This is a genomic window from Streptosporangium sp. NPDC053982, assembly GCF_055585205.1.
The window spans coordinates 54,758-98,037 of sequence record NZ_JBVJKQ010000023.1 but is presented as its reverse complement, the minus strand read 5'-3'; the positions used below and the strand labels follow the sequence as shown (position 1 = coordinate 98,037).

At 72.3% G+C, this 43,280-nt stretch carries 38 protein-coding genes, 2 tRNA genes and 3 pseudogenes (1 of these 43 cut by a window edge); 23 read left to right on the top strand and 20 right to left on the bottom strand.

Features of this window, described 5'->3' with window-relative positions:
- Positions 1-89: pseudogene (locus tag ACZ6W9_RS34185) on the top strand (DNA-binding response regulator); the annotation flags it as partial.
- 76 nt (positions 90-165) lie between these two features.
- Here the strand turns inward: ACZ6W9_RS34185 and ACZ6W9_RS34180 are convergent.
- Both ACZ6W9_RS34180 and ACZ6W9_RS34175 read right to left on the bottom strand, forming a co-directional pair.
- Complete coding sequence (locus tag ACZ6W9_RS34180) at positions 166-666, bottom strand: protein-tyrosine phosphatase family protein (RefSeq protein WP_389962458.1); 501 nt, start codon at positions 664-666, stop codon at positions 166-168.
- Between the two features lie 63 nt (positions 667-729).
- Positions 730-1,320: a CGNR zinc finger domain-containing protein gene (locus ACZ6W9_RS34175; protein ID WP_389962455.1), complete on the bottom strand. Its 591-nt coding sequence runs from the start codon at positions 1,318-1,320 to the stop codon at positions 730-732.
- A gap of 136 nt (positions 1,321-1,456) precedes the next feature.
- On the opposite strand from ACZ6W9_RS34175, the gene ACZ6W9_RS34170 reads away from it, so the two are divergent.
- Together ACZ6W9_RS34170 and ACZ6W9_RS34165 are read left to right on the top strand one after the other, a co-directional pair.
- Positions 1,457-2,581 (top strand): M28 family peptidase, encoded by a 1,125-nt coding sequence (locus tag ACZ6W9_RS34170; protein WP_389962452.1) that lies wholly within the window; start codon positions 1,457-1,459, stop codon positions 2,579-2,581.
- Between the two features lie 178 nt (positions 2,582-2,759).
- A tRNA-Thr gene (locus ACZ6W9_RS34165) sits at positions 2,760-2,835 on the top strand.
- Between the two features lie 339 nt (positions 2,836-3,174).
- Here the strand turns inward: ACZ6W9_RS34165 and ACZ6W9_RS34160 are convergent.
- Both ACZ6W9_RS34160 and ACZ6W9_RS34155 read right to left on the bottom strand, forming a co-directional pair.
- A complete protein-coding gene (locus ACZ6W9_RS34160) occupies positions 3,175-3,366 on the bottom strand; it encodes a hypothetical protein (RefSeq protein ID WP_470121463.1) in 192 nt (63 codons plus the stop codon).
- Entirely contained in the window at positions 3,363-3,734 is a 372-nt protein-coding gene (locus tag ACZ6W9_RS34155) for a hypothetical protein (RefSeq protein ID WP_389962447.1), read from the bottom strand. The genes ACZ6W9_RS34160 and ACZ6W9_RS34155 overlap by 4 nt, the downstream gene beginning before the upstream one ends.
- Positions 3,735-3,826: 92 nt before the next feature.
- Between ACZ6W9_RS34155 and ACZ6W9_RS34150 the strand changes: the two genes are divergently transcribed.
- Positions 3,827-4,588 carry a GntR family transcriptional regulator gene (locus tag ACZ6W9_RS34150; RefSeq protein ID WP_389962444.1) on the top strand — a complete coding sequence of 254 codons (762 nt, stop codon included), beginning with the start codon at positions 3,827-3,829 and terminating at the stop codon, positions 4,586-4,588.
- A gap of 37 nt (positions 4,589-4,625) precedes the next feature.
- On the opposite strand, the gene ACZ6W9_RS34145 is transcribed toward ACZ6W9_RS34150, so the two are convergent.
- Entirely contained in the window at positions 4,626-5,105 is a 480-nt protein-coding gene (locus tag ACZ6W9_RS34145; RefSeq protein WP_389962441.1) for a nucleoside deaminase, read from the bottom strand.
- A gap of 443 nt (positions 5,106-5,548) precedes the next feature.
- On the opposite strand from ACZ6W9_RS34145, the gene ACZ6W9_RS34140 reads away from it, so the two are divergent.
- The 6 genes from ACZ6W9_RS34140 (at position 5,549) to ACZ6W9_RS34115 (ending at position 9,765) form a co-directional block, all read left to right on the top strand.
- Positions 5,549-5,622 (top strand) — tRNA-Met (locus tag ACZ6W9_RS34140).
- 73 nt (positions 5,623-5,695) lie between these two features.
- Positions 5,696-5,860 (top strand): 50S ribosomal protein L33, encoded by a 165-nt coding sequence (gene rpmG / locus ACZ6W9_RS34135; protein ID WP_350957462.1) that lies wholly within the window; start codon positions 5,696-5,698, stop codon positions 5,858-5,860.
- A gap of 386 nt (positions 5,861-6,246) precedes the next feature.
- A complete protein-coding gene (locus ACZ6W9_RS34130; RefSeq protein ID WP_389962438.1) occupies positions 6,247-6,693 on the top strand; it encodes a MaoC family dehydratase N-terminal domain-containing protein in 447 nt (148 codons plus the stop codon).
- Between the two features lies 1 nt (position 6,694).
- Positions 6,695-7,123, top strand: a complete 429-nt coding sequence (locus ACZ6W9_RS34125) for a MaoC family dehydratase (RefSeq protein WP_389962435.1) — start codon at positions 6,695-6,697, stop codon at positions 7,121-7,123.
- A gap of 175 nt (positions 7,124-7,298) precedes the next feature.
- Complete coding sequence (locus tag ACZ6W9_RS34120; protein WP_470121459.1) at positions 7,299-8,681, top strand: glycosyltransferase family 2 protein; 1,383 nt, start codon at positions 7,299-7,301, stop codon at positions 8,679-8,681.
- A gap of 43 nt (positions 8,682-8,724) precedes the next feature.
- A complete protein-coding gene (locus tag ACZ6W9_RS34115) occupies positions 8,725-9,765 on the top strand; it encodes a UDP-N-acetylmuramate dehydrogenase (RefSeq protein WP_389962429.1) in 1,041 nt (346 codons plus the stop codon).
- 158 nt (positions 9,766-9,923) lie between these two features.
- On the opposite strand, the gene ACZ6W9_RS34110 is transcribed toward ACZ6W9_RS34115, so the two are convergent.
- The gene (locus ACZ6W9_RS34110) at positions 9,924-10,100 is read right to left on the bottom strand and encodes a type II toxin-antitoxin system HicA family toxin (RefSeq protein ID WP_389962755.1); all 177 of its coding nucleotides are present in this window, start codon (positions 10,098-10,100) and stop codon (positions 9,924-9,926) included.
- A 226-nt stretch (positions 10,101-10,326) separates the two neighbouring features.
- Between ACZ6W9_RS34110 and ACZ6W9_RS34105 the strand changes: the two genes are divergently transcribed.
- Together ACZ6W9_RS34105 and ACZ6W9_RS34100 are read left to right on the top strand one after the other, a co-directional pair.
- A complete protein-coding gene (locus tag ACZ6W9_RS34105) occupies positions 10,327-11,430 on the top strand; it encodes a hypothetical protein (RefSeq protein ID WP_389962426.1) in 1,104 nt (367 codons plus the stop codon).
- 281 nt (positions 11,431-11,711) lie between these two features.
- The gene (locus tag ACZ6W9_RS34100) at positions 11,712-12,281 is read left to right on the top strand and encodes a TMEM165/GDT1 family protein (protein ID WP_389962424.1); all 570 of its coding nucleotides are present in this window, start codon (positions 11,712-11,714) and stop codon (positions 12,279-12,281) included.
- 127 nt (positions 12,282-12,408) lie between these two features.
- On the opposite strand, the gene ACZ6W9_RS34095 is transcribed toward ACZ6W9_RS34100, so the two are convergent.
- A complete protein-coding gene (locus ACZ6W9_RS34095) occupies positions 12,409-14,643 on the bottom strand; it encodes a cellulose binding domain-containing protein (RefSeq protein ID WP_470121456.1) in 2,235 nt (744 codons plus the stop codon).
- 705 nt (positions 14,644-15,348) lie between these two features.
- Here ACZ6W9_RS34095 and ACZ6W9_RS34090 point away from each other — a divergent pair.
- The 3 genes and pseudogenes from ACZ6W9_RS34090 to ACZ6W9_RS34080 form a co-directional block, all read left to right on the top strand.
- A pseudogene (locus ACZ6W9_RS34090) lies at positions 15,349-15,522 on the top strand (protein phosphatase); the annotation flags it as partial.
- Positions 15,523-15,666: 144 nt separating this feature from the next.
- Complete coding sequence (locus ACZ6W9_RS34085) at positions 15,667-16,632, top strand: helix-turn-helix domain-containing protein (RefSeq protein ID WP_470121454.1); 966 nt, start codon at positions 15,667-15,669, stop codon at positions 16,630-16,632.
- A 294-nt stretch (positions 16,633-16,926) separates the two neighbouring features.
- Positions 16,927-18,153, top strand: coding sequence for a cytochrome P450 (locus ACZ6W9_RS34080; protein ID WP_470121452.1), 1,227 nt, complete (start codon positions 16,927-16,929; stop codon positions 18,151-18,153).
- A gap of 93 nt (positions 18,154-18,246) precedes the next feature.
- Here the strand turns inward: ACZ6W9_RS34080 and ACZ6W9_RS34075 are convergent, their stop codons facing one another.
- Positions 18,247-21,132 (bottom strand): helix-turn-helix transcriptional regulator, encoded by a 2,886-nt coding sequence (locus ACZ6W9_RS34075; protein WP_389962412.1) that lies wholly within the window; start codon positions 21,130-21,132, stop codon positions 18,247-18,249.
- Positions 21,133-21,265: 133 nt separating this feature from the next.
- The gene (locus ACZ6W9_RS34070; RefSeq protein WP_362936520.1) at positions 21,266-21,427 is read right to left on the bottom strand and encodes a hypothetical protein; all 162 of its coding nucleotides are present in this window, start codon (positions 21,425-21,427) and stop codon (positions 21,266-21,268) included.
- A 390-nt stretch (positions 21,428-21,817) separates the two neighbouring features.
- On the opposite strand from ACZ6W9_RS34070, the gene deoC reads away from it, so the two are divergent.
- From deoC to ACZ6W9_RS34055, 3 genes are all read left to right on the top strand, one after another.
- Positions 21,818-22,756, top strand: a complete 939-nt coding sequence (deoC, locus tag ACZ6W9_RS34065) for a deoxyribose-phosphate aldolase (protein WP_470121466.1) — start codon at positions 21,818-21,820, stop codon at positions 22,754-22,756.
- Positions 22,757-22,758: 2 nt separating this feature from the next.
- Complete coding sequence (locus ACZ6W9_RS34060) at positions 22,759-24,183, top strand: aldehyde dehydrogenase family protein (RefSeq protein ID WP_389962408.1); 1,425 nt, start codon at positions 22,759-22,761, stop codon at positions 24,181-24,183.
- A 182-nt stretch (positions 24,184-24,365) separates the two neighbouring features.
- Positions 24,366-25,244, top strand: coding sequence for an aldehyde dehydrogenase family protein (locus tag ACZ6W9_RS34055; protein ID WP_389962405.1), 879 nt, complete (start codon positions 24,366-24,368; stop codon positions 25,242-25,244).
- Positions 25,245-25,466: 222 nt separating this feature from the next.
- On the opposite strand, the gene ACZ6W9_RS34050 is transcribed toward ACZ6W9_RS34055, so the two are convergent.
- From ACZ6W9_RS34050 to ACZ6W9_RS34020, 7 genes are all read right to left on the bottom strand, one after another.
- A complete protein-coding gene (locus tag ACZ6W9_RS34050; RefSeq protein ID WP_389962402.1) occupies positions 25,467-25,856 on the bottom strand; it encodes a hypothetical protein in 390 nt (129 codons plus the stop codon).
- Positions 25,857-25,975: 119 nt separating this feature from the next.
- A complete protein-coding gene (locus ACZ6W9_RS34045) occupies positions 25,976-27,382 on the bottom strand; it encodes an amidase (protein ID WP_389962399.1) in 1,407 nt (468 codons plus the stop codon).
- A gap of 89 nt (positions 27,383-27,471) precedes the next feature.
- Entirely contained in the window at positions 27,472-27,726 is a 255-nt protein-coding gene (locus ACZ6W9_RS34040) for a type II toxin-antitoxin system antitoxin (RefSeq protein ID WP_389962397.1), read from the bottom strand.
- The gene (locus tag ACZ6W9_RS34035; protein WP_389962394.1) at positions 27,719-28,570 is read right to left on the bottom strand and encodes an SPFH domain-containing protein; all 852 of its coding nucleotides are present in this window, start codon (positions 28,568-28,570) and stop codon (positions 27,719-27,721) included. Before ACZ6W9_RS34035 ends, ACZ6W9_RS34040 begins: the two co-directional genes overlap by 8 nt.
- 178 nt (positions 28,571-28,748) lie before the next feature.
- The gene (locus tag ACZ6W9_RS34030) at positions 28,749-29,801 is read right to left on the bottom strand and encodes a UDP-N-acetylmuramate dehydrogenase (protein ID WP_389962391.1); all 1,053 of its coding nucleotides are present in this window, start codon (positions 29,799-29,801) and stop codon (positions 28,749-28,751) included.
- Positions 29,794-30,852, bottom strand: coding sequence for a serine hydrolase domain-containing protein (locus tag ACZ6W9_RS34025; protein WP_389962388.1), 1,059 nt, complete (start codon positions 30,850-30,852; stop codon positions 29,794-29,796). The genes ACZ6W9_RS34030 and ACZ6W9_RS34025 overlap by 8 nt, the downstream gene beginning before the upstream one ends.
- Complete coding sequence (locus ACZ6W9_RS34020; protein WP_389962385.1) at positions 30,852-32,117, bottom strand: hypothetical protein; 1,266 nt, start codon at positions 32,115-32,117, stop codon at positions 30,852-30,854. Before ACZ6W9_RS34020 ends, ACZ6W9_RS34025 begins: the two co-directional genes overlap by 1 nt.
- Positions 32,118-32,259: 142 nt before the next feature.
- On the opposite strand from ACZ6W9_RS34020, the pseudogene ACZ6W9_RS34015 reads away from it, so the two are divergent.
- The 3 genes and pseudogenes from ACZ6W9_RS34015 to ACZ6W9_RS34005 all read left to right on the top strand — a co-directional run.
- Positions 32,260-32,565, top strand: a pseudogene (locus ACZ6W9_RS34015) (helix-turn-helix domain-containing protein); the annotation flags it as partial.
- A 385-nt stretch (positions 32,566-32,950) separates the two neighbouring features.
- The gene (locus ACZ6W9_RS34010) at positions 32,951-33,742 is read left to right on the top strand and encodes a hypothetical protein (RefSeq protein WP_389962766.1); all 792 of its coding nucleotides are present in this window, start codon (positions 32,951-32,953) and stop codon (positions 33,740-33,742) included.
- A 97-nt stretch (positions 33,743-33,839) separates the two neighbouring features.
- Positions 33,840-34,742, top strand: coding sequence for an RNA polymerase sigma-70 factor (locus ACZ6W9_RS34005; RefSeq protein WP_389962383.1), 903 nt, complete (start codon positions 33,840-33,842; stop codon positions 34,740-34,742).
- A gap of 123 nt (positions 34,743-34,865) precedes the next feature.
- Here ACZ6W9_RS34005 and ACZ6W9_RS34000 read toward each other — a convergent pair whose 3' ends face one another.
- Together ACZ6W9_RS34000 and ACZ6W9_RS33995 are read right to left on the bottom strand one after the other, a co-directional pair.
- Positions 34,866-37,706: an ATP-dependent RNA helicase gene (locus tag ACZ6W9_RS34000; protein WP_470121446.1), complete on the bottom strand. Its 2,841-nt coding sequence runs from the start codon at positions 37,704-37,706 to the stop codon at positions 34,866-34,868.
- Between the two features lie 85 nt (positions 37,707-37,791).
- Positions 37,792-38,631, bottom strand: a complete 840-nt coding sequence (locus tag ACZ6W9_RS33995; RefSeq protein ID WP_389962364.1) for an undecaprenyl-diphosphate phosphatase — start codon at positions 38,629-38,631, stop codon at positions 37,792-37,794.
- Positions 38,632-38,777: 146 nt separating this feature from the next.
- Here ACZ6W9_RS33995 and ACZ6W9_RS33990 point away from each other — a divergent pair, with 146 nt between their 5' ends.
- The gene (locus ACZ6W9_RS33990; RefSeq protein ID WP_389962361.1) at positions 38,778-39,269 is read left to right on the top strand and encodes a SigE family RNA polymerase sigma factor; all 492 of its coding nucleotides are present in this window, start codon (positions 38,778-38,780) and stop codon (positions 39,267-39,269) included.
- A complete protein-coding gene (locus ACZ6W9_RS33985) occupies positions 39,266-40,405 on the top strand; it encodes a hypothetical protein (RefSeq protein WP_470121444.1) in 1,140 nt (379 codons plus the stop codon). The genes ACZ6W9_RS33990 and ACZ6W9_RS33985 overlap by 4 nt, the downstream gene beginning before the upstream one ends.
- 47 nt (positions 40,406-40,452) lie before the next feature.
- Here ACZ6W9_RS33985 and ACZ6W9_RS33980 read toward each other — a convergent pair whose 3' ends face one another.
- Together ACZ6W9_RS33980 and ACZ6W9_RS33975 are read right to left on the bottom strand one after the other, a co-directional pair.
- The gene (locus tag ACZ6W9_RS33980; protein WP_389962355.1) at positions 40,453-41,955 is read right to left on the bottom strand and encodes a M28 family metallopeptidase; all 1,503 of its coding nucleotides are present in this window, start codon (positions 41,953-41,955) and stop codon (positions 40,453-40,455) included.
- 258 nt (positions 41,956-42,213) lie between these two features.
- Positions 42,214-43,280, bottom strand: partial view of a M28 family metallopeptidase gene (locus ACZ6W9_RS33975; protein WP_470121442.1) — the 3' portion only. 505 nt of this gene lie beyond the right edge of the window; only the last 1,067 of its 1,572 coding nucleotides appear in the window; its start codon lies beyond the right edge, outside the window; its stop codon occupies positions 42,214-42,216.

Here is a 43,280-nt window from a genome sequence, read left to right as displayed (position 1 = left end):
TCAACGCCCTGTTCGACAAGCTGGAACTGTCGCACACCACCGGCTACAGCCGCCGCGTCCTGGCCGTGCTGCGCTACCTCGGCACCTGAGCGGCCACGAAATCGAGGGCGCTGAAGTTCGCTCCGGTGGCGATGGGCTTCGGCGTGATGTTTCGAGGTCAGCGGCTCAGCCGCGTGAATCCGGGCGGAGGGGCGGGGGGAAGCGCAGCACCCAGCGGCGCTGCCATGGGGTTTCAACGGCCCGATGATGATGGTGCTCGCGTGTCCAGGCGACGGCGTCGGCCGGGTCGAGACCGGCCAGGACGGCAAGGCAGGCGACGACTGTGCCGGTGCGGCCGATGCCACCTCCGCAGGCGACCTCCACCGCGGTGCCGGCCCGCGCTCGCTCGTACAGTGCACGGATCTGCTGTACGGCCATGCCGCGGTCGCGGGGCAGCAGGAAATCGGGCCATTGGATCCACGCGTGCGGCCACCGCAGTTCACCCTCGTGCCGGCGGCGGAGCCCGTCGGAGCCCAGGTAAAGGCCGAAACCGGGCAGGGGCCCTTCCGGCAGAGGATGGCGAAGGCCGCGGCCGCGGATCCAGGTGCCGTCGGGGAGCCGGAAAGCACCCATGAGCGGTGGCCCGCTCACCGGATGGGCTGTCGTGCCGTCCATGGAACCGTTCATGGGGTTCTCTTCACGTCCTTCGGAAAGCGGAGCTGTCTTCTTCGGTGAGCGGTGCTGTCTTCTTCAGTGAGCGGTGTTGTCAAGCCGCCGCCGTTCGCGGTGATTCGCGACATTGATCCGGTTGCCGCACACGTCGGGCCTGCAGTAGATGCGGCGTCCCCCGCGGCTGATGTCGACGAACACCCCGCGGCAGCCCGGGGCGGCGCAGGCGCGGAACCGGTCGTGCCCGAGTGCCCGGACGGTGCCGAGCAGCCCGATGCCGATGAGCGTGGCCAACTCCTCGGCCAGCGGCGCGTCCGGCCTGGTCGGGACGTACCACTGCCATCGTCCGCCGGGGTCGCGATCCAGCACCGGCCTGAGCCCCGCTCGCCCGGCCAGCACGGCGCCGCCCGCGACGGCCTGGCTCTCCGTCTCGGTCTCCACGACGCCGCGCACCTCCCGGCGCAGCAGGTGAACCTCGCGGACGTCGTCGCCGGTCGGCGGCCGCCCGTCCGCCACGGCGTCGAGCCGCAGCCCGTGCCTTGTGAGGAACTCCATCAACGCGTCCGGGGTCGGCAGGGCCTCGCCCGCCGCGGCCTGCACGGTGGGCGAGGTGTTGGCCAGCTCGCCCGCCATGGTCGCCCCGACCGTGTAGTCGGTGATGGAGATCCGCACACTTCACCTCGCCCCGGTAACCGAATAAATTGGATCATACCCCTTACGGTCGTGCAGGGAATGTGGAAAACCGCAGGTTCAAACGGGCGGGCGCCTCATTCCGCCGGGCGAGCGGATCGATCTACCGTTTTTGATCATGATTGGAAAGTTGTTCGACGCGCCGCGGCGGCCGACGGCCGGGTTGGCAGCCCTGCTCGTCCTGGTCGCAGCGATCATGCTGACCGCCATGGCGGACAGCACCATGCAACCCCTGCCGGCCACCGCCCCGAACGACCAGTTCAGCGCCGAGCGCGCCCTGGTTCACCTGAAGAAGTTCGCCGCCGAACCACGACCCATCGGCAGCCCGGCCGGCGACCGGGCCCGGGACCACCTGGCCGGGCAGCTGCGAGCGGCAGGGCTGGAGGTCGAGATTCAACGCTCGGTCGGTGCCCGCTCCGCGGCGGGGCTGGCGACGTTCGGCCGAGTCGACAACATCGTGGGCCGGCTGCGCGGAACGAACTCGACCGGCACCGTGCTCATCGCCGCGCACTACGACTCCGCAGCCATGGGGCCGGGTGCCTCAGACGACGGCGCCGCGGTGGCCGCGATGCTCGAGACCATCCGGGCGCTGCGCGGCGGCCCCGGCCTGCGTAACGACATCGTGCTGCTCATGTCGGACGGTGAGGAGGACGGAGTGCTCGGCGCTGAGGCCTTCGTCCGTGAGCACGCCCTGGGCAAGGCCGGCGGCGTGCTGTTGAACTGGGAGGCGCGCGGGGTCAGCGGCCCTTCGCTGATGTTCGAGACCTCCGCGAACAACGCCCGCCTGGTCGAGACGTTCACCGGCGCCGTCCCCGCGCCGCGTGGCCACTCCGCCATGGTGGAGCTGTATCGGCTGCTGCCCAACAACACGGACTTCACACCGCTGACCAAGGCCGGCTTCACCGGCATGAACTTCGCCTACATCGAGCGTTCCTCGCTGTATCACACCGCGGGCGACTCCATCGCCAACCTCGGCCGGGGCAGCCTGCAACACCACGGCAGCACCATGCTGGCGCTGGCACGCGCCCTGGGCGGCGCGGACCTGCGGACGCTGACCTCCGATCACGACGTCACCTACTTCCGCGCGCTCGGCACCATGATCACATATCCCGGTCAGCTCGTCTGGCCGCTGGCGGTGCTGGCCGCCGTCGCGGTGGCGGGCCTGGCGCTGCTGGCCCGTGCCAGGCGGCTGCTGAGCCTGCCCCGGCTGGTCCACGGCGTCGGTGAATCCATCCCGACCTGACGCCGCGCCCGGACAGGATCAGGCGGAACTCACAGGATCGAACCCCCGCTGAGCGGCGTCGCGTGGAGGCGGAGTCCGCCGGGACGTCGTGATCCGGTAGCTCCCGTTTGATTTCGCATCCCGGTCCGGAGCCGTGTATGGTTACACCTGTCGGCAGGCGCGAAAGCGCAGCGGACAGGCCCCTTTAGCTCAGTCGGCAGAGCGTCTCCATGGTAAGGAGAAGGTCTACGGTTCGATTCCGTAAAGGGGCTCCACTCCAGTACGACAGATCGCCCGGACCGCGAGATCGCGGGGCCGGGCGTTTCTTGTTGTGTGTGAGATCTGTACGACGACCTTCAACCCGCTCGGGCCGTGAGGTCGCGGGGCCGGGCGTTCGCCTTCACGACACCTTCGCACCGCTGACTCTCCGCCGGTCCGCGGGGCCGGACGTCCGGCGCGCATGAGATCGGGGAAGACGCGCGCCGGACGCCCGGCGCGGCTCGCCTCGGGGGATGTGAGGCGGGCCGGGTCCGGCGCACGGGCAACGGGGGCGTTCCACGCGCCGGACGTTCTGGGAGGACCTCGCAGCCGCTTGCGGGACGGTCCTCGACGGCTCACCCGGTGTCGTTCACGGAGGACGTCTCCAGCTCGTGCTTGCGATCCGGTGAGCCATCGCCCTCGCAGGGCACCCGGTCGACGTCGCCACGGCGGATCCGCCGGAGGTGGACGGGTCCGTTCCGGCCGGGGATGCGCTCCAGCTCGCAGCCGCAGTGCCAGCACTCCGCGGTCGGTTCGCCGCGGGTCACGTGGTCACCGCCCGACGGTTGTGCAACTCGGCCCATGCCATGTGCCCGGCGCGGGTCGCCTGGGAGCCGTACCGGTCGGCCAGGTCGGAGATGACGCGGTGTGCTTCAGGGTCGGTCTCCGCGCCTGGGACGGGGGCGTCGGCGTCGTGAATCTCGAAGCGGATCTTGTTGGAGGTCACCGTCGTGATGAGGCTGATATTGCCCTCGGGCCCGGTTCGGGCGAGAGCGGCGGTGAAGAACGCGCGGATGATGTGTTCCGCGTCGGCGGTGCGGTGGGGCTGGTGGTCGTTCACGACCGCGCGGGCATGATGTACGGCCGCTTCCGTGCTGCTCGGCAGGGAGGCGTAATCCTGAGCGAAGGTCGGCATGAGTCACCCCCAGGGAAAAGCGATCCGGATATCCGGCTCATGATTGGTATAGCCAGCTTGTAAGCCGGATATCCGGCTGTCAAGCTGGTGGCGTGGATCAGCCTCGGTATTTGCAACTCGCCGCACACATAAGGCGGCAAATCGTCACAGGTGAACTCCCGCCCCGGACGCGCCTCCCCGCCCGCCAGGATCTGGCGGCTGAACATGGCGTAGCGGAAGGAGTCGTCCGCGAGGCGATCCGCCAGCTCGCGCAAGAAGGTCATGTGGTCTCCCGGCCCGGCGCCGGTGTGTACGTCAAAGAGCAGCCGAAGGTACGGCGCGTCACCCGCTCCTGGCACCGTGAACGCCGAGCCGGTTCCCCTTTCGCCGCGGACATGCTGGGACAGGGTCGCAAGGGCGCCTGGCGGTACGAGTCCGCGACCATCCAGGCATCGCCTGACGTGAGGGCCCGGCTCGGTCTCGATGATCCGCAGGGCGGCATGCCCGATGTCATGCACACCCACTATGTCTTCACCGCGGACGACCAGCCGTGGATGCTGTCGGACTCCTACGAACCGCTCAACCTCACCAAAGGCACGGTCATCGCCTTCCCTGAGGACGGGCCGTTCGCCGGTCACGGAGTGACACACCGCATGGCTGAGATCGGCATCGCCGTGGACGACTGGGTTGAGGACGTCGGTGCTCGCCCCGCCAGTCCGCACGAGGCGAAGGAACTCGGCATCGCGGCCGGATCCATCGTCCTGACCGTCGAGCGGACCTACCTCGCCGAAGGCAGGCCGGTCGAGATCGCCGACATGGTCGTCCCCGCGGAGACCTCTCGTCTCGGTTACTCCGGGCCGGTCGGAGAGAGCTGACCTGCCGGGCCGGAGCGATCGGCGGACGGGGAGCGGGTCAGCGGGGGGAGTGGAAGCGGCGGTGGAGGTCGTGGACCTGTTCCGCCAGGTCGGGGACCGGGCCCTCCACCACGACGCCCGGGGCGATCTCGTGGATCGGCAGCGTCCGCACCGGCGGCGCGGGGACCCCGAGCTCGGCGAGCCAGGCCGACAGCTGTTCGGAGGAGCTCACGTAGACGATGCGGCCCAGGCCCACCCAGGCGTGCGCGGCGGCGCACATCGGGCAGTGCTCGCCCGAGGTGTAGACGGTCGCGGCGGCCCGCTCCTCCGGGGTCATGTTCGCGGCGGCCCAGCGCGCCAGCTCGAACTCGGGGTGACGGGTGTGGTCGCCGGAGGCCACCCGGTTGTGGTCCTCGCCGAGGACGGTGCCGTCGGCGGCGACGAGCACGGAGCCGAACGGCTCGTCCCCCTCGTCCAGGGCCTCGGCCGCCAGTTCCACGCAGCGGCGCAGGTGCCTCAGCTCGGTCTCGTCGATCACGGTGCCCTCCCGGACGGGATCTCCGGCTCGGCGCCGGATTCTCCGATCGTGCGCTTTCTTGATCGTGTACGGCCGGATCCTACCGACCGGCGGCTCGCGGGACGGGCGTCCGCCGTACGCCGGTCCGGGGTTCCGGGGGTCCGGGGCCGGCCGGGACGGGGTGCCGGACCGCCGTACGGTGGCGTACGGTGGCGTACGGCGGGGCGCGGTGGTTCGCGCCGATCTCCCGCCGCTGGTAATCTGACCCGCGATCAGGGAGGACCCGCCGACGGCGGGAGCCCGGTCCGGGCGGGGCTCACGAGGCCGGAAAACTCCGGTGACTCCCGGCGTGCGGGCGGGCATACTGGGGAAACCCGGAAACAAGGGCCCCGACCTGCACGAGTGCGCAGTCACTCCGCGGGTCAGGTATCCTATCGGGGTCGGCCGATGTCAGTCGGCCTCAAGGCGGAGTAGCTCAGTCAGGCAGAGCAAACGGCTCATAATCGTTGTGTCGCCGGTTCAAGTCCGGCCTCCGCTACTACCCTCCCGGTCTCCCAACAGGGGCATCGGTGTGGGTTGTCCCAGTCCCGAACGTAGAAAGGCACTCCCAAGTGGCTGCCACCGACGTTAGGCCGAAGATCACGCTGGCCTGCCAGGAGTGCAAGCACCGCAACTACATCACGCGGAAGAACCGGCGCAACGACCCGGATCGGCTTGAGCTGAAGAAGTACTGCCCCAACTGCAAGGCGCACCAGGCGCACCGCGAGACCCGCTAGGTCTCCCGGCGAGGCCCACCGGTCTTCCACCGGGTGAGGCCCGCTTCAGCGGCATTCCATACCGACGACGAACCGGCGTCCCGACATCGGGCGCCGGTTCGTCGCGTCCGGGTGATCACCGCGTTCAGGCCGGTCGCCGCGCCGGGCGATCGCCGCATCCGGAGGTCGCCGCGGCCGAGCCGGTCGTCGTGTCCCACAGGTGACCGGCCACCGGGTCCGGGCGGTTGTCGTGTCCGGACAGCTTTCCCGGCCGGGCGTTGACCGCGCCCGACAGCCGGTGCCGCCCGCGGACCGGGCTACGGTTTCTGGATGACCGGTCGCGGGGCGGGAGCGCAGGACTCTTGTTACCGTCGGTCCCACCAGCTCGGTAACCGTAAAGGAGCAAGATGGCTCTGAACCGCGATTTCGTCGGTCGGGCGTCCGCGCCCTCCCCGCCCTACGAGGTCAGCCGCGTGAAGATCAAGGAGTTCGCGGCGGCGATCGGCGACGACAACCCGGTCTACCGCGACCGTGAGGCGGCCCGGGCCGCCGGCCACCCCGACGTGATCGCGCCGCCCACCTTCCCCATCGTGTTCAGCCTCTCCGGCGGGTCGATCCTGGCCGACCCCGAGCTGGGCCTGAACTTCGCCATGGTGGTCCACGGCGAGCAGCGCTTCGAGTACCACCGGCCGATCCACGCCGGTGACGAGCTGGTCAGCGTCTCCACCGTGACCGACATCCGCAGCGTGGGCCGCAACGAGCTCATCACGGTCAGGAGCGACGTCACCACGGTCGGCGGCGAGCCCGTCTGCACGACCTACAACACCATCGTCGAGCGCGGAGGGGCGAGCTGAGATGGCCGCGACTGTCAGGTACGACGAGGTCGAGCAGGGCCAGGAGATCCCGGCCGCCGACTACCGGGTCCGCCGCGCCAACCTGGTGATGTACGCCGGGGCCTCCGGCGACTTCAACCCCATCCACTGGAACGAGCGGTTCGCCAAGGCGGTCGGCCTGCCCGACGTCATCGCGCACGGGATGTACACCATGGCGCAGGCGGGCCGGTTCCTCACCGACTGGGCGGGCGACCCCGGCGCGGTCGTCGACTACGGCGTGCGCTTCTCCTCGATGGTGGTCGTCCCGGACGACGACGAGGGGGCGACCATCACGGTGAGCGGCGTCGTCGAGGAGAAGCTCGACGACAAGCGCGTGCTGGTCGGGCTGACCGCCCGGTCCGGCGACTCCCGCGTGCTCTCCCGGGCCCGCGCGGTGGTCCAGCTCTCCTGACCGCTTCCGGCCCGCGCCGGATCGTCTCCGGAGCGCGGGCCGCACGGCGGGCGTCCCGCGGGATCCCCCGGGCGGCGGGCCGTACGGCGGGCGTGTTCCGGGTCCGCGGCGCCGAAAGATCCGGCGGTGGGCGGGCCGGGCGATACTTCGCCCGGTCCGTGGGTAGCGTCCCGGCATGAGCGATGTACCACCTCACGTGACGGAGCTCGCCGAGCGGCGGGCCAGGGCCCGCGCCGACCGCGACTACGCGGGGGCGGACGCGCTCCGCGACGATATCGAAGCCGAGGGCTGGACCGTCCGCGACGTCGGCGACGGGTTCGAGCTCGCCCCCCGGCCGTCCTTCAAGGTCTGGCCCACGGTGAGCTCCGTACCCGTGACGGGTGCGGGCGGCAGGCAGCCGGAGCGGTCCGCCGAGGCGGGGCTCCGCCCGGAGGGGCACGGCATCCCCGCGGCCACGAACCGCGACACCGACGCCGGCACCGGCCGTGACACCGCCGCGGGTACGGCGGGGGCCGGTGACGGGACGAGGACCGGCGAACCGGCCGGGAGCGGCGGCGCCGCGGCGGGGACCGGGCACGGCGCCTCCGCGGACGTCGGCCGGGGCGACGCGCCCGACGCCGAACGGGTCGCCGCGGCCGCCGAGCCCGGCGCCCGACCCGAGGAGGTGGGCCAGCTCGACGCCGAACGGGTCGGTGAGGCCGAGGCGGCCCCCCGGCCGCGACCCGAGGGCGCCGAGCTCCTCGGCCGGTCCGACGACGTCGAGCGCGCCCCCGAGCGCATGGTCTCCTCCCAGCTGCTGTGGGACTCCAGCCTGGCCGTCTCCCGGGTGGACGAGGAGATCACCCCGGTCGAGGGGCGCAAGCCGATGACCTCGCCGACCGTCACGGTCGGACTCGTCGTGGACGGCTGGCCCGACGACCTGCGCGAGTGCGTCCGCGCCCTGCTCGCCCACACCGACGCGAAGATCGTCGCGCTGGACCTGGGCGACGTGGACGGAGCCGGCGCCGTCCTGCAGGAGCTCGCCGACGCCGACCCCGAGCGGATCCAGGCGTGGCACGTGGCCGAGACCCCGCACTGGCGGGGCGGCACGGCCGGCTGGGGCGAGAGCCGCAACAAGCTGCTGGAACTCGACGACTCCGACGTGCACGTGGTGATGGAGACCTCCGTCGTCCTCGACGGCGACGCGATCACCCCGCTGGCCGGGGCGCTGAACGACAAGGTGAGCGCCGCGGGCTGGAAGGGCGTGGACCCGGGTGAGGACCGCCGCGAGTGGAAGGACGCCGGGCCCGGCGACGTGCGGGCGGTGCTCGGCCACCTGTTCGCGGTCCGGCGGGACGCCGCGCTGTCGGTGGGCGGCTTCCCCTCGGGGGCGCGCTACTACCGCAACGCCGACCTGGAGTTCTCCCTCACGATCCCGGGCACCGTCGTCGCCCTCGGCGACGAGCTCCCGGTCCACGAGGGACGGCACCGCGGCTACCACGACGTCGATCCCGAATACCGTGAGCGCGAGTCGCGCCGGACCTACGAGCGCGTGCTGAGGCTGCTGGGTTCCCCGTAGGCTGGTCGCGAGGTCCGGGACCGGCGTTTTTTGGGGAAAGTGCATGGCTGAGCGGGTGGCAGGGGTGCGGCTGGCGCCGTACACGACGTTGGGGCTGGGCGGACCGGCCGGGGCGTTCGCGGAGGCCGGGTCGGCGGAGGAGATCGTCGAGCTGGTCTCCGCTGCGGACCGGGCCGGTGAGCCGGTCCTGGTGCTCGGCGGCGGCAGCAACCTCGTCGTGTCCGACGACGGCTTCGACGGGCTGGTCGTCCGGGTCGCCTCCCGCGGGATCGAGGCCGACGGCGACCGGGTCGTCGTCCAGGCCGGGGAGGACTGGGACGCGCTGGTCGCCCGCGCGGTGGCCGAGGGGCGTTCCGGCATCGAGTGCCTGGCCGGAATCCCCGGCCAGGTCGGCTCCACCCCGATCCAGAACGTCGGCGCCTACGGGCAGGACGTGTCGCAGACCATCGCCGGCGTCCGGGTCTACGACCGCAAGAACGGCGACGTGACCGAGCTGCCCGCGCACGAATGCCGGTTCGCCTACCGGCACAGCGTGTTCAAGGAGGAGCCGGGACGATACGTCGTCCTCGCCGTCGCCTACGAGCTTCCGGCGGCGGGCGGGCTGTCCGGTCCGGTCGCCTACCGCGAGCTGGCCGTACGGCTGGGCGTCGCCCTCGGCGAGCGGGTGCCGGTGGCGAGGGCCCGCGAGGCCGTGCTGGAGCTGCGCCGGGGCAAGGGGATGGTGCTCGACGCCGCCGACCCCGACAGCCGCAGCGCGGGCTCGTTCTTCACCAACGCGCTGCTGTCCGCGGCCGAGGCGGCCGAGCTGGAACGGCGCGTTCCCGGGTTCCCCCGGTTCGACATGCCGGACGGGTCGGTCAAGGTCCCGGCGGCGTGGCTGATCGAGAACGCCGGGTTCCCCAAGGGGTACCGCCGCGGCGCGGCGCGCATCTCCACCAAGCACACCCTCGCCCTGACGAACCCCGAGCTGTCGGCCACGACCGCCGATCTGCTCGACCTGGCCAGGGAGGTCCGCGACGGGGTGCGGGAGAGGTTCGGCGTCACGCTGGTCAACGAGCCCGTCATGGTGGGCGTCCGGCTGTGATCTGTGAGGGGCGCCGGGGCGTGATGCTCCGGCGTCCCTCGGAGGGCCCGCCGCGGTGGCCCGGTGCCCCGCAGTGAGTCCGTGACGGTCGGCGCCTCCCACACGGCCACGGGCGCTGGGCGGCCCGATGCGATCCGGGCCGGCCACGCCGGTGTCCTTCACCCGCCGTCCGAAGAAGGTTTCAGGCCGGCCTGGCGCAGGATGCTGTGGTAGGTGCCTTTTCTCAACTGACGGTGGCGGGGAACGGCGACGGATCTTCCTTGGTCGTTGCGGAGCTTGGCATGACGGCGGCTGGGGACTCGGTGGAATCCGTTGCGTTCGAGATGGCGGATCATCTCGGTCCCGGAGCACGGCCAGGGAGGGGGCTGTCCGTCGGTCATGGGGCATCCCTTCGAGACAGCCGGGGCGGTGTGCGACCGGCTGGAGGGAAAGGGGGATGCCTCAAGTGCGCCGTACATGCGCCGGAGGTCAGAGCGATCCGGACATATAAGGCAAACCTTCGGACAGATCCGGACTGCGGCGTTATTCTCCGGACAGTCCCGGACACCGGAGGGCGGCGCCATGGCGGACGACGAGCGCGGTGCGGTCGAGGATTTCGCGCTGTGGTTGCGGCAGGTGCGGCTTTCGGGTGGAGACGCGTCTCTGCGTGAGCTGGAACGCCGCACGCGACAGGCCGGAACGCGAGTGGCACGCAGCACGCTGCAGGACGCTCTGGACGCCACGCGGTTGCCCTCGATCGATCACGCGGTGGCGATGGTCCGCGCGATGACCGGTGACGAGGCCATGGTGCAGGAATGCCGCCGCCGGTGGACGCGGGCCCGCTCGGCGATGACGGGTGTGGCGATGCCGGAGATTCCGCTCCGGCCGACCGCCCGGCAGGCGCAGGTGACCGGCTCGCAGGACGTCGCGTCGCCGGGGAACGTCCCCCGGTACCCAGAGGAGGAACCGGGCCCGGACCTCCGTCCCCGCGGGTCGCCGCCACCGGCTGCCGGAGAGGAGAGGCCGGTCTGGTGGCGCAGGAAGATCACGGCGGTTTCCGCGGTGCTCGTACTGGCAGCGGCCGGTGGCGGTGTCTACGTGGTGCGGGCCACCGGCTCCCCGCAGTCTCCCCGGGCGAACGAGACCCTTGACGTGACACCCGCGGACAGGGCTCAGGCCGGTGGAGACAGTGGTGCGCATTCCTCCGCGTACACGCCCGTCTACGTCGGCAGGCCGCTGTCGTTGCGCGACTACGAAGAGTATTTCGACCTCATCGCCGGTGTCGTCGTCGCCAGGGAGGGCGCCTGGACCTTGAGCACCAACGCGGGGGGCAACAGCCGCGGCGCCTTCGAGCTCCAGTCGCTCACCGATGCCTACCTGGCCGGTCGCACCGTACCGACCGTCGGCGACTGCGTCGCCGGACTGGCTCAGCACCCCACCCGTGAGGTGCGTTTTCCCCAGGTGCCGCCCGGCACCAGCTTCTGCCTGCGCGACCGCAACACCGGCGACATCGCCGTCGTCCGGGTCAATGACCTCGACTACGGCAACTGGGCCGCCGCGGTTTTCATCACCTACTACCGCGCATCGGTGCCATCCGGCACCCGCCGGCCGGTGAACCCGGAGGATGGGACGACAGGCCCGCCCTCCCGGTCGCCCGCCGCCGTCCCCCGGCCGGGCGGCGACTGATCGTCACGGGCCGGTCGAAGGCGCTTCGGGGAGGGGAACAATCGGTCCTCTCCGCCTGTTAGAGTCAAGAGAAACCACCCGAAGGGGAGTAGTCCCAATCGCGTGATCGACATACTGGCGCCTCTCGGCGCCCGGTCGCGCGGGCCCGGCATCCGAGTGGATGCGGGCGGACGAGACCTTCGGCCTGGCAGTCGTACACACACGCTGCCGGGCCGAAGCCGTGCCCGTCTCCCCGGGTGCCTCTCTTCCGGCCCGGCCGCGCACGCGGAAGGGCACTCTCGTTGGAAGCGTTCTGGATCAGCCTCGCTGTGATCTTCGTCGCCGAGCTCGGCGACAAGAGCCAGCTCATGGCGATGACCTTCGCGACCCGGTTCAAACCGTGGCCGGTGCTCGCGGGCATCACCCTGGCCACCGCCGTCGTCCACCTGTTCAGCGTCGGCCTGGGCAGGATCGCCGGGGACCTCATCCCCACCACGGCGATCACCATCGTCGCGGGCATCGCGTTCCTCGGCTTCGCCGTGTGGACGCTGCGCGGCGACGAGCTGACCGAGGACGAGGCGCAGAAGGCGCAGCGCACCACCCGGTCGGCCCTCATCGCGGTGACCGTCGCCTTCTTCCTCGCCGAGCTGGGCGACAAGACCATGCTCGCCACCATCACCCTGGCCACCCAGCACGGCTGGTTCGGCACCTGGGTCGGTTCCACGGTCGGCATGGTCGCCGCCGACGCGCTCGCCATCCTCGTCGGCCGCATGCTCGGCAAGCACCTCCCCGAGAAGGTCATCCGGTACGGCGCCGCCGCGGCGTTCGCGGTCTTCGGGATCATCCTCCTGCTCGAACCGCTGTTCGCCTGACGGACGGGCCACGACCCGGGCGGGCGTCCGCGACCGGAGCCGGACGGGCGAGCGCCCCCGCCCCCTGCGTCAGGGGACGGGGGCGCTTCCTGTCTCCCACCCCGGGAGGTCTGTGCGGTGGCGGCCGTCAGCTCACCGTGACGTCGTCGACGTAGACCGCCGAGCCGCCGCCGCTGTCGGACGGGCTGACGAACTGCACGCCGATCTCCCGGACGTCGCCCAGATCTGTCAGTCCGGCGAGGTCCAGCGTGAGGACGGCGCCGGCGGAGGTCACCGGAACGGGTCCGCCGTCGTGCCAGGCCCACGACGGACCGGTCTTCACGTACAACTTCGCCTGGACGCCGCCGCCCGCGTCACCCCAGGGCGCCAGCCTCGCGACGGCGCGCAGCGTGGCGCGTCCGCTGAGGTTCGCCGAGCCGGTGCGCGCCAGGTAGGCGGTGCCGTTGAGGGTGACGTCCGCCTTGAGGGACTTGCTCCCGGAGGCGGCCCACTCGCCGACGGACCAGGGACCTCCGGTGACCCCGGCGCCGGTCCAGCCGTCCGTGCCCGACTCGAAGTCGTACAGGGTCGTGCCGGTCTGGCTGCCGGTGCCGACCTCGACGGCCTCCGAGACCGGCCCGGCCGTACCCTCGGCGGTGTGGCCGGTCACGGTGTACCAGACGTCTCCGGAGGGGGCCGAGGAGTCCGTCCACGGCGTGCCGTTGTCCGAGACGCAGCGGTCGCAGACCGTCGTCCACGGGCCGCCGGCGCCGGCGGTGGCGCGCCGTACCGAGTACGTGGCCGCGGTCGTCGATCCGCGCCAGGCCACCGACACCCCGCCGCTCCTCCGCTGCACCGAGGTGACCAGCGGCCTGCCCGGCGCGGGTACGGCGGGCACCGGCGTCCCGCTCATCTGGAAATGGAACTGCCGGATGGCCGTGGCCCGCTGCCGCATGGTGGCGTCGTCACCCGGATAGTGCATGGTGAACCCGTCGTTGTGCTGCACGTACCCGTGGTCGTCGCGGTGCGGGAAGATCTGCCAGAACAGCGCGCCGCTGACGTCGGGGTCCCCGGCGATCGCGGAGAGCTTCCCGCTGTCGGCGTCGGTGGAGCCGTACTCCCCGGCGATGTACACCTTGCCGTGCCCGGTGATGTCGCGGGCGTCGTTGCGGACCGCGTCGCCGGAGGACAGCGGGTAGTAGTGCGCGTCGACGATGTCGATCTCGCTCACCCCGTACTCCTGGCCGCTCCAGTGCGTGGCGACCAGGGTGTCCGGTGACAGGCGCTTGAGATGCTGGGCGATGGTGCGGATCCAGTTCGTGTTGACGCCGGTGAGCTCGTTGCCCAGCTCCCACGCCAGCACGCCCGGCTCGTCCTTGAACGCCGTCCCGGTGTACGGGTTCACGTGGTTGAGCAGGTGGTCGATGTACTGCTTGAACGCGTCGATCGCACGCGGGTCGGTGTAGAAGGCGTCCTCCGGCAGGCCGAGCCAGTCGGTGAAGTCGTGCCGCCCGCCGTGGTACCAGTGCCAGTTGTCGGTCAGCGGGACCACCAGGCGCAGACCGCGGGCCCTGGCGGCGGCCACGGCGTAGTCGATGGTGGCGAACGCGCCGTCGTTCCACTGACTCAGACGGGGCTCCAGCGTCAGCGGGTGCCCGGTCGAGATGCCGAGCGTGTGCGAACGCACCACCGTCGAGCCCATGGCCTTGGCGGTGTCCAGGCCGTCGTCGATCCGGAACTTCGTGGGGTAGGCGATCCCGCCGACGTTCTCGTCCAGCCCGAGCCAGGAGAGGTTGACGCCGCCGAACCTGAAGGGTCTGCCGTCCAGCATGAGCTTCGTGCCCTGCCTGGTCACCCGGCTGATCGGCTCGGCTGTCGGGGTCGGGGTCGGGTCCGGCGTGACGGTGGGGGTCGGGTCCGGGGTGGCGGTGGGTGTCGGGCTCGGGCTCGGTGTGGGGGACGAGCCGTCGTCGCAGGGGAGGCCGTTGAAGGTGAAGCCCGCCGGGGCGGTGTTGGTCCCGGTGTAGGAGACGGTGAAGCCGACGCCGGTGGAGGCGCCGCCGGCCAGCGAGCCGTTGTAGCCCGCGTCGCGCACCGTCACCGCGGTTCCGGACTGCTGGAAGACGCCGTTCCACCCTGAAGTGATCTTCTGGTCGCCGGTGAAGGACCAGCCGAGCGTCCAGGAGGTGACGGACGGCCCGTTGTTGGTGAGGGTGACGTCGGTCGTCGCCCCGCCGCCCCAGGCAGAGGTGACCTTGTAGGCCACCGCGCACGCGGACGGGGCGGCGTGCGCGGTCGTCGCCGTACCGCCCGCCAGCAGCGCCGATACGGCCAGCAGCGTCGCGAGCACGGCGCGGCGTCGCGGTGGGGAAGATGGTGCCATGGCTCTCCTCGTGGGTCTGCCGGCCGTTCCTGACAGCGGTACGGTTAACTGATTCAGTGACGGCCGTCCGGTCTGCGGTGTGACGGCATCCGCTGGCGCGTCGGCGGAATGCGAGAATCTCCTCTCGCCGGGCATGGGGCAGCCCGAAACCGCCGCGTTCACCAGCGGATACCCGGGCGAAGGGGCCCTGACCGCACCCTTCGGAGTGCATCCTTGCGAAAGCGGGAATGGCGATGACTTCGGTATCGTAGGACTTAATCGATTAAGTAATCAACGGGTCCCGTGGATTCATCTGAGTGAGGGTGGGCCGGGCCTTCCGGCGCGGGGTGTTTCCCGGGCTTGGGCGGGTCGGTGGTCCCGGGCTGGGCGGCGGTGCACGCTGCGGTGGGTGGGTGTTCCGGCCGGCGCTGTGGCTGATGTCCGGTGCCGACCGGCCTCCGGCCTGGTCCCGGGCGCGATGGTTTCTGGCGTTTTGAAGCCGGCCGGAACACCCACCCACCTCCGCGCCAAGCCTGCCCCGGCCGTACGGATGACCCGCCGTAGCGGCTTGCTTTCCGAAAGCCCACGGCTCTCGCCGATGCTGAAGCGACCCCGCTTCCCGGTCAGGGCTGGCCGCCGTAGCCTTGCGGCCACCCTGGCGGGGGAGAGCGCAGGGCCGGGCGCCGTAGCCGTTCCCTTCCAGGTCACGGAGGCTAGGCTCTTTTCATGGTCGACTCCTGGGAATCCACGGCGCCGGGCGTGCTGCGGCTGCCCTCGGGCCGGCTGGTTCGCGGCCGGGGGCTCAGGCGCCCGCTTCCGGAAGGGCGGGAGCCCGCCTTCGCGCTGTACCTGCTGGGCAAGGAGCCGCCGCCCGTTCCCTGGGAGGCCCGCTGGCTGCGCCGTTTCGTCGCCCGATTCCGGTAGGGGCCTCATCCCGTCCGCCGGCGCCGTGATGAACCGCAGGGTTCGTGGGACGGGGGCGGTCCGCCCGTCGGCGGCCGGGGGCTTGCGCCTCCCCCAAGGGGAGCCGCGAAGGTAGGGGCCATGAACGGCGGCACGCTCCACTCGATCGGTGACCTGGCCCGGCGGACCGGGCTGAGGGTCAAGACCATCCGGTTCTACTCCGATCGCGGGATCGTGACGCCGACCGACCGCAGCCCGGCCGGTCACCGCCTCTACGACGTCGAGGCCGCCGCCCGCCTGGACCTCGTGTGCACGTTGCGGGACCTGGGACTGGACCTCGCCACGATCCGCAAGGTCGTGGACCGGGAGCTCTCGCTCACCGAGGTCGCGGCGACGCACGCCGAAGCCCTGGCGACGCAGATCAGCGTCCTGCGTCTGCGGCGCGCGGTGCTGACGGCGGTGGCCGAGCGCGGGGCCACTCCCGAGGAGATGGATCTCATGCACAAGCTGGCCAAGCTCTCCGGGGACGAACGCCGGCGCCTGGTCGACGACTTCCTCGACGCCGTCTTCGGCGGACTCGCCGACCCCCACTTCGCGGGGATCCGGCGCTCGATGACCCCCGAACTGCCCGACGACCCCGGCACGGAGCAGGTCCGGGCCTGGGTGGAACTGGCGGAACTGTCCCGGGACCCCGGCTTCCGCGCCGCCGTACGGCGCACGGCCGAGGACCACGCGGCCGAACGTGCCGCGGGCGGCGCCGCGGTCCCGCGACGCGACCCCGTCGCGGCCGTCCGGGACGGGGTCCGTCCGGCATTGGACGCCGGCGTCGCGCCCGCCTCGTCGCAGGCCGCCCCGATCGTCGCGGCGCTGACGGCTCATTACGCCCGTGTCGTCGGTCTCCCCGACGACGACGGGCTCCGCCGCCGGCTGCTGACCCGGCTGGAGACCGCGAACGACCCCCGCAGGCAGCGGTACCTGGAACTGCTCGCGGTGGTCAACGGCTGGCCGGCCCCGGAGGACCCGGGCCCGGCACTCGACTGGTCCATCCAGGCCCTGCGTTCCCGGATCCCGCCCACCGCGGCACGCACCTCCGACCGGTCCGGATGAGCCTGAAAGAGCCCGGGTGGGCACCGGCCCGCCTGGGCTCTGGGGAGGCGCGCCGGTCCGGGAAGCGTCCATCAGCCGAGCGCGGGTACGGCGGGGTATGGGCGCGGTGGGGTCGTGGCCGGTGAATCATCGCTTTTAAATATCGCCATATATCGCTATTTATGCGCTTATAGGCCCATAGCACGTGATAAGTCGATTCCGGGAGGACGGGGGGCGGGAACCCGTATTCGTGGTTGCCTTGGCGATCTTTTTTTGATCCGCTGCACACACCCACATGTGTACGAAGGGATCCATATGACCGCCGCCGCCTCCGAGAACGCCGCCTGCCCGAGGCACCCGCTCGACCAGGACGCCGCCGGAGTCAACCGGCCCGGCCTGTACCCGAACGAGCTGTACCACCGGATCCGCGAGACGGGGACGGGCGTCACCGAGGTCATCCGTCCCACCGGCACTGGCAAGCTCGTCACCCGCTACGACGACGTCAAGGAGGTGCTGCGGAACCAGGCGGCGTTCTCCCGGGAGGCCGCCCTCGACGCCGACGACGTCGGCCTGGAGGACACCATCCTGGGACTGGACGGGGAGCGTCACGCGGCCGTGCGCAACGTCGTCAAGGCGCTGTTCACCCCAAGGGCCGTGGAGCGGCATCGGGGCGACGTCGAGATGAGCGCGGCGGCGCGGCTGAAGGAGATGACGGAGAACGGGGAGCCCGCGGACCTGGTCGAGGACTTCGCGCTGCCGCTGGCGCTGGACACCATCTCCGACCTGCTGGGGCTGCCCCATGAGGACCGGGCGCGGTTCCGCCACTGGGGCGAGTCGTTCCTGGCCCACACCATCGTGGCCGGGGAGGAGGCCCAGGCCTCGTCGGCGGCGATGGCCGGCTACCTGGCCGGTCTCATCGAGCAGCGGCGGCAGCGGCCCGAACCGGACCTGCTGGGCCGGATCGCCGTCGCCGGCGCGGATCTGCCCCCCGCGCAGCAGATCATGCTGCCGATCGCCCTGGTGCTGGGCGGCTGGGAGACCACGGCGAGTTCCATCGGGACCTTCGTCCAGGTCCTGCTCACCCACCCCTACGAGGGATACGAGACGGCCTACGCCTACCTCGTCGACCACCCGGAGATGATCCCGTCGGCGGTCACCGAGCTCACGCGGATGTTCTCCACCACGGGAGCCGACACCATGCCCCGCCGGGCGACGCGGCGGGTGACGCTGCCCAGCGGTGCCGAGGTGCGGCCCGGCGAGATAGTGATCGCCTCGACCGACGCGGGCAGCTACGACCCGCGGGTCTTCCTCGACCCGCACCGGATGATCTTCGATCGTCCCTACAACCACCACCTGTCGTTCGGGCACGGTCCGCATCACTGCCTCGGCCGCCACCTCGGCCACCTGGAGATCGTCGTCGCGATCGGCCTGCTCACCCGGGAGCTGCCCCGCCTGCGGCTGGCCGTCCCCTCCGAGGAGATCCCCCGCAGGACCGGGCACGCCATCAAGGGGGTGGCCTCACTGCCGGTGAGGTGGACGTGACGGGCTGATCCCTCCGCCGTACCCGGTGGGCCGGCCCGTCGGCGTCACCGGGTCCGGCGGGGCCGGCCGCCGGCGGCGCCGTACCCGGTGAGGTCAGCCGATCAGGGCGAGACGGTGCGCGGCCGCGGCGGCCTCGCCGCGGGTGGCGACGCCCAGTTTGGCGAGGATGTTGGAGACGTGGACGCTGACCGTCTTGGCGGAGATGAACAGCTCGGCGGCGATCTCGCGGTTGGACCGGCCCTGGGCGACCAGCCGGAGCACCTCCTGCTCGCGCGGGGTCAGCGGAGCCGCGGGAGCGTCCGCCACGGGGGAGGAGGCCGCGCCGGCGGCGGGTTCGCGGTCCAGCGTCACCCCCAGCCGGCGCGCCAGGGACTCGATCTCGGTGGTCAGGGGCCGGGCGCCCAGCGCGGCCGCGGCCGGGTGCGCCGCGCGCAGCCGTACGGCGGCGCCCTCGCGGTCACCGGCGGAGGCCGCGGCCCGTGCCGCCTGCAGCAGCGATTTCGCGCGCGGGAAGGGGCGGTCCAGCTTCTCCCAGACGGCGGCCGCGGCGTCGTGGTCGCGGTTGACGGAGAAGCGGTAGGCCTCCGAGACCGGACTGTCCACGGTCAGCGACGTGGCAGCCTCCTCGACCTGGGGCCGCAGCGCCGCCGCCCGCTCGGGCGCGACGGGCTCGGCGACCTCGCAGACCCCGGCCAGCAGGGCGAGGGTGCGCCAGCCCAGCATGGGCTTGCTCGTGATCAGGGCTGCACGGACGGCCTCCTCGGCGACCTCCAGGGCGGCGAGCGGCTCGCCGTTCAGCAGGTGCAGTCCGACGCGGAGCCGGATGTTCGCGGTCAGCTCCTGGGTGAACTCCTCCTGCGTGGAGAAGGCGCCGACCTCGTTCAGCACGGACGCGACCAGGTCGGTCTCGCCGCGGGCGATCGCCACGTCGGCGCGGATCCTGCGCAGGTGGTGGCGGGTGCGCAGGGTCGGGTCCATGGTGAGTCCCTGCTCGGCGACCCGGGCGGCCTCGTCGAAGCGGCCCAGCGCCTCCAGCGCCTCGGCCCGGTTGTTGGCGATGAAGGTGCCCTGGGTGCGGTAGCGGCCGTACTCCCTGGCCAGCCGTTCCCCCTCCAGCGCCATCTCGACCGCCTCCGCGGAGCGGCCCATGTTGTTGAGCGCGTCCACGGTGTTGGCGATCGACCGCAGGACGACGCGGCCGGAGCCGACGCGCTCGCCGATCGTCTTGGCGGTCATGTTGACGGTGATCGTCTCGTTCATGCGTCCGGCGATCGAGTGGCCGAGGGCGAGGTTGAGCAGCAGGTCTGCCTCCAGGCCCTCGTCGCCGTGCTCGCGGGCGATGCCGAGCGCCTCCTCGGTGAGCGCGGTCCCCTCGGCGACCTCGCCGCCGAACATCAGGTGGGAGCCGAGCCTGGTCAGGACGGCGGCGCGGTGCGGGCCGGGCCCGGGGACCAGTCGTTCGGCGTAGCGGAGGTCGTCGAGCGCGCCGGGCTTGCGCTTGGCCGTTTTGAACTGGGAGAGCCGCACGACCAGCTCGGCCACCCGCGCGGGTTCGGTCCCCTCGTCCAGCTCGGACAGCGCGGCCTTGACGAACTTCGTCCCACGCTCCAGTTCGCCGCAGGCGTTGGCCGCCGCCGACGCCTGCTCCAGGACCGTGGTGTGGTCGGCGCCGATCAGTTCGGCGGCGTCGGGCACCTTGCCCCACAGCTGGAGGACCCGCTCCAGGAGCTGCATCTCCTCGTTGTAGGCGAAGCTCTTGGCGGCCTTGCCCGCGGCCTCCCAGGCGGAGATGAGGGCCCACTTGTCGTCGCGGGCGGAGTACCAGTGGTGGGCGATCTCGACGGCGGCCCGGCCGGGCGGGACCATCGTGCGGTCCCGGCTGATCTCCTCGGCGAAGCGGGCGTGCAGCCGCATGTGCTCGCCGGGCAGGAGCTCGTCGTGCACGGCCTCGCGGATCAGGGCGTGCCGGAAGGCGTAGGCGCGGCCGTCGGCGACCTGGAGCACGTTGGCGGCGACGGCGGGCCGCAGCGCGTCCTCCAGGTCGATGTCGGACAGGCCGCTGACCGCGGCGAGCAACGCGTGGCCCACCCGGTTGCCCCCGGCGGCGGCGATGCGCAGCACCCGCTGGGTCTCGTCGGGGAGCTGCTCGACGGAGCCGATGATCAGGTCGTGCAGGGAGTCCGGGAAGGAGCACTCGCCGCCGCACTCGACGAGCGCCTCGACGAACAGGGGGATGCCCTCACTGCGTTCGAAGACCTTGCCGACCTGGGCGAACTCGGGCGTCGTGCCGAGGATGCCGGCCATCTGGGCGGCCACCTCGTCCTGGGTGAGCCGGGGCAGGTCCAGCCGGAGCACGCCCTCGACCCGGCCCAGCTCGGCGAGCACCGGACGCAGCGGGTGCTGGCGGTGCAGCTCGTCGGAGCGGTAGGTGAGGACCATCAGGACCGGTATGGCGCGCAGGTTGCGGCTGAGGAAGGCGATCAGGTCGCGGCTGGAGCGGTCGGCCCAGTGGATGTCCTCGATGACCAGGACGACCGGGCGGCGCTCGGCCAGCCGTTCCAGGAGGGTGAGGACCTGTTCGAAGAGCCGGGCGCGTGCGGTCTCCCCGTCGGCGTCGCCGCTCGGCTCGCCGAACTCGGGCAGAAGCCGGGCCAGGTCCCGCGCGCCGCCCTCGGGCAGCAGGGCGGCGACCTTCTCGGCGCCGCACTCGCGGACGAGCTGGCGGATCACGGCGGTGAACGGCGCGTAGGCGAGGCCCTCGGCGGACAGCTCCACGCAGCCCCCGAGGAGTACGTGGGCGCCGTCGCGGATGACGCGTTCGGCGAAGGAACCGGTCAGCCGGGTCTTGCCGACGCCCGCCTCGCCGCCGAGGAGGACGGTCGCGGCCGTGCCCTCGCACGCCTGCGCGAAGGCCTCCGTCAGCGCCGCGAGTTCGGCCTGCCGCCCCACGAAGACGGGGCTCACCGTCCGACCCATCATGAGCTCTAGCATGTCACGCCTTATGGGTAGTTATCTCCCCATTTGCCGTACGGCGGGCGGGCCCGCCGTACGGCTCAGGGAGGCCGCTGAGCCCGGCCGGGCTGAGGGTGGCGGCCGGGCTCTCGGAGCGTGGTCATGCGGGGAGGATCCGGGAGAGGAGGCTCCGGCGGCGCTCGCCGCCGGACCGGCCCTCCGAGGTGGCCTTCGCCTCGCGGGCGAGGCGGTGCTCACGGGCCTGCCGGTGGAGCTCGGCGGTGCGGTCGCTGATGAGCTGGTGGTGAAGCTCGGGGTTCATGGTCGACGCCTCCTGGCGTTCTTGAGCGGTGCTTTTCCCTGCACTCTCAAGATTCGGCCTAAGGCCCCCGCCCTCACATCGGACGGATGCCCTATCTCCCGGGGCCTTCCGCGCCGCGGGGATGCCTAGGCAGGTCCGGGCATGCCTAGGGGGTACCTAGGCATGCCCGGAGGTCGGGCCGCTCCGTCCGTTATGTCCTTTTCACTCAAGGTCGGGCTGTTCCCTCCAATCAGTTCCAGGTGGCTCCGGCCTCGTCCCGGTCCGTTCCCGCCCGGTTCCGGAGGTGTTCCCACCGTCCTCGGCGAACATTGCCGAAACCCGGACCCGGACCTGGGCGGTGTCCGGTTTGGAACTAATCACGCCAGTCGGCATGCTGTAGAGGTGTCAACTGTGACTACCTCGTTCGCCGACGTGGCCTCGTCCAACGTCGCGCTGCGAACCTTCCTCCACGGCCTGCCCGGTGTCGACCGTGTCGGCGCCGACCAGCGGGCCGCGATGCTCGGCACCCGCTCCATCAAGACGACCGCCAAGGCGGAGGCCATCGACCTGGCCATCCGCATGGTGGACCTGACCACCCTCGAAGGCGCCGACACGCCGGGCAAGGTCCGCGCGATGTGCGCCAAGGCGGTCCACCCCGATCCGGCCGACCCGACCGTCCCCAAGGTGGCCGCGGTGTGCGTCTACCCCGACATGGTGGCGGGGGCCGTCGGCGCGCTCGCCGGGTCGGGCGTGAAGGTGGCCAGCGTCGCCACGGCGTTCCCCAGCGGGCGTTCCTCCCTCGACGTCAAGGTGGCCGACACCCGGCTGGCCGTCGAGGCGGGCGCCGACGAGATCGACATGGTGATCGACCGCGGCGCGTTCCTGTCCGGCGACTACGTCAAGGTCTTCGAGGAGATCGTCGCGATCAAGGAAGCGTGCGGCGAGGCCCACCTGAAGGTGATCCTGGAGACCGGCGAGCTCGCGACCTACGACAACGTACGGCGGGCGTCCTGGCTGGCCATGATGGCCGGCGGTGACTTCATCAAGACCTCCACCGGCAAGGTGCAGCCGGCCGCGACCTATCCCGTGACGATGGTCATGCTGGAGGCGGTCCGCGACTTCCTGGCCGCCACCGGCCGCACGGTCGGCGTCAAGCCCGCGGGCGGCATCCGCACCACCAAGGACGCGATCAAGATGCTCGTCCTGGTCAACGAGGTCGCCGGCGACGGCTGGCTCACCCCGGACCTGTTCCGCCTCGGCGCCTCCTCCCTGCTCAACGACCTGCTGATGCAGCGCCAGAAGATGGCCACCGGCCGGTACGCGGGCCCCGACTACTTCACCCTGGACTGACGATGTTCGAATACGCACCGGCCCCCGAGTCCCGCGACGTCGTCGACATCAAGCCGTCCTACGGGCTGTTCATCGGCGGCGAGTTCACCGACGGCGCGGGCCCGTCGTTCAAGACGGTCAACCCCGCCTCCGAAGAGGTCCTGGCCGAGGTGGCGTCCGCGTCCGCCGACGACGTGGACCGGGCCGTCCGGGCCGCGCGCGAGGCGTTCGGCGCCTGGTCGGCGATGCCCGGCTCCGAACGGGCCAAGTACCTCTTCCGGATCGCCCGCATCATCCAGGAGCGCTCCCGCGAGCTGGCCGTGCTGGAGTCGCTGGACAACGGCAAGCCGATCCGGGAGTCGCGCGACGTGGACCTCCCCCTGGTCGCGGCGCACTTCTTCTACTACGCCGGCTGGGCCGACAAGCTCCCCTACGCCGGGTACGGTCCCAGCCCCCGGCCGCTGGGCGTGGCCGGCCAGGTCATCCCGTGGAACTTCCCGCTGCTGATGCTGGCGTGGAAGATCGCCCCGGCGCTGGCCTGCGGCAACACGGTCGTGCTGAAGCCCGCCGAGACCACCCCGCTGACCGCGCTGCTGTTCGCCGAGATCTGCCGCCAGGCCGACCTGCCGCCGGGCGTGGTCAACATCGTGACCGGCGCGGGCGAGACCGGCGCGGCGCTGGTGAACCACCCGGACGTCGACAAGGTCGCCTTCACCGGTTCCACCGAGGTCGGCCGGCTGATCGCCCGGTCCGTCGCCGGGACGCGCAAGAAGGTCACCCTGGAGCTCGGCGGCAAGGCCGCCAACATCGTCTTCGACGACGCCGCCCTCGACCAGGCGGTCGAGGGCATCGTCAACGGCATCTTCTTCAACCAGGGGCACGTCTGCTGCGCGGGCTCCCGGCTGCTGGTGCAGGAGTCGATCGCCGAGGAGCTGCTGGAGGCGCTCAAGCGGCGCCTGTCCACGCTGCGCCTGGGCGACCCGCTGGACAAGAACACCGACATCGGCGCGATCAACTCCGCCGCGCAGCTCGCGAGGATCCGCGAGCTGTCCGACCACGGTGAGCTGGAGGGCGCCGAGCGCTGGTCCCCGGCGTGCGAGCTGCCCGAGCGGGGATTCTGGTTCCCGCCGACGATCTTCACCGGCGTCGCGCAGTCGCACCGCATCGCCCGGGAGGAGGTGTTCGGCCCGGTGCTGTCCGTGCTGACCTTCCGTACCCCGGCCGAGGCGGTGGAGAAGGCCAACAACACCCCCTACGGCCTGTCGGCGGGCGTGTGGACGGAGAAGGGCTCGCGCATCCTGTGGATGGCCGACCGGCTCCGCGCGGGCGTCGTGTGGGCCAACACCTTCAACCGGTTCGACCCGACCTCCCCGTTCGGCGGCTACAAGGAGTCCGGCTACGGCCGGGAGGGCGGCAGGCATGGGCTGGAGGCGTACCTCGATGTGTGACCACGATCGGAAGCGGCGCCGTACCCGTCGCGACCAGGCGACGCGGGGCCACGGTTTCGCCCGCGCCGGCCGCCCGGAGCCGCGCGGCTGGTTCGCCCACCGGTGCGGGGTGAGCCGGTGCGGACAGATCTTCGTGCCGGCCAGGCTGGCACAGCAGGAGAGCTCGCGGAGAGGGCGCGGAGATGAGTAGGACCGAGTCGCCCGCACGGCTGGCCGTGCGAAAGACGTACAAGCTGTACATCGGCGGGGCGTTCCCGCGTTCGGAGAGCGGAAGGTCCTACGCGGTGACCTCCTCCAAGGGCGAGTTCCTGGCCAACGCCTCCAGGGCGTCCCGCAAGGACGCCCGCGACGCGGTGGCCGCCGCGCGCAAGGCGTTCGGCGGCTGGTCCGGGGCGACGCCGTACAACCGGGGGCAGATCCTCTACCGGATCGCCGAGATGCTGGAGGGCCGCCGGGCGCAGTTCGCCGCCGAGCTGGCCGACGCCGGGGTCAAGCGACCGGGGGACGTCGTGGACGCGGCCGTGGACCGGCTCGTCTGGTACGCCGGCTGGTCCGACAAGATCGCCGCGGTGGCGGGGTCGGCCAACCCGGTCGCCGGGCCGTACTTCAACATCTCCTCGCCGGAGCCGACCGGAGTGGTGGCGGTCGTCGCCCCCGACGACCCGCTGCTGGGCCTCGTCTCGGTGATCGCCCCGGTGATCGTCACCGGCAACACCTGCGTGGTCGTCGCGAGCGAGCGGGCCCCGCTGCCGGCCGTCACCCTGGCCGAGGTGCTCGCCACCTCCGACCTGCCGGGCGGAGTGGTCAACATCCTCACCGGCTCGGCGAAGGAGATCGCGCCCTGGCTGGCCGGGCACATGGACGTCAACGCCCTCGACCTCACCGGCGTCTCCGACCCCGGTCTCGCGGTCGCGTGCGAGGAGGCGGCGGCAGAGAACCTCAAGCGGGTCCTGCGCCCCGCGCCCGCCGGACAGGCGGACGACTGGGCCGCCGACCCGGGCACCCGGCGTCTGACGGCGTTCCTGGAGACCAAGACCGTCTGGCATCCCACCGGCGTCTGACGGGCCGCGTACCGGCTCCGGGGTCCACCCCGGGGCCGGTACGGCGCCGCGTCCCGGCGGTCCCGTCCGTGACGGGCGGTACGGCGCGACGTCCCGGGTGGCCGTCCGTGACGGGCGCTCCGCACCGGGTCGCGGCGGTTCCGTCCCTGACGGGCGGTACGGCGCCGCGGGCCGCGCGGGCGGTGGCCCCTCCGGGCACGCGCGTGCCGGGCCGCACGCGAGTCAGCGGGCGGGGACGCAGATCGCGTAGAGCTCGACGTCGATCTCCTCGGCCGTCGGGTTCTGCACGACGAACTCCCACGCGTCCTGGACGGCGCCGGGGCGGTCGCTCGTGCTTTCGGGGGCACTCACCGGGAAGGACACCGGCCTGCTCACGTCATAGGTGCCGTGGAAGGCATGGCCGCCGCCCACGGCGCGCCTGCCTTCCCCGCACACCACGTTGGTGAGCATGGTCCCCCTCTTCGCGATCTTCCGCGTCTCCTTCACGATGGTCACCTCCGGCCCGTGGAGCCCGTTCCACCAGGCGGTGCCTCCCAGGACGAGGGCTCCCGCCGCCAGCACGCCCGCCCCGGCCAGGGCGGCCTTCTCAGTGAACCGCCGGGAAGGCTGCATGTTTCTCCCCTTTGAATGCTTCGTCCGACATCCGTTGGACGAACGGCTTCATCGCATCGTTCGCGGTGCGGGCCCCGGCCGGGGGTATGACCGGAAAAGGACAGGAGCGGATGGGAACGTCAGTCCATCGGCGCGTGGCGCAGCCAGGGGTGGGCGGTCTCCAGCCAGGCGGCCAGTGCCAGCAGCTGTGACTCGCCTCCGGGGGGCGCGACGAGCTGCACCCCGATGGGCATGCCCGTGGAGTGCCAGCCGTACGGGACGTTCATGGCGGGCCAGCCGGCCATGTTCCAGGCAGCGGTGACCGGGGCGTACGTGACGTTGGCCCGCACGTTGGCCAGCAGCCCGCGGTCGCCCCAGCGGTCGGCGGGGGGCGGGACGGCGGCGAGCGTCGGGGTGATCAGCACATCGGCGTTGCCGAACCACTGGTCGGCGCCGTGGGCGCGCCAGCGGTCGCGGCCCGCCGAGCCGTCCAGCCTGAATCGGGCGAGCAGCCGGCCGGCCTTGGCCAGCGCCCGGGTGCGGCGCTCCAGCCGGCGCGGGTCCAGGTCCTCGGTGTCCTCGCGGGCGCACGCGAACCAGCCGGCGATCGCGGCGGCCCCGACCCAGCTCGGCATCCTCGGCTCGTGCTCCACCACGGTGTGCCCGGCGGCGGCGAGCGTGTGGCCCGCCTCGACCACGGCCCGCTGCAGCTCGGGGTCCACCCAGAAGCCCGGCGGCAGCGGCGCCGGCGCCGTGGCGATCCGCAGCCGCACCGGCTCCGCGGGGGTCAGCCCTCCCGGGTAGTCGTCGATGGCGCTGCCGGCCTCCAGGTACTCGCTGTCGCCGGGCGCCGCGAGGGACATGTCTCCGGCCATCACCGCCAGGCCCAGCGCGAGGTCGCCGACGGTCGTGGCCAGCGGGCCGTTCTCCGACATCCCGTGCCAGTCGTTCCCGGGCGGCGGGACCACGCCCGGACCCGGTTTGATCGTCACGAGCCCGCAGCAGGCGGCGGGGATGCGCAGCGAGCCGAGCCCGTCGTTGCCCTGGGCGAGCGGGACCATCCCGGCGGCCACCGCGGCGGCGGCGCCGCCCGACGAGCCGCCCGGCGTGCGCCGCGGGTCCCAGGGGTTGCGCGCCATGCCGTACACGCTGTCGGAGAAGCCGACCAGGCACAGCTCCGGCACGTTGGTGAGGCCGACGACCACCGCGCCCGCCGCCCTGAGCCGGGCGACCACCGGGTGGTCGGCGGCGGCGGCCTCGCTGGAGGAGGCCGCCGACCCGTTGCGCGTCGACTCGCCGCGGACCGGGATGTTGTCCTTGACCGCCACCGGCACCCCGGCCAGCGGCAGCTCGGCGAGGTCCGGCCGCTCCTGTACGGCGCGCGCCTCGGCCATGGCCCGTTCGGTCCGGACCTTGCGGAACGCGCCGACGCGCCCGTCGCGCTCGGCGATCAGCCGCAGGTGCTCCTCGACCACCTCCGGAGCGCCGGCCTTGCCACGTCGAACGGCCTCCGCGATCTCACCTGCGGACTTCCCCACCCACGGCATGCCCCGAGTCTGGTACGGACGGCACGCCGACGGAAGCGTTACACGTCTCAATCAGGTGACTTGTTGGGTACCGTCCGTGTCATCACCGGTCATCCGTAATCACCTGATCGCGAATGTTCGTCTGAACCATCAGGGCCGTCCCGTTCATCCTCCCGGCTCCGCCCGTCGTGGCCGGAGTCTTCCCGCCCGGCCCGCCTGACCTCGCGGCCCACCCCGCGCAGGGCCAGACGAAGGGCGTACTCCAGCTGGGCGTTGACGCTGCGCAGGTCGTCGGCCGCCCACTTGGCGATCGCCTCGTAGACGGCCGGGTCGAGCCTGAGCAGGATCCGTTTGCGCTCAGCCATACAGGCTGCCGGCGTTCACCACCGGCTGGGTCGCGCGGTCACCGCACAGGACCACCAGCAGGTTGGACACCATCTGGGCCCTGCGCTCCTCGTCGAGATCCACCACATCCTCCTCGGCCAGCCTGGTCAACGCGAGCTGGACCATTCCTACCGCGCCGGCGACGATCTGCGTGCGCGCCGCGACCACCTGCGCGGCCTGCTGGCGGACCAGCATGGCCTGGGCGATCTCCGGGGCGTAGGCGAGGTGGGTGATGCGCGCCTCCAGCACCTCCACCCCGGCGAGGTGGGTGCGCTCGCCGAGCTCGGTGGTCAGCTCGGTGGCCACCTCGGCGCCGTCGCGCAGGCTGGTGCGGCTGTCGTCGTGGGAGTCGTAGGGGTGGCTGGTGGCCAGGTGCCGGACGGCGGCCTCCGACTGGATCGCCACGTACTGCTCGTAGTCGTCCACGGAGAAGGCCGCCTTGCCGGTGTCGGTCACCCTGTAGACGACGACGGCGGCGATCTCCACCGGGTTGCCGTCGGCGTCGTTGACCTTGAGCTTGGCGGTCTCGAAGTTGCGCACCCGCAGCGTGATCCGCCGCCGGTTGGTGAACGGCGCGGTCCACTGGAAGCCGGCGTCGCGCAGGGACCCGATGTAGCGGCCGAGGAACTGGACCACCATCCCGTCGTTCGGGTTGACCACGGTGAAACCGCTGGCCACGACGAGCGCGACGACGCCCCAGGCGATCGCGGCGGCGACCAGGACGGCCGGTCCGGCCGCCAGGCCCGCCGCGGCCAGGGCGACGCCGAGCAGCACCAGCCCGCCCAGCACGGCGAACCCGTTGAAGTGGAAGGCGCGTCGTTCCATGTGCTCTCCTCTGCTATCGGAGTGATATCACTACGATAGCGCCCAAAGCGGAACCGCGCGCAACCCGTATCCCGCCGCCCCGTTTTCTTGGAATGCGCCCGGCAGGGTGGGGCACAGGGGCCGCACGCCTCACCGAGGTCGGCCTTCGGCTCCGCCGGGGAGCCCGAGACCCGGCCGCTCAGCCGTATGGCCGTTGCAGCGGTCGTATCGGAGCAGGCCGCACCGGCTCAGGACGCAGACGGATGCCGGTGGTGTCGAACACGTCGTCGGCCGCCTTCTGTACCGCAGCGTGGAAGGAAGCCGCGGTGACGCCGTCGTGAGCGGTGAAGGTGAGGGTTCGGCGCGTCGAGCAGGACACCCCCGGTGTGAGGGGACTGGCCGGACGGTAACCGACCAGTTCGAGCAGCCATCCGGCGCTGGTCCGCAGGACACCGCGGTCTCCCACCGTGACCACGCCGCCCGCCGCCTGAACCACGGCTGCTTGAACTGCGGTGATGGCCGGGTTGAGGAAGACCGACCCGGCCTGGCGGGCATCGGGGCCGCTTTCCGGCAGGGACACGCCACGCCTGCGGCGGTCGGCGAGGACCCCGTGTGCCGCCTCCTTGAGCGGCGGCCGGGTGCCGAGGGGCACGCCGAACGCTTGGGCGAGAGGCCGGTAGGCGACGGGGGCAGCCAGGGCGCTGTAGGTGAGGCGCACGGTGGCTTCCAGGATCGTCCACCGGCCCGGATGGGTCTTGAAAATGCTGGTGCGGTAGCCGAAGCCGCACGCCTCGGGGCGGAAGACGCCCAACTGATGGCGGCTCCAGTCGTAGACGGTCAAATGTGTCAGGGTGTCGGATATCTGCTGCCCGTAGGCGCCGGTGTTCTGCACTGGGGCGGCGCCTACGGTGCCCGGGATTCCCGCGAGGTACTCGATGCCCGACAGGCCCTCATTGAGGACGACGTCGACGAGTGCTTGCAGCGGTTCGCCGGCGTGAGCGGTGACGTCCACGACGCCGCCACCGACGGGACGGATGGAGATGCCGCGGGTCGCCACGCGGATCACCGGTCCCGGGTATCCGGCGTCGTCGGCAAGGACGTTGCCGCCGCCGCCGAGGGTGAAGGGCACCGCGGATTCGGTGGCGGCGGCGCGGACGAGGTCGGGCCAAGCGGCGGGGTCGGTGTGGGCCAGCAGTCGACCGACGGGACCGCCGACGCGCAGCGTGGTGTGGTCGGCCAGCAGGTCACTCATGTCGTGTCTCCGAACGCCAGGCGGCGGAGATCAGCTTGAGCGCAAGGGTCCGCAGCGGCGCGATCCGGGATCGGGCGGTGCCGTGGTAGACGGCGTTGGTGCAGATCACCAAGTAGCGACCGGCGTCCGGGGCGAGGTAGAGGCTGGTGCCGGTGAAACCGTGATGGTAGGCGACACGCCTGCCGGTGGTGAGGATCCACGACAGGCCGCGGTCCACTCCCGGCTCGATCTCGGCCTGCGTGACAAGGCTCGCCCGTAGCCAGTCGCCCAGACCGTCACCACAGGCGTGGGCGGCGAGCAGGGCATGGGCGTACACAGCCAGGTCGTGCGGGGTGGAGAACACGCCGGCGTGGCCGGCCACGCCGCCCATGAGCGCGGCGTTGTCATCGTGTGCGGCACCCCAGATGCGCGGTGCGCCGGGGATGCGCTGCTCGGTCGGCGCGACGTGCGGTCCGCGGCCCACGGGCCCGTACATCGTGGACCGCATCCCCAGGCACCGCCATAGCTCGTCGGCGAGAGCATCCAGTGGCCGGCCGTGGACGTGTGCGAGGGCCAGGCCGAGGAGGATGTAGCCGCGGTTGATGTAACGGTGGCAGCCGGGCGCGTCCTCGAGCGGCTCACGGCACAGCAGTTCGTGCAGCGGCGCGTCCGCGCCCCGGTAGCGGTCCAGCCGGGTCGCCGCCCGCACGCCGGAGGTGTGGGCCAAGAGCTGGCGTACGGTCGCCTCGCCGCTCGGCGCCTCCCCGCTGACGGCGGGCAGGACGTTGCGCACGGGCGCGTCCAGGTCTAGCAGGCCGGCGTCGAGGGCCCGGCCGACCAGCGGCCACGTCGAAACAATCTTCGTCAGTGACGCGATGTCATAGATCGTGGTCTCGGCCGGGACCGCATTCCCCGCCTCGGTGGCGATGATGCCGCCAGTGAGGACCTCGCGCTGCCCGTCGATGGTGCCGCAGACGATGACGCCACCGGGGGCGGCGCCGTCAGCGATCACCTTCCCCAGGGCGTCCCGCAGCCGGGCGGTGTCGTCGGCACTGAACGGTACGGCAGGCATCAGGGGCCCTCCACGGTGGTGACGTCGGCTCCCAGCGGGACGAAGTTGGCCAGCAGATGGCCATAGCCGCGCCGGAGGTGGTACGCCCCCCGGATCGTAGAGACACCATCGACGGTCAGCGCGGCGATCAGCAAAGCGGTCACCGCGCGGATATCGGCGGCGGCCGCCGTGGTGGCGTGCAGCCGGACGGGTCCGCGCAGGCAGACGACCGCGCCGGTGGCCACGTCGATGCCTCGCAGGGGACCGTCCAGGGTGGTGTGGACGCCGCCGGCCCGGTCGTCGGTGACGGTGACGCCCGTCGCTGCCAGGGCCGCGGTGAGGCCCTCGGGGAAGGCGGCGGTGGTGATCCCATCAAGGTGGACGTCACCGCCGGTGGCGGCAGCAGCCATGATCATGGTGGCGGCCTCGATCCGGTCACCGATGACGGTGAACGCCCCGCCACCGATCCGGTCGGTCCCATTGACGTGCAGCCCGTGGCCGTCGAACCCGATGCCGACACCGCGCTCGGCCAGGAACCGGGCGGTCTCGATGACCTCCGGCTCGATCGACGGGTTCGTGATCAGGCTGGTGCCCGGGATCCGGGCGGCCAGCAGCATCGCCGTCACCGTCGCCCCCAGGCTCGGCCCGTACGGGGTCGCCACATCCATGGTGAACGCCTGCGGACCACGGGGACCGTAGCGGGCGCGGATGCCGGTGGTATCAGCGGTGATCTCGGCACCGGCGGACTGCATCGCCGCCAGATGCCGGTCGATCAGCCGGGCACAGAAGGCGTCCCCGCCAGGGTAAGGGAAGTCGACCTGCCCGGCGCGGGCCAGCACCGCGGCAGCCAGGACGGCGGTCGTGCGGACCTGTCGGCCGAGGTCGGAGTGGATGACCGGGCGGACCGCCTCGGCCGGGGCCACGGCGAACCGGCCCAGCGCGGTGGTGACGCAGGCTCCGGTGTAGGTGAGGATCTGGGCACATACGCCGGTGTCGATGATGTCGGGCGCCGCGATGACCGCACCAGCGCAGATCAGCACCGGCCCAGCGATTCGAGCGCCCTGTTCGACGCGAGCGCCGGCCTGGACGATGACGTCGCCCTCGATCAGGGCGCCGTCCTCCACGGCACCGCGCGGCTCCTCGCCCGCACCGGTGAAGCCGTCGAGGTCGGCGGCCATCGCGTCCTTGATGTCGAAGACCGTTGTGCAGCGTGCCGGCAGCTGCGCGATGCGAGGGGTGAGGTCGCCGACCTGTACGTAGTAGCCGGGGGCCAGGCGTTCATCCACGGCGGAAAGCGCTGGGGGCCGGACGGGAAGCGGAGAGTGCATCGAGACCTCCTGGAAGGGATCCGGATGGCGGCCCGCACAGCGCGAGCCGTCTGCCCTTCGAGGTCACCGCATCTCGTCGGCCTGCGGGAGAGACACTGGCATGAGCTGCAAAGGCGTTTGCATCCGACGCAAAGCCCCTTTCCCCGGCCCCCTTGGCGGCTACGTGGAAAGACACAGTCTCGGCTACCAGCGGGGACAGGGTATGGATGCGATTGGCAGTCCACGAGCAATCCCCCAGGTGATCACAACGCCCGGGGATCTCGTTCGTCAAGCACGACAGGCGCAACGGCTGACGCTGGCCCAGCTCGGTGAGAGGACGGGGTACTCCGCCGCTCAGGTCTCCCGCTACGAACGGGGTATCTCACCGATGACCGACGTCGCGGTGCTGCGCCGCTTCGCCGGGGCGCTGGGCATCGCCTGTGAGGCGTTCGGTCTGGCCCCGCCATGGAATGTCCGGCACAGCCAGGTCACCGCGCCTGTCGCTTACCCTCGCCTGCCTCCTCCTCATAAGGTGGAGAGCACTCGGCGGGGGGATGGTGAAGACCCGGTGCGGCGAAGGAATCTGCTGGCGAACCTGGCGGTCACGGCTGTCGCTGCCGCAAGCTCCCGCATCCCCGTAAGAGGCGCGGAACCCGGCGAGGCGACGCTCGGCGACGCGCTTGTCGCCGGCCTGCGCGACGCGATGCTCGGGTTGGGCGACGCTCCGGCGGCGCTGTCGCCGGAGGCAGGTACCCGCGGAGCTTGCGCGTGCCCTGAGCGACTTCCACGCCTGCTGCTACGGCGGCCTAGCCGTGCGCCTGCCCTGGTTGATCCGCGCGGGGCACGCCCTCGGCGCCGGTACGGATCAGTACACGACCCTCGTGCAGACCTACGTCCTGGTGACCCGGATGCTCGTCAAACTCGACGAGCATCACCTCGGATGGATGGCGGCAGACCGTGCCCGCCAACTCGCCGAAGTAGGGGGTGACATGCTCACCATGGCCGAAGCCGCGCGGAACCTCGCCGTCCTGGCTCGCAAAGCCGGGTGGAACGACCAGGCCATGTCCATCGCGCTGGCCGCCGCCGACGATCCCGGCCTGCGCAGCGCAGGACGCGCCGGTGCCGCCGAACGTGGCCTGCTGATCCAATCGGCGGCCTACACCGCCGCGCGCAGCGGCGACCGCCAGGGCATGCGGCAGCTCACCGCCGAAGCCGCCGCCATCGCCACCGAACTCGGCGGCGCCACTCTCCTGCGCGACCACGGCGGAGGCATCAGCCCGGTCACCGTTCAGCTGCATCTCATCTCGGCGGAGAACTCAGCCGGTGACCCCGCTGCGGCGCTGGCCGCCGCAAGCGCCATCACACCGCAGAAGCTTCCCAGTGTGGAACGCCGCTCCCGCTACTACACCGACATCGCCGCAGCCCTCGGACAACTGGGCCGTCGCGACGACTGCATACGCGCGATCCTGACCGCCGAACGCCACGCCCCCGAAGAAACACACAGCCGTCCGGCGGTGAGGTCCCTCGTCTCCGGTCTCCTGACGTCCGGGCGCACGACACCGGAACTGCGCGGTCTGGCCGCCCGCAGCGGCCTCCTCATCTGAGGGGGCCTCAAACGGTGGTAGACCTCTTATCGCCCCGGTCGGGCTCCACTGAGGGCGGGTGACAGGATGAGGGGAGACCCGAGCGGGAGGTGACGGCGTGGTGGACGGCAGGCCGGTGGGGACGTCCGGCGGAGCGGGGGATCTGGACCACGCCGTCGCGGTGTTCGCGGACGTGCGGCCCCGCCTGTTCGGCATCGCCTACCGGATGCTGGGCAGCGCCGCCGAGGCCGAGGACCTGGTCCAGGACGTCTGGCTGCGCTGGCAGGGCTGCGATCGCGCCGCGGTGGACAACCCCGCCGCGTTCCTGGCGACGGTGACCACCCGGCTGGCCATCAACGAGAGCCAGAGCGCGCGGGCGCGGCGCGAGACCTACGTCGGCCCCTGGCTGCCCGAACCGGTCGACACCGGCGCCGACCCCTACCTCGGCGCCGAGCGGGGCGAGGCGCTGGAGTTCGCGGTGCTGGTCCTGCTGGAACGGCTCTCGCCCACCGAACGGGCGGCCTACGTGCTGCGGGAGGCCTTCGACTACCCCTACCGGCAGATCGCCGAGATCGTCGGGGCGAGCGAGCCGGCCGTCCGCCAGCTGGTCAGCAGGGCCCGCAGGCACGTGCTCGAAGGACGCCGCGCGCCCGTGGCCAGGGACGAGCAGCGCCGGCTGCTGACGGCCTTCGTCACCGCCGCCCGCTCCGGCGACCTGGACGCGCTGGAGGAGATCCTCGCCGCGGACGCGATCAGTTACTCCGACGGCGGCGGCGCGGTGCGCGCCTCCCGTTTCCCCGTTGTGGGCGCGACCCGGGTGGCGAAGTACGTCAGGGCGTTCGCGAGCCACTTCTGGGACGGCGTCGACGTGCGGTACGCGAGCACGAACGGGCAGACGTCCGCGCTGCTCAGCCGCGACGGCGAGGTGTTCACGGTCCTCACGGTCGACGCCTCCGCCGAGGGCATCGACCGGGTGCTGTGGATGATGAACCCGTCCAAGATCACCGCCGCACCCGCCTGACCGGACCGGCCGGGCCCGCGCCGTACGGCCTCGTGACCGTGACGGCGCCCGGCGGGAGCGGCCGCACCCCGCGCTTCTCCACGGCCGCGAGGACAGGACGGTTCGCGCGATCCGGGCGCGCTCTCAGCGGCGCGGGTTGGCGCGGCGGGTGGCGACCGCCGACAGGGGGTCCTCCGGCCAGGGATGGCGGGGATAGCGGCCCCGCAGCTCCGCCCGGACCGCGCGGTAGCCCTCGCGCCAGAACGTGGCCAGGTCGCCGGTGACGGCGGCCGGACGGCCCGCCGGGGACAGCAGGTGCACCACCAGCGGCACCCCGGCGATCCGCGGGGCCTCGTCCCAGCCGAACAGCTCCTGCAGCTTCGCCGCCAGGACCGGCCGGTCGCCGGAGTAGTCGATCCTGACCCGCGAGCCGCTGGGCACCTCGATCCGCTCGGGGGCGACCTCCGCCAGCCGGGCGTTCCACGGGACGAGGCGGTGCAGCGCGGCGGCCACGTCGACGCGCTCCAGGTCGGCGCGGCGGCGGGCGCGCGACAGCTCCGGCTCCAGCCACCGGTCGGCAGCCTCGACGAGGGCGTCGTCGTCCGTCGCGGGCCAGGGGTCGCCGAGCGCGCGCCGACAGAACGCCAGGCGCTCGCGCAGCGCGACGGCCTCGGGCATCCAGCGCAGCAGCGAGAGCCCCTCGGCGCGCAGGCCCGCGAGTACGGCGGGCCGGACGTCGGCGTCGCGCAGCGGGACCGACGACAGTTCGACGGCGCCCAGGCGCTCCACCCGGCGTGCCGAGACGTCACCGCGCCGCTCACCCGGCGGGATCCGCCAGGCGACCTCCTCGGTGGCCTCGTACAGGGACGCGGCGGCCAGCCGGGCGGTCTCCTCGTCGATCACGACGGCCTGCCTGATCCTCGCCGCCGCCGACCCCACCGGCCGGTCCGCCACCGCGATCGCCAGCCACTCCGCGTCGCCCAGCCGCGACCCGGCGGGCGGCTCCGCCGCCGTCCCCGACGCCATCAGGTACGCGCCGCCGCGCCGCCGGGCCACCCGCTCCGGGTAGGCCAGCGCCACCGTCAGCCCGGCCACGGCGTCGTCGGACCCGGGCCCGCCGGTTCCGGGGCCGCCGTCTCCGGATCGCCGCGTCCCGGAGCGGCCGGCCGCGCGTTCACCGCTCCCCGGACGGCGTGACGGTTCCGGCGCGGTCCCGTCCCGTCCGGCGTCCTCACGGGGTACGGCGCGGGCCAGGCGGGCGGCCTCCCCGCGCCAGCGGGCCGGGAAGCCGTCCCCGGGCCCGTTCCCACCCCGCCGGACGGAACGCCAGATCGCCACCAGGTCGTCACCGGCGTCCCGGGGCAGCGGCTCCGACAGCAGCGCCACCACCTCGGCGGCCCGGGGACCCGCGTCGATCAGGGCGCGGGCCAGGCGGGGGTGGACCCCGGCGGCGGCCATCATGCGGCCCCGGGCGGTGACTCGGCCTCCGGGGACGCCGGGAGCGCCGGGAGCGCCGAGTCCCCCGGGAGCACCGGGGGCGCCGGGTCCGCCGGAGGCTCCCAGGGCTCCCAGGGCGAGGAGGGTCCGCCGGGCGGCGTCCATCGCGGCCGGCGGGGGCGGGTCGAGCAGCGCGAGACCGGTGGCCTCGGGGTCGCCCCAGCAGGCGGCCTGGAGGGCGAAGCCGGTCAGGTCGGCCAGGGCGATCTCGGGCCGCGCGTACTCGGGCAGGCGGTCGTGCTCGGCCTGCGACCAGCACCGGTACACCGTTCCCGGCGCCTCGCGGCCCGCCCGCCCGGCACGCTGAATGGCCGACGCCCGGGACGCGCGGACCGTGACGAGCGAGCCCAGGCCGCGGGCGTGGTCGGTGCGGGGCTCGCGGGCCAGACCGGAGTCGACCACGACCCGGACGCCGGGCACGGTCAGGCTCGACTCGGCGACCGAGGTGGCGAGCACGACCCGTCGTCCCCGGCCGGGGGAGAGCACCGCGTCCTGGACGCGGGCCGGGGCCTGCCCGTGGACCTGGAGGATCTCCGTGTCCCCGATGCCCCCGGTGTCCCCGCCGAGCAGCGCGGCGACCCGGCCGATCTCGCCGACCCCCGGCAGGAAGCACAGTACGTCCCCCTCCCGTTCGGCCAGGGCGCGCCGTACGACGGCGGCGACGTGGGACAGGAACGCCGGGTCCACCTGCAGGCCGCGCGGCGGCGTCACCGGGCCCGGCGGGGGCGCCCAGACGGGCGTGACGGGGTGCGCCTCACCGGAGGCCCGCACGACCGGCGCCACGTCGCCGCCGGAGACGCCGGTGCCGTACGGCGCGCCGCCGGACGCGTGGTCGCCGCCCGCCGCGCCGGAGGACGGCGTGCCCGGTGCCGTGCCGGACGAGGCGCCGCGAGGGTCACCGGACGCCGCGTCGCCGTACGGCGGGGCGCCGGAGCCGAGCAGCCGGGCCCACGGTTCGGCGTCGGCGGTGGCGGAGGCGGCGACGATCCGCAGGTCGGGACGGAGGGTGGCGCGGACGTCGAGGAGGAAGGCGAGGGCGGTGTCGGCGTCCAGGTGGCGCTCGTGGCACTCGTCCAGCAGGACGGTGCCGACGCCGGCCAGCTCGGGGTCGCGTTGCAGCCGCTGGAGCAGGACCCCGGTGGTGACGACCTCGACGACCGTGTCCGGTCCGGCCCTGCGCTCGCCCCGGACCGAGAACCCGACCTCCGCACCGACCCGGGAGTCCAGCATCCAGGCCATCCGGCGGGCCGCGGCCCGCGCCGCCATCCGGCGGGGCTCCGCGACGATCACCCTCCCCGGTTCCTGGCCGGGAACCGGCTCGCCCGCGGGTCGGCGGGCTCCGGCGAGGCCGGCCAGGACGAGCGGGACGAGCGTGGTCTTGCCCGTGCCGGGCGGCGCGGCGAGCACGGCGACGCCGCGCTCGTCCAGTGCCGCGAGCAGTTCGGGCAGGGCGTGGCGGACGGGCAGGTCGAAGCGGTCGGGACGCACCCGTCCAGTCTTCCCGATCCGGACGACCGCGCGGTCCCGGCCCTCCGGGGCGTCCGTCGTCCCGGTTGCGCCGTCCGCGCGGGTACTACGCCATGGGGTTGAGGACGCCGGAGGAGACCAGGGCGATGATGACGACGCCCAGGATGATCCGGTAGACCACGAAGCCGGTGAAGCGGTGGGTGCTGATGTACTTCAGGAACCACGCCACCGCGGCGTAGCCGACGAAGAACGAGATCACCGTCGCCAGGATGGTCGGCCCCCACTCGGGCGCCCGGCCCTCGCCGATCTTGAACAGCTCCAGGAACCCGGATCCCAGCACGGCCGGGATGGCCAGCAGGAAGGAGTACCGGGCGGCCTCCTCCCGGCGGTAGTCGAGCACCAGGCCGGCGCTGATCGTGCCGCCGGAGCGGGAGACGCCCGGGATCAGGGCCAGCGACTGGGCGAGGCCGTACACCAGGGCGTGGGTGAGGCTGAGGTTCTTCTGCAGCGTGAGCTTGTTGCGGGCGGTGCGGTCGGCCAGCCACAGGATCACGCCGAAGACGATCAGGGTGGTGCCGATCAGGCGCAGGTCGCGGAAGACCGTCTCGATGCTGTCCTTGAACAGCAGGCCCAGCACGACGATCGGGATCGTGCCGGCGATGACGTACCAGCCCATCCGCGCCGCGTGGTGGGACCGCAGGTCGGGCCGCCACAGCGACCGGGTCCAGGTGGAGATGATCTCCCAGATGTCCCGGCGGAAGTAGATCACCACCGCGGCCTCGGTGCCGAGCTGGATCACCGCAGTGAACGCCGCACCCGGGTCCTGCCAGCCCAGGAGCGCCGAGACGACTCTGATGTGGGCACTGGAGGAGATCGGCAGGAACTCCGTCAGCCCCTGTACGAGCCCGAGGACCACCGCTTCGAACCAGCCGATCAACGTGGGCACCTTCCATCCCAGCACGTGCGTGACCTACGCGAGATTAGCGGAGGTGGAGAGTCGCCGCGCCTCGGTCATTCGGTTGAGATCGCTGTCAACCGGGTGCGGGGCCCCGGCGGTAGTCATTCTCGAAGCCGTACGCGGGAGGCAAAGGAATGACTGAGTTCGCGGACTACGTCGCGCAGCGGCACGAACGGCTGCGAAGAACGGCGTATCTCCTCACCAGGGACTGGGCCGAAGCCGAGGATCTGGTGCAGACGGCGCTGGCGAAGGCGTGGACCGCCTGGCGGCGGATCGACGGCAACCCCGATCCGTACGTCTACCGGATCATCACCAACACACATGCCTCCTGGTGGCGGCGGCGCTGGCGGGGCGAGGTGCCTACCGAGGTCCTGCCGGAGCAGGCGATCGAAGGGGACTTCACCGACGGCGTCGGCGAGCGGGACGCGCTGTGGACGGCGCTCGGCGTGCTGTCCGTCCGCCAGCGGGCGGTGGTGGTCCTGCATTACTTCGAGGGGATGACCCTGGCCCAGGTGGCGGACGTGCTCGGCTGCTCGCTGGGGGCCGTGAAGAGCCAGCTCGGCAGAGCGCTGGCCCGGCTGCGGGTCGATCGGGGAATCGGGACGATGACGGAGGCGAAGCGATGATCCACGACGAGCACGACCTGAGGGACCTGCTCATCGAGCGCAGCGGGGGCGGCAGCGGGGGCGCCGCCCACCTGGAGGAGATAATCGCCAAGGGGCGCCGGATCCGGCGGCGCAGGCGTGTGGCCGCGGTCGTCGCGGTGCTGGCGGTCGTGGCCACCCCCGCACCGCTGCTGCTGCACGGTGGCCGGGGGACGGCGTCGAACATTGCGGCCACGGTGGAGGCGCCCCGGGAAGAGGGGATACGGCTGGCGGGTGCGCGGTTCGAGACGGAGGGGAAGACCGAGACTCTCTCCTTCGTCCCGAGGACGGACCGGTCCTCCTACCGGGTGAACTGCGCCGGTCCGGTGCAGACCTTCGTACGCTTCGGGAACCGGGTCGATCGCAGCGACTGCGGAAGCGATCGGGGGCGTCAGCGGACCGCGCTCGGCACGCTCGAAGGAGCCGGGGAGGGGACCGCCGCCGAGATCCAGGCGTTCACCGTACGGACCTCGCAGGTTCCACCGGAGATCATGAGGAAGACGACGCTCACACCGGAGGATTTCGACCGGGTGCTGGCGGGCGCCGCACCCGGACCCGGCTTCTGGGAGATCGCGGTCCACGACGGCGGTGTCTCCACCCGATCCTGCTCGCCGGACATCTGCCTCGACAACGGCACGATGTCCGCGACGAAGGGCGAGCGGAATCTGGGCGGTCTTCCCGACAGCCACACGGTCGAGAGCCGCTCCTACACGAAGATCAACAAGAGGTTCCGGGTGAAGGCGGCGACAAGCGGGCCGGGCTCGGTGTACGTCCGATGTGAGGACGCGGACATGTACGCGTTCATCTGGCCGGGCGTCCGCGACGGCGGCGTGCTCGCCGTGGCGCGGCCGTGCGGGCCGAAGCCGGCGAAGTGGGACTTCCTGAGCAGCGACGGCGTCACGGTCGCGGTGGTGCCACGCGACCGGGTGCCGTCGGGGACGGACTTCATGTCCGATCTGCAGAAGAGCGCGGAAACGGCCGAGGGGATCCTCGACGGGCTCGCTCCCGCCCCCGGGAACTGGGATGTCGCCGTCCAGCAGTGGGATGTACCCGCACCGCGGGCGGATCGTTCCTCCGGCCCCGGCGAGGAGGGGGCCACCTTCACCTCCGAGCACTGACCTTCCGGTACGGCTCCCGCCGCGGGGCGGGAGCCGTACCGGGGCTCCTAGCGGGTGATCTTCACGTCGTCGATGCCGGCCTCGACGAGCGAGGCGGTGGAGGCGTCGGCGGCCTCGACGAGGATGCGGACGGTCTGCCCGGCGTAGGCGGAGACGTCCGCCTCGGCCGCGGCCCAGGCCCCGTCGCGGTTGGCCGCCGCGCCGAGCTGCTGGAAGACCTGGGTGGTGGTGGAGCCGACGACCTTGACGCGCAGGTAGTCGGCGCTGGAGGAGTTGGAGCCGTGCGCGAGGTACCACGAGAAGCCCAGCTTGAGCGGGCCGCCCGACGGCAGCGTGATCGGCGGCGACTGCACGGTGGTGGTGCCGCCGTCGATGTCGTGGTCACCGGCCGAGGCCCCGGCCAGACGTCCGGTGACCAGGTCGTTGACGCCGCTGACCGTGGTGCCGAGCTGCTTGGCGCCGCTGGAGGCGGTGGCCTCGGGGTCGCCGCGCTCCCACTGCCCGGCGGTGGCGGTGTCGGTGCCGGACGGGTTGACGGTCCAGCCGGTCGCCGTCTCGAAGGTGTCGGAGTAGACCGTCACCGGCGGGGTGGCGGTGGCGATCGTCCACACGGCGTAGGCGATCGCGTCGGCGTTGCGGTTCAGTGCGGTGTCGTTGACGTTGGAGACGGTGTCGCACGAGCGGTGGTAGCAGGAGTCGAACGCCGCGCCCGCCGTGCCGCCCCACAGGCTCGCCTGGGAGCTCGACTTGATGCCCTCGGCCCCGGTGAACGTGCCGCCCGCCGGAATGCCGACGCTGATGAACGGCCCGTAGTCGGAGCGTCCGTCGAAGTCGGTGCCCCGGGTCGGCACGCCGATCGAGGCGAAGTAGGCGGCGAGCGTCGCCTCCAGCTGCGCCGAGCCGGCCGGGCCGGGGCCCGAGCCCACGCCGTCGGAGTTGTCGCCGTCGTAGATGAAGTAACCGGGGTTGGGAGAGCCCACCATGTCGAAGTTCAGGTAACCCTTGATCTTGGACCGTTCGGTGGACGGCAGGTTGTTCACGTAGTACTGCGAGCCGCGCAGGCCCAGCTCCTCCGCGCCCCACCAGGCGAAACGCAGGTGCTTGGACGGCGCCAGCCGCTGGCGGGAGACCTCCAGCGCGGTCTCCAGGATGGCGGCGCTGCCGGAGCCGTTGTCGTTGATGCCCGGTCCGGCGGTCACGCTGTCGAGGTGCGCGCCGACCATGAGGACGTCGTTCGCGTCGCCTCCGGGCCAGTCGGCGATGACGTTGTAGCCGGTCGCCCCGTTGTAGCTGAACGACTGCAGGGTGGTGGTGAAGCCCGCGCCGTCCAGGAGGTTCCTGACGTAGTTCGCCGAGGCGAGATAGCCGGGGCGGCCATGGGCGCGGTTGCCGCCGTTGGCGGTGGCGATCGACTGGAGCTGGGTGAGGTGGGCCTTGACGTTCGTCAGCGAGATGTCCGGCGGGGCGGCCGCCGAGACGGCCGGTGCGGTGAGCGCCAGCGGGACGGCCAGGATCGCCGCCGCCCCGATGCTCCACAGTTTGCGCATCATGCTCCTCGGGTTGGGAGGTGAGGGGATCCCCCGATCGGCGCGCGCCTTCGTGGGGCGCGTGCCGTACAACCTGGTGGTGCGCCTGCGCGCCGCGGACGCGGCGCGTTCGGTGTGGTTCCGATGTGGTTCTGGTCCGGTCCGGTGCGCCGTGGACACGGCGCGGGTGCGGCCCGGTGCGCCGCGGAGGCGACGCCCGGTGTGGTCCTGTGTCGTCCTGTGTGGTCCGGCCGCGCCGCGGGGACGGCGCGGCCGGGTGGGTCAGCTCGCCGCGCCGTGGGCCGGGGTCCGCGCCGGGGCGGCGGCGGCCTTGGCCTGGGCGGCGGCGTTCCGGTCGGGGATGCCGGTCAGGTCGTAGGCGTACCGCGCGGTCGCGTAGGCGACGGCCCTGGCGTTGCGGTCGAGGGCGGCGGCGTTGACGTTGGCGATGGTGTCGCACACGTCGTGGTAGCAGGGGTCGTACGGCCGGCCGGCCGTGCCGCCGAAGCGGGCGGCCTCCTCGGCGGTCTTGATCCCCTCGGCGCCGGTGAAGATGCCGCCGGAGGGGATGCCGTTGGCGATGAACGCGCCGTAGTCGGAGCGGCCGTCGAAGTCCGTGCCCTTGAACGGCAGGCCGCGCTTGCCGTAGTACCGCTCGAAGACCTTCTCGATCCCGGCGGAGCCGTCCGGGCCGGGGCCCGAGCCCTCGGCGTCGGAGTCGTCGCCGTCGTAGAGGAAGGTGACGTCGTTCGGCGAGGCGACCATGTCGAAGTTGAGGTAGAGCCGGATCCGGTCCCGCTCGGCCTGCGACAGGCCCGCGACGTACTGCTCGGAGCCGAGCAGGCCCAGCTCCTCACCGGCCCACCAGGCGAACCGCAGCCGGTTCTTGGTGGGCAGGTGCGCCATCTTCAGCGCGGTCTCCAGGATGGCGGCGCTGCCGGAGCCGTTGTCGTTGATGCCGGGGCCCTCGGGGACGCTGTCGAGGTGGGCGCCGGCCATCACGACCTCGCCGGCGGCGCCGTACCGGGACTCGGCGATGAGGTTCTTCGCGTGGCCGACCGTGGTCTTGGCGTCCACCTTCAGGTGGACGACCGTGCCCGGGTCACGGGCCAGGTCGAGGCCGACGGCGGTGCTCGTGATGACGATCGGGAAGCCGAAGCGCCATTCGCGGATGTCGAACCCGAACGGGTCGGTACGGCCGGGCTGGCCCTCGTTGAAGAAGATCACGCCGGCCGCGCCCGCGGCCTTCGCGTTCGTGGCCTTGTCGATGAACGCGCAGGTGCCGCGCTGGATCAGGGCGATCCGGCCGGGGACGAATCCAGCGAAGTCGGAGCTCTCGCAGCCCGCGG

Coding starts and splice junctions, on each gene's coding strand:
- ACZ6W9_RS34180 (WP_389962458.1), bottom strand. CDS start 666: ATGAACGGTTCCATGGACGGCACGACAGCCCATCCGGTGAGCGGGCCA.
- ACZ6W9_RS34170 (WP_389962452.1), top strand. CDS start 1,457: ATGATTGGAAAGTTGTTCGACGCGCCGCGGCGGCCGACGGCCGGGTTG.
- ACZ6W9_RS34155 (WP_389962447.1), bottom strand. CDS start 3,734: ATGCCGACCTTCGCTCAGGATTACGCCTCCCTGCCGAGCAGCACGGAA.
- ACZ6W9_RS34130 (WP_389962438.1), top strand. CDS start 6,247: ATGGCTCTGAACCGCGATTTCGTCGGTCGGGCGTCCGCGCCCTCCCCG.
- ACZ6W9_RS34125 (WP_389962435.1), top strand. CDS start 6,695: ATGGCCGCGACTGTCAGGTACGACGAGGTCGAGCAGGGCCAGGAGATC.
- ACZ6W9_RS34120 (WP_470121459.1), top strand. CDS start 7,299: ATGAGCGATGTACCACCTCACGTGACGGAGCTCGCCGAGCGGCGGGCC.
- ACZ6W9_RS34115 (WP_389962429.1), top strand. CDS start 8,725: ATGGCTGAGCGGGTGGCAGGGGTGCGGCTGGCGCCGTACACGACGTTG.
- ACZ6W9_RS34110 (WP_389962755.1), bottom strand. CDS start 10,100: ATGATCCGCCATCTCGAACGCAACGGATTCCACCGAGTCCCCAGCCGC.
- ACZ6W9_RS34105 (WP_389962426.1), top strand. CDS start 10,327: ATGGCGGACGACGAGCGCGGTGCGGTCGAGGATTTCGCGCTGTGGTTG.
- ACZ6W9_RS34095 (WP_470121456.1), bottom strand. CDS start 14,643: ATGGCACCATCTTCCCCACCGCGACGCCGCGCCGTGCTCGCGACGCTG.
- ACZ6W9_RS34085 (WP_470121454.1), top strand. CDS start 15,667: ATGAACGGCGGCACGCTCCACTCGATCGGTGACCTGGCCCGGCGGACC.
- ACZ6W9_RS34080 (WP_470121452.1), top strand. CDS start 16,927: ATGACCGCCGCCGCCTCCGAGAACGCCGCCTGCCCGAGGCACCCGCTC.
- ACZ6W9_RS34075 (WP_389962412.1), bottom strand. CDS start 21,132: ATGATGGGTCGGACGGTGAGCCCCGTCTTCGTGGGGCGGCAGGCCGAA.
- ACZ6W9_RS34070 (WP_362936520.1), bottom strand. CDS start 21,427: ATGAACCCCGAGCTTCACCACCAGCTCATCAGCGACCGCACCGCCGAG.
- ACZ6W9_RS34060 (WP_389962408.1), top strand. CDS start 22,759: ATGTTCGAATACGCACCGGCCCCCGAGTCCCGCGACGTCGTCGACATC.
- ACZ6W9_RS34055 (WP_389962405.1), top strand. CDS start 24,366: ATGAGTAGGACCGAGTCGCCCGCACGGCTGGCCGTGCGAAAGACGTAC.
- ACZ6W9_RS34050 (WP_389962402.1), bottom strand. CDS start 25,856: ATGCAGCCTTCCCGGCGGTTCACTGAGAAGGCCGCCCTGGCCGGGGCG.
- ACZ6W9_RS34045 (WP_389962399.1), bottom strand. CDS start 27,382: ATGCCGTGGGTGGGGAAGTCCGCAGGTGAGATCGCGGAGGCCGTTCGA.
- ACZ6W9_RS34040 (WP_389962397.1), bottom strand. CDS start 27,726: ATGGCTGAGCGCAAACGGATCCTGCTCAGGCTCGACCCGGCCGTCTAC.
- ACZ6W9_RS34035 (WP_389962394.1), bottom strand. CDS start 28,570: ATGGAACGACGCGCCTTCCACTTCAACGGGTTCGCCGTGCTGGGCGGG.
- ACZ6W9_RS34030 (WP_389962391.1), bottom strand. CDS start 29,801: ATGAGTGACCTGCTGGCCGACCACACCACGCTGCGCGTCGGCGGTCCC.
- ACZ6W9_RS34025 (WP_389962388.1), bottom strand. CDS start 30,852: ATGCCTGCCGTACCGTTCAGTGCCGACGACACCGCCCGGCTGCGGGAC.
- ACZ6W9_RS33990 (WP_389962361.1), top strand. CDS start 38,778: ATGACTGAGTTCGCGGACTACGTCGCGCAGCGGCACGAACGGCTGCGA.
- ACZ6W9_RS33985 (WP_470121444.1), top strand. CDS start 39,266: ATGATCCACGACGAGCACGACCTGAGGGACCTGCTCATCGAGCGCAGC.
- ACZ6W9_RS33980 (WP_389962355.1), bottom strand. CDS start 41,955: ATGATGCGCAAACTGTGGAGCATCGGGGCGGCGGCGATCCTGGCCGTC.